General features: G+C 76.2%; 52 protein-coding genes (2 of these 52 cut by a window edge). 18 read left to right on the forward strand and 34 right to left on the reverse strand.

The genetic code is table 11. From position 1 onward, the window contains the following. From ACFVQZ_RS00295 to ACFVQZ_RS00345, 11 genes are all read right to left on the reverse strand, one after another. Positions 1 to 440, reverse strand: partial view of an ABC transporter ATP-binding protein gene (locus tag ACFVQZ_RS00295; RefSeq protein WP_383618474.1) — the beginning only. It extends 1303 nt beyond the left edge of the window; the window shows 440 of its 1743 coding nt (coding positions 1–440); it begins with the start codon at positions 438 to 440; the stop codon falls past the left edge of the window. Further along, a complete protein-coding gene (locus tag ACFVQZ_RS00300) occupies positions 437 to 2179 on the reverse strand; it encodes an ABC transporter ATP-binding protein/permease (protein WP_383618475.1) in 1743 nt (580 codons plus the stop codon). Before ACFVQZ_RS00300 ends, ACFVQZ_RS00295 begins: the two co-directional genes overlap by 4 nt. Then, complete coding sequence (locus tag ACFVQZ_RS00305; protein ID WP_383618476.1) at positions 2176 to 3279, reverse strand: SagB/ThcOx family dehydrogenase; 1104 nt, start codon at positions 3277 to 3279, stop codon at positions 2176 to 2178. The genes ACFVQZ_RS00300 and ACFVQZ_RS00305 overlap by 4 nt, the downstream gene beginning before the upstream one ends. Before the next feature lie 7 nt (positions 3280 to 3286). Further along, positions 3287 to 4666 carry a YcaO-like family protein gene (locus ACFVQZ_RS00310; RefSeq protein ID WP_383618478.1) on the reverse strand — a complete coding sequence of 460 codons (1380 nt, stop codon included), beginning with the start codon at positions 4664 to 4666 and terminating at the stop codon, positions 3287 to 3289. After that, complete coding sequence (locus ACFVQZ_RS00315; protein ID WP_383618479.1) at positions 4663 to 6153, reverse strand: CocE/NonD family hydrolase; 1491 nt, start codon at positions 6151 to 6153, stop codon at positions 4663 to 4665. The genes ACFVQZ_RS00310 and ACFVQZ_RS00315 overlap by 4 nt, the downstream gene beginning before the upstream one ends. Beyond that, positions 6150 to 7022 (reverse strand): hypothetical protein, encoded by an 873-nt coding sequence (locus ACFVQZ_RS00320; RefSeq protein ID WP_383618480.1) that lies wholly within the window; start codon positions 7020 to 7022, stop codon positions 6150 to 6152. The genes ACFVQZ_RS00315 and ACFVQZ_RS00320 overlap by 4 nt, the downstream gene beginning before the upstream one ends. A gap of 116 nt (positions 7023 to 7138) precedes the next feature. Continuing rightward, positions 7139 to 7264 (reverse strand): streptamidine family RiPP, encoded by a 126-nt coding sequence (amiA, locus tag ACFVQZ_RS00325; protein WP_321192861.1) that lies wholly within the window; start codon positions 7262 to 7264, stop codon positions 7139 to 7141. A gap of 56 nt (positions 7265 to 7320) precedes the next feature. Further along, entirely contained in the window at positions 7321 to 8151 is an 831-nt protein-coding gene (locus ACFVQZ_RS00330; protein ID WP_383618481.1) for an ABC transporter ATP-binding protein, read from the reverse strand. A gap of 25 nt (positions 8152 to 8176) precedes the next feature. Then, a complete protein-coding gene (locus ACFVQZ_RS00335; RefSeq protein WP_383618482.1) occupies positions 8177 to 9184 on the reverse strand; it encodes a FecCD family ABC transporter permease in 1008 nt (335 codons plus the stop codon). Then, complete coding sequence (locus ACFVQZ_RS00340) at positions 9181 to 10263, reverse strand: FecCD family ABC transporter permease (RefSeq protein WP_383619507.1); 1083 nt, start codon at positions 10261 to 10263, stop codon at positions 9181 to 9183. The genes ACFVQZ_RS00335 and ACFVQZ_RS00340 overlap by 4 nt, the downstream gene beginning before the upstream one ends. 83 nt (positions 10264 to 10346) lie before the next feature. Beyond that, a complete protein-coding gene (locus ACFVQZ_RS00345; RefSeq protein WP_383618483.1) occupies positions 10347 to 11354 on the reverse strand; it encodes an ABC transporter substrate-binding protein in 1008 nt (335 codons plus the stop codon). Positions 11355 to 11456: 102 nt separating this feature from the next. Between ACFVQZ_RS00345 and ACFVQZ_RS00350 the strand changes: the two genes are divergently transcribed. Beyond that, on the forward strand, positions 11457 to 12659 hold the full coding sequence (locus ACFVQZ_RS00350; protein ID WP_383618485.1) for a hypothetical protein: 1203 nt from the start codon (positions 11457 to 11459) through the stop codon (positions 12657 to 12659). A gap of 18 nt (positions 12660 to 12677) precedes the next feature. Here ACFVQZ_RS00350 and ACFVQZ_RS00355 read toward each other — a convergent pair whose 3' ends face one another. After that, positions 12678 to 14156, reverse strand: coding sequence for a fibronectin type III domain-containing protein (locus ACFVQZ_RS00355; RefSeq protein ID WP_383618486.1), 1479 nt, complete (start codon positions 14154 to 14156; stop codon positions 12678 to 12680). Positions 14157 to 14279: 123 nt separating this feature from the next. Next, the gene (locus tag ACFVQZ_RS00360; RefSeq protein ID WP_383618487.1) at positions 14280 to 15620 is read right to left on the reverse strand and encodes a cytochrome P450; all 1341 of its coding nucleotides are present in this window, start codon (positions 15618 to 15620) and stop codon (positions 14280 to 14282) included. Between the two features lie 235 nt (positions 15621 to 15855). On the opposite strand from ACFVQZ_RS00360, the gene ACFVQZ_RS00365 reads away from it, so the two are divergent. Beyond that, on the forward strand, positions 15856 to 16185 hold the full coding sequence (locus ACFVQZ_RS00365) for a DUF6401 family natural product biosynthesis protein (protein WP_030495444.1): 330 nt from the start codon (positions 15856 to 15858) through the stop codon (positions 16183 to 16185). A gap of 31 nt (positions 16186 to 16216) precedes the next feature. Here ACFVQZ_RS00365 and ACFVQZ_RS00370 read toward each other — a convergent pair whose 3' ends face one another. Next, on the reverse strand, positions 16217 to 17038 hold the full coding sequence (locus ACFVQZ_RS00370) for a hypothetical protein (protein WP_383618488.1): 822 nt from the start codon (positions 17036 to 17038) through the stop codon (positions 16217 to 16219). Between the two features lie 360 nt (positions 17039 to 17398). On the opposite strand from ACFVQZ_RS00370, the gene ACFVQZ_RS00375 reads away from it, so the two are divergent. The 3 genes from ACFVQZ_RS00375 to ACFVQZ_RS00385 are packed head-to-tail and all read left to right on the forward strand — an operon-like array spanning position 17399 to position 20213. Continuing rightward, positions 17399 to 18154: a (Fe-S)-binding protein gene (locus tag ACFVQZ_RS00375; protein WP_383618489.1), complete on the forward strand. Its 756-nt coding sequence runs from the start codon at positions 17399 to 17401 to the stop codon at positions 18152 to 18154. Continuing rightward, entirely contained in the window at positions 18151 to 19575 is a 1425-nt protein-coding gene (locus ACFVQZ_RS00380; protein ID WP_383618490.1) for a LutB/LldF family L-lactate oxidation iron-sulfur protein, read from the forward strand. Before ACFVQZ_RS00375 ends, ACFVQZ_RS00380 begins: the two co-directional genes overlap by 4 nt. Next, positions 19572 to 20213, forward strand: coding sequence for a lactate utilization protein C (locus ACFVQZ_RS00385; RefSeq protein ID WP_383618491.1), 642 nt, complete (start codon positions 19572 to 19574; stop codon positions 20211 to 20213). The genes ACFVQZ_RS00380 and ACFVQZ_RS00385 overlap by 4 nt, the downstream gene beginning before the upstream one ends. Before the next feature lie 74 nt (positions 20214 to 20287). Here the strand turns inward: ACFVQZ_RS00385 and ACFVQZ_RS00390 are convergent, their stop codons facing one another. The 5 genes from ACFVQZ_RS00390 to ACFVQZ_RS00410 are packed head-to-tail and all read right to left on the reverse strand — an operon-like array spanning position 20288 to position 25432. Further along, the gene (locus ACFVQZ_RS00390) at positions 20288 to 21862 is read right to left on the reverse strand and encodes an MDR family MFS transporter (RefSeq protein WP_383619509.1); all 1575 of its coding nucleotides are present in this window, start codon (positions 21860 to 21862) and stop codon (positions 20288 to 20290) included. Positions 21863 to 21900: 38 nt separating this feature from the next. Further along, positions 21901 to 22635, reverse strand: coding sequence for a TetR family transcriptional regulator (locus ACFVQZ_RS00395; protein WP_063835325.1), 735 nt, complete (start codon positions 22633 to 22635; stop codon positions 21901 to 21903). 52 nt (positions 22636 to 22687) lie between these two features. Beyond that, complete coding sequence (locus ACFVQZ_RS00400; RefSeq protein WP_383618492.1) at positions 22688 to 23623, reverse strand: aminoglycoside phosphotransferase family protein; 936 nt, start codon at positions 23621 to 23623, stop codon at positions 22688 to 22690. Between the two features lie 46 nt (positions 23624 to 23669). Further along, the gene (locus ACFVQZ_RS00405) at positions 23670 to 24497 is read right to left on the reverse strand and encodes an ABC transporter permease (RefSeq protein ID WP_383618493.1); all 828 of its coding nucleotides are present in this window, start codon (positions 24495 to 24497) and stop codon (positions 23670 to 23672) included. After that, entirely contained in the window at positions 24494 to 25432 is a 939-nt protein-coding gene (locus ACFVQZ_RS00410; protein WP_030495435.1) for a daunorubicin resistance protein DrrA family ABC transporter ATP-binding protein, read from the reverse strand. Before ACFVQZ_RS00410 ends, ACFVQZ_RS00405 begins: the two co-directional genes overlap by 4 nt. A gap of 183 nt (positions 25433 to 25615) precedes the next feature. Between ACFVQZ_RS00410 and ACFVQZ_RS00415 the strand changes: the two genes are divergently transcribed. From ACFVQZ_RS00415 to ACFVQZ_RS00425, 3 genes are all read left to right on the forward strand, one after another. Further along, positions 25616 to 26257: a PadR family transcriptional regulator gene (locus ACFVQZ_RS00415; RefSeq protein ID WP_383618494.1), complete on the forward strand. Its 642-nt coding sequence runs from the start codon at positions 25616 to 25618 to the stop codon at positions 26255 to 26257. Further along, on the forward strand, positions 26254 to 26973 hold the full coding sequence (locus ACFVQZ_RS00420; protein ID WP_383618495.1) for a hypothetical protein: 720 nt from the start codon (positions 26254 to 26256) through the stop codon (positions 26971 to 26973). Before ACFVQZ_RS00415 ends, ACFVQZ_RS00420 begins: the two co-directional genes overlap by 4 nt. Positions 26974 to 27067: 94 nt before the next feature. Next, positions 27068 to 27427 carry a hypothetical protein gene (locus ACFVQZ_RS00425; protein ID WP_383618496.1) on the forward strand — a complete coding sequence of 120 codons (360 nt, stop codon included), beginning with the start codon at positions 27068 to 27070 and terminating at the stop codon, positions 27425 to 27427. A 72-nt stretch (positions 27428 to 27499) separates the two neighbouring features. On the opposite strand, the gene ACFVQZ_RS00430 is transcribed toward ACFVQZ_RS00425, so the two are convergent. Further along, positions 27500 to 27700, reverse strand: coding sequence for a hypothetical protein (locus ACFVQZ_RS00430; RefSeq protein WP_030495431.1), 201 nt, complete (start codon positions 27698 to 27700; stop codon positions 27500 to 27502). Between the two features lie 141 nt (positions 27701 to 27841). Here ACFVQZ_RS00430 and ACFVQZ_RS00435 point away from each other — a divergent pair, with 141 nt between their 5' ends. The 3 genes from ACFVQZ_RS00435 (at position 27842) to ACFVQZ_RS00445 (ending at position 29786) form a co-directional block, all read left to right on the forward strand. Continuing rightward, the gene (locus ACFVQZ_RS00435; RefSeq protein WP_383618497.1) at positions 27842 to 28405 is read left to right on the forward strand and encodes a hypothetical protein; all 564 of its coding nucleotides are present in this window, start codon (positions 27842 to 27844) and stop codon (positions 28403 to 28405) included. Between the two features lie 12 nt (positions 28406 to 28417). Next, positions 28418 to 29230 carry a hypothetical protein gene (locus ACFVQZ_RS00440; protein WP_383618498.1) on the forward strand — a complete coding sequence of 271 codons (813 nt, stop codon included), beginning with the start codon at positions 28418 to 28420 and terminating at the stop codon, positions 29228 to 29230. Positions 29231 to 29312: 82 nt separating this feature from the next. After that, on the forward strand, positions 29313 to 29786 hold the full coding sequence (locus ACFVQZ_RS00445) for a hemerythrin domain-containing protein (protein ID WP_030495428.1): 474 nt from the start codon (positions 29313 to 29315) through the stop codon (positions 29784 to 29786). Positions 29787 to 29859: 73 nt separating this feature from the next. Here the strand turns inward: ACFVQZ_RS00445 and ACFVQZ_RS00450 are convergent, their stop codons facing one another. After that, positions 29860 to 31041 carry a zinc-dependent alcohol dehydrogenase gene (locus tag ACFVQZ_RS00450; RefSeq protein WP_383618499.1) on the reverse strand — a complete coding sequence of 394 codons (1182 nt, stop codon included), beginning with the start codon at positions 31039 to 31041 and terminating at the stop codon, positions 29860 to 29862. 37 nt (positions 31042 to 31078) lie between these two features. Then, positions 31079 to 31825, reverse strand: coding sequence for an SDR family oxidoreductase (locus ACFVQZ_RS00455; RefSeq protein WP_030495426.1), 747 nt, complete (start codon positions 31823 to 31825; stop codon positions 31079 to 31081). Positions 31826 to 32208: 383 nt separating this feature from the next. On the opposite strand from ACFVQZ_RS00455, the gene ACFVQZ_RS00460 reads away from it, so the two are divergent. Beyond that, a complete protein-coding gene (locus ACFVQZ_RS00460) occupies positions 32209 to 33465 on the forward strand; it encodes an MFS transporter (RefSeq protein WP_383619511.1) in 1257 nt (418 codons plus the stop codon). A 5-nt stretch (positions 33466 to 33470) separates the two neighbouring features. Here ACFVQZ_RS00460 and ACFVQZ_RS00465 read toward each other — a convergent pair whose 3' ends face one another. The 10 genes from ACFVQZ_RS00465 to ACFVQZ_RS00510 form a co-directional block, all read right to left on the reverse strand. Then, the gene (locus tag ACFVQZ_RS00465) at positions 33471 to 34571 is read right to left on the reverse strand and encodes a glycosyltransferase family 9 protein (RefSeq protein WP_383618500.1); all 1101 of its coding nucleotides are present in this window, start codon (positions 34569 to 34571) and stop codon (positions 33471 to 33473) included. After that, a complete protein-coding gene (locus ACFVQZ_RS00470; RefSeq protein ID WP_383618501.1) occupies positions 34568 to 36055 on the reverse strand; it encodes a PfkB family carbohydrate kinase in 1488 nt (495 codons plus the stop codon). The genes ACFVQZ_RS00465 and ACFVQZ_RS00470 overlap by 4 nt, the downstream gene beginning before the upstream one ends. Next, on the reverse strand, positions 36052 to 36720 hold the full coding sequence (locus ACFVQZ_RS00475) for an SIS domain-containing protein (protein ID WP_081959155.1): 669 nt from the start codon (positions 36718 to 36720) through the stop codon (positions 36052 to 36054). The genes ACFVQZ_RS00470 and ACFVQZ_RS00475 overlap by 4 nt, the downstream gene beginning before the upstream one ends. 74 nt (positions 36721 to 36794) lie before the next feature. Then, positions 36795 to 38129 carry a glycosyltransferase gene (locus ACFVQZ_RS00480; protein ID WP_383618502.1) on the reverse strand — a complete coding sequence of 445 codons (1335 nt, stop codon included), beginning with the start codon at positions 38127 to 38129 and terminating at the stop codon, positions 36795 to 36797. Beyond that, on the reverse strand, positions 38126 to 39091 hold the full coding sequence (locus ACFVQZ_RS00485) for a glycosyltransferase (protein WP_383618503.1): 966 nt from the start codon (positions 39089 to 39091) through the stop codon (positions 38126 to 38128). The genes ACFVQZ_RS00480 and ACFVQZ_RS00485 overlap by 4 nt, the downstream gene beginning before the upstream one ends. Continuing rightward, positions 39088 to 40161 carry a glycosyltransferase family 9 protein gene (locus tag ACFVQZ_RS00490; protein WP_051787951.1) on the reverse strand — a complete coding sequence of 358 codons (1074 nt, stop codon included), beginning with the start codon at positions 40159 to 40161 and terminating at the stop codon, positions 39088 to 39090. Before ACFVQZ_RS00490 ends, ACFVQZ_RS00485 begins: the two co-directional genes overlap by 4 nt. Further along, a complete protein-coding gene (locus ACFVQZ_RS00495) occupies positions 40158 to 40829 on the reverse strand; it encodes an HAD family hydrolase (RefSeq protein WP_081959151.1) in 672 nt (223 codons plus the stop codon). The genes ACFVQZ_RS00490 and ACFVQZ_RS00495 overlap by 4 nt, the downstream gene beginning before the upstream one ends. Beyond that, the gene (locus ACFVQZ_RS00500) at positions 40826 to 41920 is read right to left on the reverse strand and encodes a glycosyltransferase family 2 protein (RefSeq protein WP_383618504.1); all 1095 of its coding nucleotides are present in this window, start codon (positions 41918 to 41920) and stop codon (positions 40826 to 40828) included. Before ACFVQZ_RS00500 ends, ACFVQZ_RS00495 begins: the two co-directional genes overlap by 4 nt. Next, a complete protein-coding gene (locus tag ACFVQZ_RS00505; protein WP_383618505.1) occupies positions 41917 to 43686 on the reverse strand; it encodes a carbamoyltransferase in 1770 nt (589 codons plus the stop codon). Before ACFVQZ_RS00505 ends, ACFVQZ_RS00500 begins: the two co-directional genes overlap by 4 nt. 41 nt (positions 43687 to 43727) lie before the next feature. Beyond that, the gene (locus ACFVQZ_RS00510; RefSeq protein WP_081959148.1) at positions 43728 to 44765 is read right to left on the reverse strand and encodes an NAD-dependent epimerase/dehydratase family protein; all 1038 of its coding nucleotides are present in this window, start codon (positions 44763 to 44765) and stop codon (positions 43728 to 43730) included. Between the two features lie 309 nt (positions 44766 to 45074). Here ACFVQZ_RS00510 and ACFVQZ_RS00515 point away from each other — a divergent pair, with 309 nt between their 5' ends. Together ACFVQZ_RS00515 and ACFVQZ_RS00520 are read left to right on the forward strand one after the other, a co-directional pair. Further along, positions 45075 to 45254: a hypothetical protein gene (locus ACFVQZ_RS00515; RefSeq protein WP_321192853.1), complete on the forward strand. Its 180-nt coding sequence runs from the start codon at positions 45075 to 45077 to the stop codon at positions 45252 to 45254. A 219-nt stretch (positions 45255 to 45473) separates the two neighbouring features. Beyond that, the gene (locus ACFVQZ_RS00520) at positions 45474 to 46433 is read left to right on the forward strand and encodes an LLM class F420-dependent oxidoreductase (RefSeq protein ID WP_383618506.1); all 960 of its coding nucleotides are present in this window, start codon (positions 45474 to 45476) and stop codon (positions 46431 to 46433) included. A gap of 82 nt (positions 46434 to 46515) precedes the next feature. On the opposite strand, the gene ACFVQZ_RS00525 is transcribed toward ACFVQZ_RS00520, so the two are convergent. Continuing rightward, positions 46516 to 48510 carry a hypothetical protein gene (locus tag ACFVQZ_RS00525; protein ID WP_383618507.1) on the reverse strand — a complete coding sequence of 665 codons (1995 nt, stop codon included), beginning with the start codon at positions 48508 to 48510 and terminating at the stop codon, positions 46516 to 46518. Positions 48511 to 48729: 219 nt separating this feature from the next. Between ACFVQZ_RS00525 and ACFVQZ_RS00530 the strand changes: the two genes are divergently transcribed. From ACFVQZ_RS00530 to ACFVQZ_RS00540, 3 genes are all read left to right on the forward strand, one after another. After that, the gene (locus ACFVQZ_RS00530) at positions 48730 to 49956 is read left to right on the forward strand and encodes an MFS transporter (RefSeq protein ID WP_383618508.1); all 1227 of its coding nucleotides are present in this window, start codon (positions 48730 to 48732) and stop codon (positions 49954 to 49956) included. A 27-nt stretch (positions 49957 to 49983) separates the two neighbouring features. Then, complete coding sequence (locus ACFVQZ_RS00535; protein ID WP_383618509.1) at positions 49984 to 50412, forward strand: heme-binding protein; 429 nt, start codon at positions 49984 to 49986, stop codon at positions 50410 to 50412. Between the two features lie 104 nt (positions 50413 to 50516). Then, positions 50517 to 51350 (forward strand): aldo/keto reductase, encoded by an 834-nt coding sequence (locus ACFVQZ_RS00540; RefSeq protein ID WP_030495408.1) that lies wholly within the window; start codon positions 50517 to 50519, stop codon positions 51348 to 51350. Here the strand turns inward: ACFVQZ_RS00540 and ACFVQZ_RS00545 are convergent. Continuing rightward, positions 51343 to 52623, reverse strand: a complete 1281-nt coding sequence (locus ACFVQZ_RS00545) for a wax ester/triacylglycerol synthase domain-containing protein (protein ID WP_383618511.1) — start codon at positions 52621 to 52623, stop codon at positions 51343 to 51345. The two genes, ACFVQZ_RS00540 and ACFVQZ_RS00545, sit on opposite strands and share 8 nt — an antisense overlap. Positions 52624 to 52680: 57 nt before the next feature. On the opposite strand from ACFVQZ_RS00545, the gene ACFVQZ_RS00550 reads away from it, so the two are divergent. Continuing rightward, positions 52681 to 53808, forward strand: the 5' portion of a protein-coding gene (locus tag ACFVQZ_RS00550) for a cytochrome P450 (RefSeq protein ID WP_383618512.1). Its footprint extends 198 nt past the window's final position; 1128 of the gene's 1326 nt are visible here — the first part of the coding sequence; its start codon is at positions 52681 to 52683; its stop codon lies off the right edge, out of view.

Here is a 53808-nt window from a genome sequence, read left to right on the forward strand (position 1 = left end):
GCGGTGGTGTGGGCGTAGAAGAACTCCAGTGCCTCCACGTCGGCGAGGGCGGTGGCGGCGAGGTCGCCGCTGCGGCGGCCGGCGACGCGGGCGGGGGCGCTGCGGGCGAGTCCGTCGAAGACGCGGACGCGCAGGGCGGCGAGGACCCGGTAGGCGAGGTCGTGGGAGAGGTCCATCTCGCGCCAGGTCATGAGGGTGCGCAGGGCGACGAGGGCGGTGAGCGCGGCGACCGTGCCGGCGGCGGGCGCCCGGTGCTCGATGACGGCCCTGCCGACGGTGTGGGCGGCCAGGGCCGCCAGGGCGACGAGGGAGCCCTGCTCGAGGAGGGCGGCGGCGCAGGTGCGGGCGGTCATCAGCCGGTGGGCGGCGAGGGCGGGGAGCAGGGCGCGCAGGGCGCCCCGGTCGGGTGCGGCGGCGGAGGGCGGGGGCGTGGCGGTCATGCGGCGAGGTCTCCGGGGTGGGTGCGGCCGGCGGCGACGAGGCGGGCGTAGACGCCGCCGGCCTCGACGAGGCGGGTGTGGTCGCCGGTGTCGTCGACGCGTCCGGCGTCGAGGACGACGATGTGGTCGGCGTGGCGGACGGCGGCGAGGCGGTGGGCGACGACGAGGACGGTGCGGTCGCCCGCGGCCTTCGCCAGGGCGCGGACGATGTCGGCCTCGCGGCGTTCGTCGACCGAGCTGGTGGCTTCGTCGAGGACGAGGACCCTGGCGTCGGAGAGGAGGGCGCGGGCGAGGGCGAGGCGCTGGCGCTGGCCGCCGGAGAGGGTGTCGCCGCGTTCGCCGAGGACGGTGGCGTAGCCGTCGGGGAGGGCGGTGATCTCGTCGTGGACGCCGGCGGCGCGGGCCGCCGTGGCGAGGTCGTCGTCGGTGGCGTCCGGGCGGGCCATGCGGAGGTTGTCGGCGACGGTGGCGTGGAAGAGGTAGGTGTCCTGGGAGACCACGGCGACGCCGGTGCGCAGGGCGTCGAGGGCGTAGTCGGTGGTGGGGAGCCCGTCGAGGGTGATGCGGCCCTCGCGTGGGTCGTGGTGGCGCAGGAGCAGGGCGAGGAGGGTGGACTTGCCGGCGCCGGAGGGGCCGACGATCGCGGTCGTGCGGCCGGCGGGCGCGGTGAAGGTGACGCCGTCGAGGGCGGGCCCTTCGGCCCCGGCGTACGCGAACCGGACGTTGTCGAAGCGGAGTTCGGGTGCGGTCGGCCAGTCGGCGGGGGCGGTGCCGGTGTCGGGGACGGCGGGTTCGGCGGTGCGCAGGGCGGCGATGCCGTCGGCGGCGGACGCTCCCAGGTACCCGGCGTGCCATTCGCGTGCGAGGTCGCGGACCGGCCGGAAGCATTCGGCGGCGAGGAGCAGGACGAGATAGGTGCCGGTCGCCGTGGTGGCGCCGCCGACGGCGGACCGGCAGGCGAGGAGGGCGGCGGCGGCCGTGCCGCCCTGGATGGCGAGGTCGGTGATGCCGGTGGTGACGAGGGAGACGCGGAGCTGGGCGACGGTCGCCCGGTGCAGGGCGGTGGAGCGTTCCTCCAGGCGGGCGCGGGTGCGGCGGACGGCGCCGGCGGCGCGCAGGGCGGGCATGCCCTGGAGGGCTTCCAGGTAGTCGGCGCCGAGGCGTTCGTACGTGTCCCAGTGCTCCTTGCCGCGGCGGGCGAGGAGACGGTCCCAGGCGCGGGGGCCGGCGAGGGCGAGGAGCAGGGCGGGGACGAGGGCGAGCAGGGCGGCGGGTTCCACCAGGGCCGTGACGGCGAGGAGCAGCGGTGGGACGGCGAGGGTGAGGAGGAGCTGGGGGAGGTAGCGGGAGACGTACGCGTCGACTCCTTCGACGCCGTCGACGAGGGTGGTGCGGACGGCTCCGGCGCGGGCGGTGGTCAGATGGGCGGGGCCCAGCCGGCCGAGGCGGGCGAGGAGTTCGTCGCGGAGCGCGACCCTGGCCTCGGCTCCGGCGCGGCCGGCGGTGCGCCGCTGCCGGGTGGCGAGGGCGGCGCGCGCGGCGACGACGGCGAGGACCGCGGCGAGGAGCCAGGGCAGGCGTTCGGTCCGGGCGCGGGCGAGGTCGGCGAGGGCGAGGGCGAGGAGGACGGCCTGGGCCAGGTGGGTGACGGTGACGGCGCCGTGCAGGAGGGTCGCGGCGAGCAGGGGGCGGCGGGCGGTCCTGGCGGCGCGGCGGAGTTCGGGGTGGACGACGGTCATGGGGTGTTCTCCTCGTCGGCGGGGCGGGTGCCGAGGGCCAGTGCGTGGACGATCCAGTCCCTGCCGGGCGGGACGCCGAGCGCGGCGCCGAGGTCGGCCTGCTGCCAGGAGCCGACGGGCCGGGCGGTCAGGCCGTGCCGGCGCGCGGTCAGGTGGGCCAGGTGGACGGCGAAGCCGGCGCGCAGGTGGGTGCGGCGGATGTGCGGCGCGCCGGCGTCGGCGGGACAGCCGCGGGCGAGCAGCACGGCGCCCGCGCCGGCGATCCACCCTTGCTGTGCCGCCCAGACGGCGAGCGTCGGCCGGGCGTCGCCGGCGGCGGACCGGCGCGGCGTCCCGCCGTCGGGGGCCGCTTCCAGGAGTCCGGGCCGGGCGCCGCCCACGGCCGCGCACCAGCGCAGTTCGGTGCCGCCGGCCTGTTCGGCGGTCGCGAGGACGGCGCCGAGCGCATCGGCGGGCGGGGTGCCGGTCAGCGGCGGCGGGTCGCTGCGGCGGGCCAGGAGCGCGGCAGGCGGGAAGCGGGCCGGCGGGGGCGCGGGGGCGGGCGGGGGTATGGGGACGGTGGCGAGCACGCTGTCGTGCGCCGGGTCGCCGTCCAGGCGGGGTACGGGCGCTGCCGCGCCCAGCGCCCGGCCCGCCAGGTGGAGCGCGGCGGCGGCGTGCCCGGTGTCGAGGAGCAGCAGCGGCCACGCCCGGTGCCCGTAGTGGGAGGCGGTCCGCCGGGCGGTGACGGAGAGTTCGACGGTCACCCCGGGGGTGCCGTCCGCGCGGGGTTCGCCGAGGCGGTGGACGCGGTGGCGGAGCGGGTCGTAGCCGTAGCGGCCGGGCGGCAGGGAGCAGCCCTCCCCCACGGCGAGCACGGCGTCCACCGGGTGGAGCGCGCCGGCCGACGGCGCGGGCCGCAGGCGTCCCGAGGTGTCGGCGGCGGCGAGGGAGAGCCGGAGGAGGGCGTCGAGGTCGAGTTCCGCGGGGCCGGCTTCCGGCAGGGCGAGCGGTGGTCCGGGCCAGGCGGGGACGGCGGGTCCGGCCGGGGTGTCGGGGCCGGGGAGGCAAGCGGAGCGGGCGTCGGCGAGGGCGGCGGGGAGGTCGTCGGGGTGGTCCATGGCGGCCTCACATGTGCGGCGGCGGGGCGAGCGTGAAGTCCTCGGGGCCGCTGGGCGCGGTGGTGCGCCAGCCGCGCCGGACGGCGGTGTCGGCGAGCCGGGGGCAGCCGAAGTAGCCGAAGGCGGCGGGGGCGTTGGGGAGGAGTCCGGAGACGAGGACCCGGGCGACGCGCAGCGAGGTCTCGGCGACGTCCTCGGTGGTGAGGTCGAAGGTCATCACCCGGTGGCCGCCGGCGTGGAGGGCGCGGGTGAGCCGTTCGCGGCTGCCGGGTTCGACGGCGTCGACGGGGACGGTGCCGTGGGCGGGGTCGGTGAACCGGCGGGCCTCGGCCGCCACGCGGGGGTCGAGCCACACCTGGACGTGGGCGCCCAGGTCCCGTACGTGTGCGAAGTCGGGGCCGCAGGCGTCGAGGTAGCGGGCGTCGGGGCGGTGGTCCAGGTAGAGGCCGCGGGCGAGGAGGCCGGCGTCGACAGCCTGGAAGACCCAGCCGTCGGGGCCGGTGAGGCCCTGGGTGAAGACCCAGGTGTGGACGGCTTCGAGGACCGCCTTGCGGGCGGCTTCGGCGGGGTCGTACTTGCAGGCGAAGCCGGCCGCGTACAGGCCGAGGGCGGGGTCGTGGACGAGGGCGCCGACGCAGGGCGCGAACTCCGAGGGCATCTCCACGAGGTGGACGTCGAGGGCGGAGCCGGCGAGGTCGTCCAGGAGGCCGGGGACGCTGGCGGGGTCGATGCCGCGGGTGGGGCCGTCGAGGTGCCACCAGAGTTCGAGGGCGTCGCGTTCGACGGTCTCCAGGAGGCCGCGTTCGACGGCGTCGTCGAGTCCCTGTCCGGTGGCGATGCCCGCGTAGTTGAGGTGGTGGGTGCGGGGCAGGTCGCGGAGGTCGCCCTGGCGCCAGTTGAGGTGGGTGAGGGCGACGGGCGCCCACACCTCGGTGGTGGCGCCGTCGGGCAGGTGCTCGGTGCCGCGCGTCCAGAGGGCGGGGGTGTCGGCGGTGAGCCGCCGGTACGGGAACCCGGCCCGGTCGTACTGCCAGGCGGCGTACGCGGGCAGGTCCCCGGGGCCGTACAGGCGCAGCCCCTTGTCGGCGAGTTCGGCGGCGGTGGCGCGCAGCGGGGCGTCGGGGTGGCCGGCGGGCGGGACGCGGTTGCCGCAGTACCGTTCGACGCCTTCGGCGATGGCGGCGACGCGGGCCTGTGCGGGGTCGCCGAAGGTGGTGCCGAGGGAGACCCGGTCGGCGGGCCACAGGCCGTGTCTGCGGGCGTCGGATATCTCGGCGGTGAGCGCGGTGTAGCGGGGTGGGGTGCCCGGGGGGTGCTCGACGGGCTTGACCTTGCGGACGAGGCCGCAGACCGGGTCGACGAGTGCTTCCAGCGGCAGCGTCGTCATCGCAGGAGCTCCTTGGCGGGGTCGGTGGTGGCGGGGCGGGCGGTGAGGGCGGGGAGGGTGAGCGTGACGCTTCCGGGGGTGACGTGGCGGCGGGAGGCGAGGAGCCGGGTGGCGGTGACCGGGTCGTCGGCGGTGTGGGGGTGGCGGGCGTGGGCGGGGAAGTGGTGTCCGGCGATCTCGACGCGGAGCCGGGTGCCGGCGGGCAGCCGGCGGGCGATCCGGCCCAGCAGGATGGTGAACTCGGCTTCCTCGCCCGCTGGTTGCTCGCGGCGCAGAATGCCGGCGGCGAGGCGTTCGGCGGTGCCGTGCGGGGTGAGGGCGACGAGGCGGGCGGCCCAGTCGGTGTGGGTGGTTTCGGCGCGGGCGCGGAGGTGTACGCGGACGGGTCCGAGCGCGTCGAGGGGGCGCGGCAGCGGCGGTGTGGCCAGCAGGCAGCGGTCGGGCGTTCCGCCGGTGGGGACGGTGAGGTCGTCGGAGCGGACGGGGCGGTCGGGGTCGGCGGTGAAGGCGGCGCCGTGCAGGAGGGCGAGCCGGGGTGTGCGGGGTTCCGTGGGGGTGTCGGCGGGCAGCCAGTGGTCGCTGCCGCCGAGCGCGACGGCGCCGCGCCGGCCCGGGGTGAGTTCGCCGGCGAGGGCGCGGCGGGCCCAGCGGACGTACAGCCCGCCGAGGTCGGCGTGGTGGGCGGGGCGGGCGCCGGGTCCGGGTTCGGCGGTGAGTCCGTGGCCCCAGGGGCCGAGGAGCAGGCGGGCGGCGGAGCCGCCCCAGGTGTGCCACAGGGTGACGGTGTCGTCGGTGAAGTGGTCGTGGTGGCCGCCGACGGCGAGCAGCGGCACGCCGGCGCGGGCGGCGAGGGCGGTGAGCCGGCCGCGGTCGCGGTGCCGCCAGAGTCCCGGCCAGGAGGGCAGGGGCCGGCCGAGCCGCTGGGGCAGGGCGGTCACCGGCAGGTGGGCGAGGAGGGCGGGGTCCTCGGCGAGGGCGGTGGCGAGGGCGTGCTCGTCGGTGTCGGGGCGGTCGCCGTGGGCGGCCCACCAGCCGGCGCGGGCGCGGAGCCGTTCCGGTCCGGTGGGTTCGCGCGCGGTGTCGGCGGCGCCGAGCGCGGGGACGGCCGCGATGACGGCGTCCGGGCGGGCGTCGGCGGGGGCTTCGAGGGCGAGGGTGACGGCGCAGTGGGCGGCGTAGGAGGCGCCGGCGGCGACGAGCCGTCCGTCGCTCCAGGGCCGGCGGCGGATCCACCGGGCGGCCGTGGTGCCGTCGGCGGTCTCGTGCGCGTAGGGCTGCCAGCGGCCGGGCGAGGCGTGCCGGCCGCGGACGTCCTGGACGACGGCGGCGAAGCCGTGGCGGGCCCAGGAGCGCGCCTCGGCGCGGTGGCGGGTGCGGTCGTAGGGGGTGCGGAGGAGGACGGCGGGGAACGGGCCGGGGCCGTCGGGGAGGTGGACGTCGGTGGCGAGTCCGCCGACGGCGGCCGGCGCCGGGGCGGGCGCGGTCACGCGGTCTTCTCCGGTACGGGGGCGACCGGCGGCACCGGCAGGACGGGGTGGTCGGTGACGGTCAGCGTGCGCAGGTCGACGGCGCGGAGGCGGCGGCGGGCGGGGAAACCGGCGCTGGCCGGGGTGTCGGTGGCCCAGCGGCTGAGGTCGTCGGCGAGCAGGGCGGCGAGGAGCGCGGCGACGGGCGGGGTGAGGCGGGCGGGGGCGCCGGAGGTGCGGGGACCGGTCCAGTAGGCGGCCAGTTCGCGGTGGGCGGGGGTGGCGGCGAGGCGGCGGGTGCGGACGTGGGCGGCGGTGACGTCGCCGGGGGCGGCGGCGAGCGGTTCGACGTACGCCTGCCAGCCCTCGCGGTGGCAGCGCAGCCAGGCGACGCCGTGGCCGGGGAGCCGGTCGGCGGCGTCCCAGAGTCCGTCGGGGACGGGGCCGTCGAGGCACCAGACGACGGCGGCGGGCCGTCCGTCGAGCAGGGCGTCGAGGTCCGGGGGCCGTACGCCTTCCGGGGTGGGGGTGGTGCGGGGTTCGGCGCCGAGGGCGGTCAGGTGGGCGGCGAGGGGGCCGGTCAGTGCGGGGGCGCCGAGCAGGCGGACGGACCGGCGGGCGGCGGGCCAGCGCGGGGGCGGGGGTGCGTCGGCGAGGTAGCCGGCGTCCTCGAACGCCTGGAGGACGCGCCGCAGTTCCTCGTCGCCGGGAGCGGTTCCGGTGGTGGCGTCGGGGGCGGGGCCGTCACCGGCGAGCCGGGCGAGGAGGGCGTGCTCGTCGGCGTCGCGGGTCCTGACGCTGAGGAACTCTCCTGCGGGGGTGCGGACGGCGAGGCCGCGGCCGGGCACGGCGACGACGTCGACTCCGGGGGCGAGCCGGCTGCGGGTCACGGCGTTCTCCTGACGACGCTGGGGGACGGGGGCAAGGGCGTGGGCGGAACAGGCGTGGGCCCGCCCGGAACGGCAACAGGCGGGCGGGCCCACGGTCGAGGGAGGGGGTCCTCCGCTTACTCCTCGGTGCTCTCGACGGAGTCCTCGAAGGGGTTCTCGACGAGGGCGTTGGAGTGGGAGGCCGAGTCGTGAGCCAGCTGGCCCGGGTCGGCGATCGGGGCGAAGATCTGCTCGTTGTTCATGAACTCACCTTTTCTGTAAGGCAGTTGTGGCGTTCGGTCGAGCGCCGTGGACGACACTAATGGGAATGGTTTTCATTTTCTAGATCTTGCGGCCCGGGAAGAGGGTGATCTGGGTAACACACCGGCCAGCCGCCCTCGGGGTCGCTCCCGACCCGCCCCGCGACGTTCAGCACGTCCGCGAGCAGCACCGGCGTGACGACCTCCTTCGGGCTGCCGTCGGCCACCACGCGGCCGTCCCGCAGCGCGACGATCCGCTCGGCGAACCGGGCGGCGTGCGCCAGGTCGTGCAGCACCATCACCACGGTGAGCCCGCGCTCCTCCCGCAGCCGGACCACGGTCCGCAGCACGTCGAGCTGGTGGTGCAGGTCGAGGTACGTCGTCGGCTCGTCGAGCAGCAGGACGCGGGTGTCCTGAGCGAGCGCCATCGCGAGCCGTACCCGCTGCCGCTCGCCCCCGGACAGCGCGTCGACGTCCCGGTCGGCCCACCCCTCCACGCCCACGTCGCGCAGCGCGCGCCGGACGACCGGGTCGTCCGTCTCGCGCAGCATGCCCAGCGGGCCGCGGGCCGCGTACCTCCCCTGCCGCACCAGGTGACGCACCGTCATGCCCGGTACGGACGGCGCGGACTGGTGCAGCAGGGCCACCCGCGCGGCGGTGGCCCGCCGGGAGAGCCCGGCGAGGTCCTGTCCGCCGAGGCGCACGCTCCCCCGGTCCGGCGCCAGCAGGCCGGCGGCGACCCGCAGCAGGGTGGACTTGCCGCAGCCGTTGAGGCCGATGAGCGCGGTCAGCTCCCCCGGCTCCACCGTCAGGTCGACGCCCCGCAGGACGGGACGTCCGGGATACCCGACGTGGACGCCCTCGATGTGGATCCCCATGGACTGGGTCATGTCTGTCTTCCGTCCTCCGTCGGCTTCAGTACGTACGGTCCGGCGCGCGCCGCACGACGACGAGCAGCAGGGCGGCGCCGAGGCAGGCGGTGAGCGCGCCGACCGGCAGGGTGAGCGGCCCGGCGCCGAACGCGTCGGCCGCGAGCCGCGAGCACAGCTGCGCCGCCGCGTCCGCCCCGCACACCACGACCGCGCCCAGCAGCGCCGCGCCGGGCAGCCCGGTGCGCAGGTCGGCGCCGAAGACGGCCACGGCGAGGTGCGGGACGAGGAGGCCGACGAAGCCGAGCGCCCCGACGGCGGCCACCGCGCCCGCCGTCAGCGCCACGGCGCAGAGCAGGGCGAGGGCGCGGGCCCGGTGGGCGGCGAGGCCCAGCGCCCGCGCGGTGTCGTCGCCGCACCGCAGCAGGGTCAGCGGGCCGGCGAGCAGCCAGGCCGCCGCGCCCCAGAACAGGGCCCAGGGCCACAGCAGGTGCCAGTGCTCCCACACCCGGCCCTCCGTGGTGCCGACCAGCCACTGCACGACGCTGCCGAGCTGGCCCGGCTCGACCAGCAACACCATGGCGGTGAATCCGCCGAGGACCGCCGACACCAGCACCCCGTGCACGGCGGTGCGGGCGGGGTCCCCTCCCGTCCGGCCGGCGAGCAGCCACAGCAGCAGCGCTCCGGCGCAGCCGCCCGCGCAGGCGGCGGCGACCACGGCGAGCGGCGACTCCCAGCCCGCGAACCCGAGGGCCGTCGCCAGCACCGCCCCGAGGACCGCGCCCGGTGTGACGCCGGTGACCTCGGGGCCGGCCAGCGGGTTGCGGAGCGCGGACTGGAGGACCAGACCGACGACGGCGAGGCTCGCTCCGGCGCCGAGGGCCACCAGGGTGCGGGGGATCCGCAGCTGGAGCAGGATGTGACGCTCCGTCATGTCGCCGCCGCCCGCGAGCACGTCCCACGCGGCGGCCGGCGACATGCCGCGCCCCGCCACGAGGTCCGCCCCGGCGCAGACGAGGGCCAGCACGGCGAGCACCGCGAAACGCCGCCTCATCGCACTCCCTCCGATCCGGCCGGCCGCCCGGAGGTCGGCGGCGCACTCCCGGACGCCGCCGAGGGCTCGGGCGTACGCGGCCCGGCGAGCCGCGTGGGTACGGCGCTCCCGCCGGCGGCGGCGCTCCCGGCCGCACAGGCGCGGCGCCGGGTCCGCATCAGCGCGACACCGGCCGGGACGCCCAGCAGGGCCGTCCAGGCGCCGGCCGGTGTCTCGACGGGGGCCAGGGCCAGCCGGGCGGGCACGTCGGCGACGACCACGACCACGGCGCCCCAGGCGGCCGACCATCCGAGCCAGCGCACCGCCCCGGCGTCGGGGCGGAACCACCGGGCCACGTGCGGCGCGAGGAAGCCGACCCAGGCCACCGGCCCGCACACCGCCGTGACGGGCGCGATCAGCACGACGGCCAGGGCGAGTGCCGCCAGCCTCGCCCGGTGGGCGCGGACGCCGAGCGCCTCGGCGTCCGCGTCGCCCAGCCGCATCACGGAGAGCACGGGCGCGCACAGCAGCAGGGCGGGGGCCGCGACGAGCAGCCACGGCCACAGGCCGGCGACGTCGTCCCAGGTGCGGGCGGAGAGGGAGCCAAGGAGATAGCGGTAGATGAGCTGGAGGTCGAGCTGGTCGGCCATGACCATGAGGACCAGCAGCGCCGCCTGGAGCGCGGCGGCGACGGCGGCGCCGGTCAGGAGCACGGCGGACGGGCTGCGCCCCAGCCCGGCGGCGAGCAGGGTGAGCCCGCCGCCGAGCACCGCCCCGCCCAGCGCCAGGAGCGGCTGGACCGGGGCGGGCAGGGACAGCGCGAGGACCAGCGGTGCCGCGACGCCCAGGGCCGCGCCGGACGAGACGCCCAGCATCTCGGGGACGGCCAGCGGGTTGCGCAGCGCTTCCTGGAGGACCAGTCCCGCGGCCCCCAGGCAGGCGCCGGCGGTGACGGCCAGCACCAGCCGGGGGAGGCGGAGTTCGGTGACGACGAGGCCGGCGAGGGTGTCCTGTCCGTCCTGGACGGCGCCGAGGAGCCGGTGCGGCGGGACGTACGGGGTGCCGAGGCACAGCGCGCAGAGCGCCGCGGCTCCCAGCATCGCGAGCACGAGCAGCGGCTGCCCGCGGCGGCCGGGGCGCGTACGGCGCCCGGCCGTCCCGGACGTCGCCGGAGGGGTGGCGCTCACCGCAGCGCGGCCGTGGCCTCGTCGAGGACGATGCCCATCGAGCGGGTGCCGCGCCCCTTGGCCCAGACCTCGGGGTCCACCTCGTGGACGGCGCCGTCGCGCACCGCGGGGATCTTGCCCCACAGGGGGTTCTTCGCGAGCTTTTCGGACAGCTTGCCGTCGGCGCCGCCGAAGCTCATCGTCTCGACGAACAGCACGTCGACGCCCTGCGCGAGGATCTCCTCCAGGCTGTAACTGCCTTCGACGCCGCGGGACTTCCACGGGTAGGCGGCGAACCGGGGGAAGAGGCTGGCGGTCACGTCGCCGTCCGGGGTGGCCACGCCGAAGTTCTCGTCGCTGCCGTAGATGACGAGGGCGGTCTTGTCGCTCGGGGCCCGCTCCGCCGCGGCGAGCCTGGTGCGGAACACCTTCTCGGCCTTCTCCCCCGCCGCCGTGCGGCCGGTGAGGGCGGCCGTGTCGCGCAGGTAGCCCACACTGTCCTCCCACGTCTCGGGCTGCATGGCCCAGAAGGTGGTGGCGCCCTTCAGGGCCGGGGCGAGCTTGCCGTGGGTGTCGCCCAGGCCGATGACGAGGTCCGGCTTGTGGGAGAGGATCGCCTCCACCTCCGGGGCGATGAACCCGCCGGGCACCACGGGGACCTTCTTCGCGGCGGCCTCGCCGAGGAAGCGGGGGTGGGCGAGCAGGGTGCTGTTGGTGGCGGCCGGGACGATGCCGAGCTCGGTCAGGATGTCGTCGCAGAGCGCGAACAGGCAGACGATCCGCTCCGGCTTCTTGTCGAGGGCGACGCGGACGCCGTTGACGTCGGTCAACTCCGTGGCCGCCTCGATGGGTTCGACGGCGGTCTCGGCCTTGGTGGCCGGCCGGGGCTTGTCGGGGGCGGACGCCTCCGGGGACGTGCCGCAGCCGGCCAGGAGGGTGGCGGCGACGGCGGTGGTGAGCCAGCCGCGTACGGATCTCCTGCGGGCGCTCGGCGTGGGGGCGTTCGGGATGGGTGCGTTCGGCATGGGTGGGTGCCTTCTCCGCTCGGGAACCTGGAACGCACAGAACATACATGATAATCATTTTCAGCTGACTCGCCGAAGGATCCCTACCGTCCGGAGAACCCCTTGACCGACACCGCACTCCTCGTTTCCGACCACGTGGCCGGATCCGTCTCCGTGCTGGCCGTGCCCGACGGCACGGTCACCGCCCGTCTCACCGGCCGCCACCTCTCCGAGCATGCCGGGTTCCTGGCGCTGCCGGGCGGGCGGGTGGCGTGCGTCGACGACCGCAGGGGCGAGCTGCTGGTGCTCGATCCGTTCGGCGACGCGCTCGTGGCGCACGCGGTCCCCGTCGCCGTACCGGCCGAGCACCTGGCCTGCGATCCCACCGGCCGCCTGGTGGCGGTGACGACCGGCCTGGGACGGAACACCGACCCGTGGTCGGACCTGCTCACGGTCGTGGACCTGGCCACCGGCGAGACCGCCCGGGTCCGCACCCGCGCCGACGAGCCGGGCGTCACGGTCCTCGGCGGCGCCGAACCGCTCGTCGTCCTGCGGCACCGGACGCCCGGCGCGCTGGCCGTCCACCGCTTCGCCGACCTCCTCGCCGCCCCGCCCGGATGCCCCCCGGCACGGCCCCACGCGCTGCTGCCGCTGCCCGACGGCGGGCACGGCGACGCCCACGAGCCGGGCAGTGGACGGGTGTTCGCCGCCACGGCGGCCGGCGTGCACACGGCCCGGCGGGACGGCGACGCGCTCCGGGCCGAGGCGGTGATCCCGTGGGACTGCCCCGCCCGGGGCTGGTACCTCCGCCTCGACACCCGCCGGCCGGCCCTGTGGACCACGCTGCGCGGCGGCCCGTCCGACCCGGCGCGCTGGCAGGAGTGGACGAACCGGGCCTGGCGGCACGACCTGACGACCGGACGCACGTCGCTCACCGACCTCGGGCCCGGACTCGTCTTCCGGCTGGCCTTCGCCCGGAACCACACCGCCTTCACCCGGGTCCACCCCGACGGCGACGAACTCGTCCTGCTGGACCACGGCCTCGCCGACCCGGCCGTCCGCCGCGTCCCCCTGCCCGCCATGGACGGCGCCCCCCGCGCGGGCGGCACCCCCTGGGAGGGCGTCGAGCGCCGCGCGGTCGCCGCGTCACCGGGCTCCGACCTCGTGGCCGTCACCCGCGGCGGGCACGGCGAGGTCCACCTCCTGGACGCGCGGACCGGCCGGGAGACGGCCCGGATCCGCCTCAGCACCCCCCTGCACCACGGCGGTCACCTGGCGCTCGCCGGCCGCGGCGACGGCGCGGAAGGCGACCCGGTCGGCCGCTGACCCGCCGCGTCCGCCGGATCAGCAGATCACCCAGTGGCCGGGGGCGGTCTCCTTGAGGGTGCTGGAGACGCCGACGCTCCACAGGCCGAGCTTCTGGTTCGACCCGTTGGCGTAGGCGTAGCCGCCGGACTGGTGGGCGCGGCCGGCCTGGGTGTGGGCGTAGTTGCTGGCGGTGACGCAGACGGCGGTGGCGCCCGTGGTGGTGGCGGTCACCGCGCCGGAGCGGGCGCCGGGCGTGCCGGCGGAGTCGACGGCGGCGACCGTGTACCGGTAGGCCGTGCCGGGGGTGAGGCCCGTGTCGGTGTACGCGGGCGTGGTGATCGGGGCAGTGCCGCCGACGCGCGTGCCGTCGCGGTACACGTGGTAGGAGGCGGCGCCGGGGACCGCGTTCCAGGAGAGCGCTGCGGTGGTGTCGGTGGTGGCGGTGACGGTGAGGCCGGCGGGGGCGGGCAGTCCGGTCGGCGGATTCGTGGTGCCGGTGGCGCCGAGCGCCCTGGCCATGTTCATCACGGCCGTCATCTGCGGGCCGCCCTTCTGGGCGTAGTCGGCGGACTTGTAGCCCCACCAGTCCCAGCAGGCACGGGGGTTGCCGGTCATGGTGGTGGCCTGCGGGTACAGGACGATCATGTCGTTGGTGTCGGCGTACTCGTTGAGGTACGCCTTGTCCATGAGCGCGGTGCCGACCTGCCCGTAGGACTGGTAGCAGCCGTGGAGGGTGACCATCAGGGTGCAGGGGGCGCCGTCCTGGCAGGACCGGGGGACGTACGCGAAGCCCTCGGCGCCCATGCTGATCGCGCCGGGGCTGCCGCCGGGCGTGTGGGCGCTCTGGTCGAACTGGACCAGCTTCCCGGTGAGGGCGGACGTGGAGGCCGGCTTCACGCTGCCGAGCAGGTGGGTCAGCATGGACCTGACGGGGTCGCCGCCGCAGTTGTTGACGTACGGGGAGCTGGTGGAGGCGCAGGAGTTGGGGCCGATCGGGCTGACCCAGGCGTGCCCGGCGGCGGACGCGTCGTCGTAGACGACGTCGGCGCCGAAGTCCCGGTAGTAGGTGGCGAGGTCGTCGTTGACGGGCGCCTTGACGGTGCTGTCGTTGGTGCCGTGGAAGAGCCAGACCTTGTCGCCGGAGAGGCGGGCGACCGGGTCGACCGTGCCGGCGGCGGCCCGGTCGCGGGTCAACTGCTCCAGCTGGGCGGGGGTCTTGCGGGCCTGGAAGGTGTCCATGCACGCGTACAGGGCGGTGTTGAGGTTGTTCTGGGCGCAGTCGTAGGGACCGGCCGAGAAGATGCCGGCGCCCTGGACGACGTCGGAGTAGGCGACGTGCAGCTGGTTCGCCATGAATCCGCCGGACGAGAGCCCGCTCACGTACGTGGCGGTGATGTCGTACTGCTGCAGCGTGCCGCGGGTGGGCGCCGGGACGGCCGCCGCGGCGCCGGGAGCCGTCGACGCGGCGACGCCGACGGCCGCCAGCACGGCGACGAGGAATGTCCTGATCTTCATGTCGCATCTCCAGAGGGGGTCGAGATGCGGACATCCTGGTGAACGGGCGGGAGCGCGCCCACGGGTCGGTCCACCACATCCGCGCGGACGGGTGTGGCGCGCCCTGCCATAGAAGCGGAAGGCTCAGGCCCGGACGCCGGGGTCGGCGGCGGCGTCCTCCGGGCGTGCCACCCGCACCTCCAGCGGGGCCCGGAACGACAGCAGGCCGAGCAGCGGGGGCGGTGCCGAGGGGTCCGCGAGCCGGAGGCCGGGCAGGCGGCGGGCCGCGGCCCGCAGGGCGACCGCCGCCTCCGTACGCGCGAGCGTGGCGCCGGGGCAGAGGTGACGGCCGGCGCCGAACGCCAGGTGTCCGCGGGCGTTGTCCCGGCGCGGGCACATCCGGGCCGGGTCCGGGAAGACGTCGGGGTCGGAGCCGCTGCCCATGAGCATGAGCAGGACGTGGGCGCCCGCCGGCAGGTCGACGCCGCCCAGGCGGGTGGGTGCGGCGGTCACCCGGCGCCAGGTGGTGACGGGCGGTTCGCGGCGCAGGACCTCCTCGGCCCACGCCTCGGCGAAGCCCGGCTCGCCGGCGGCGCGCGCCCAGGCGCCGGGCTCGTCGAGGGCGCTGCGGAGCACGGTCGCGAGGAGCTGCCCGGTGGTGGACTGGCCGGCGATGAAGACGAAGAAGCAGGCGGCGACGGCCGTGTCGGCGTCCAGCGGGGTGCCGTCGGGCAGCCGGTGGGCGGCCAGCGCGGCGACGAAGGAGCCGGGCGGGGCGGTGGCGTCGCGGACGGTGGCGGCGAGCCACTGGTGGAACTCGCCGGCGAGTGCGGCCAGTTCCAGCTGCCGGGCGGGGGTGGGCCGGCCCCAGAAGAGCTCCAGGGAGGCGTCGCTCCAGGCGATCAGGGTGGCGGGGTCGACGCCGCGGATGCCGAGGAGTTCCATGAGCACCCGGCAGGGCAGGAGCTGCGCGTAGGGACCGAAGAGGTCGAGGTCGTCGGTGCCGGGGACGCGCGGGGGCAGCGCGTCGAGGAGTTCGCCGGCGAGGCGCTCGATCGCCGGCACGGCGGCGGTGACGCTCCGCGTGTCGAAGAAGCGTGTCACGAGGCGGCGCAGTCCCGCGTGGCTCGGGGTGCCGTTGTTGGCGAGCGCGGGCGGGAGCCGGAAGCCGGCGCGGACGAGGATCCGCATCGCGGCGACGGACAGCGGGGTGACGGCGCTCTGGGCGTTGTCCGGGAGGAACCGGTCGGTGTCGAGGAGGGCCTGCCGGATGTCCTGGTGCCGGCTGACCAGCCACAGCCCGGTGGCGGGGTCGTGGTGCACGGGCGCCTCGGACCGCAGGCGGTCCAGCCACGGGTGCGGGTCGCGCACGAAGGGGTCGCCGAACAGGTCGAGCGGGCCCAGGGGGCCGGCGGGGCCGGGCACCGGGCCGGGGGCGGACGGTGCCGCGCAGGTTTCGCGGCCGTCCGCCGCCGTGATCGTCACCGCCGGAAGCTAACACGCCGGGGGCGGGGTCCCGGCCGGGGTGTGCGCCGCGTCACGCGGACTGCGGGGGGCGGGGTCCCGGCCGGGGTGTGCGCCGCGTCACGCGGGCTGCCGGGGAGCGGCGGAGGCCCGCCGGGGGGGAGGCGGCGCAAGCCCTCCCGGCTGCGACCAACGTCACGGTCCGGGTGCCCGCATGCCCGCCCGATGTGACCGGATGCCCGCCTAATGTGGAGGGATGAACGATTCGCCCGGCTGCCCGCTGACCGACGTCGCCGCCACGTACATGCCCCGGCTCTCGGAGTTCTCCTTCGAGCCGGGGCTCGTGGCCGCCGTCGACCAGCACGCCGCCGCGGTGTGCGACGCGCTCCTCCCGGCCCAGCGCGGTCCGGGCTCCGGGCCGGACTCCCGGACGCTCGACCGGGAGGAGCTCGCCGACTACGTCCTCGGGTTCACCGACTGGCTGACCGAGGTCGGCTGGGTCGAGCCGGTCGGGCACGACTTCGCGTCGCTGCGGCTGACGGCCGTCTGCTGGCTGATCCGGGAGCACGACCTACTGGCGGCCTGAGCCGTACGCCGGGCTCCCGGGACGGGGTCCGTCACATCGGGTCCATCGGGGGCTCCTCGCCGGGGCGCCGCTCGCGGCGCTGCTGCTCCGTGCCCATGCGCTCCTGCGCGGCCGACATGCCGCCGCGGGCGTCCGCGCGGCCCCGCTGGTACGCCGAGATCTGGTCCTTGGCGCGGCCGGTCTCCGATTCGGCGGCCGACAGCCACCGCTCCCAGCGGCTGCGCATCGGGGTGACGAGACCGCCGCCGACGCCGACGATCACGACGCCCGCGATCGTGGCGAGCACCGCGGTCAGCACCGGTCCGGTCACCGAGGTCGCGATGCCCGCCTGGCTGAGCGCGGCGATCACGCCGAGGCCGACGATGAACGCCCACGCCGCCGTGGCGAGCACCCGGCCGTAGGAGGTGCTGCCCAGCGCGCCCTGGACGATGTCCCGGACCGCGCGGGCGATGGCCATGGCGACGACGACGATGACGCAGGCGACGATCGCCCGCGGCAGCCAGGCGACGATGCCGTTGATCATGACGCTGACCGGGTTCGGGCCGAAGACCCCGAAGGCCAGCTGGAGGGCGATCAGCAGCACCGCGTAGTAGAGGATCTTGGCGATGATCCCGGTGGCGTCGTACTTCGACCCCCTGAGGGTGTTCGCGACGCCGCTGCGCTCGGCCATCCGCTCGAAGCCGACCTTGCGCAGGAGTCGGTCGGCGACCTTGGCGATCATCTTCGCCACGAACCAGCCGACGAGGAGGATCGCCAGGAAGGCGATGAACTTGGGGACGAACTCGGCGACGGCGGACCAGGCATCCGTGAATCCCTGGCCGAAGTCGACCGAGAGGGCGAGGGTCTGCGGCATCGCGCCATCACTCCGCTCGGAGACGGGCCCCGTACGGACGGGGGCCTGGACTCCCGACGTAACTACGAGCGCCGCGACCTCGCCCGTTCTCAGCGCTCCTGCTGGGCCGATGGGGTGGAAGCCGCGCGGGAGGGGTGCCGATCCCGGCGGCGGTACGGGGCCCGGCGCCCCGTCGAGGCGGGTCGTCCGGCGGATGCCTCCCCTCGGGGCCCGGGCGGGCGCGGCGAGCGGGCCCTGGTCGCGTGCGCCGCGAGCCCGGGGTCCGCAACGGTCGCGGGGGGCCGCGGCCCCCCCGGGCCCGCCGCGCTGGGTACCATCCTCGTCCAGCCCGTGCCGCCGGTCCGGTCGGAGGAACTCCCGATGCGCGTCGCCCTCTTCGCCACCTGCGTCAACGACACGCTCCATCCGTCGACGGCCGTCGCGACCGTTCGGCTCCTCGAACGCCTCGGTGTGACCGTCGACTTCCCGCGGGACCAGACGTGCTGCGGACAGCCGCAGTACAACACCGGCTACCGCCGGGAGACCGAGCCCCTGGTCCGCCGCACGGCCCGCGCCTTCGAGGGCTACGACCACGTCGTCACGCCGTCCGGCTCCTGCGTCGCCATGGTCCGCGACCACTATCCGCGCATCGGGCGCAAGGCGCGGGCGGAGGGGCGCGGTGACGCGCTGGCGCGGGCGTCCGACGCGCTCGTGCCCCGGGTGTACGAGCTGACGGAGTTCCTGGTCGACGTGCTCCGGGTGACCGATGTCGGCGCGTACTTCCCGCACACGGTCACGTACCACCCCTCCTGCCACGGACTGCGCGCGCTCGGCCTGGGCGACCGGCCGCGCCGGCTGCTGGAGGCGGTGAAGGGGCTGGAGCTGGTGGAGCTGCCGGGGGCGGAGGAGTGCTGCGGCTTCGGCGGCACGTTCGCCGTGAAGAACCCGGACGTGTCCGCCGCCATGGGCGCGGACAAGATCCGCGCCTCCCTGTCCACGGGCGCCGAGGTCCTGTGCGGCGCCGACAACTCCTGCCTGACGCACCTGGGCGGGATGCTGCGCCGCCAAGGCGCCCCGCAGCGCGTCCTGCACCTGGCCGAGATCCTGGCGAGCACGGAAGAGGAGCCCTTCGGATGAGCGGGACGTTCCTCGGCATGCCGGCCTTCCCGAAGGCCGCGCACGAGGCCGTACGCGATGCCACCCTGCGCGCGAACCTGCGGCACGCCACCCGCACCATCCGCGACAAGCGGGCGGTCGCCGTGGCCGAGCTCGCGGACTGGGCCGCGCTGCGCGAGGCCGGGAAGCAGATCAAGGACCGGACGCTCCGGCACCTGGACACGTACCTGGTGCGGCTGGAGGAGGCCGTGACGGCCGCCGGCGGCACCGTGCACTGGGCGGCGGACGCGGCGGAGGCCAACCGGATCGTCGCCGGCCTGGTCAAGGCCACCGGCGAGACGGAGGTCGTCAAGGTCAAGTCGATGGCCACGCAGGAGATCGGCCTCAACGAGGCCCTGGAGGCGGAGGGCATCCGCGCCTACGAGACCGATCTCGCCGAGCTGATCGTGCAGCTCGGCGAGGACCGGCCCTCGCACATCCTCGTCCCCGCCATCCACCGCAACCGCGGCGAGATCCGCGACATCTTCCGCGACACGATGGGGAGGTGGGGCCGCCCGGCGCCGGAGGGCCTGTCCGACTCCCCCGCCGAGCTGGCCGAGGCGGCCCGGCTGCACCTCCGCGAGAAGTTCCTCCGCGCCAAGGTCGGGATCTCCGGCGCGAACTTCATGGTCGCCGAGACCGGCACCCTCGTGGTCGTCGAGTCCGAGGGCAACGGCCGGATGTGCCTCACCCTCCCCGAGACGCTGATCTCCGTGGTCGGCATCGAGAAGGTCGTCCCCACCTGGCGGGACCTGGAGGTCTTCCTCCAGACCCTCCCCCGCTCCTCGACGGCCGAGCGGATGAACCCGTACACGAGCATGTGGACCGGGACGACGGACGCGGACGGCCCGCGCACCTTCCACCTGGTGCTCCTCGACAACGGCCGCACCGACGCGCTCGCCGACGAGGTCGGCCGCCAGGCCCTGCGCTGCATCCGCTGCTCCGCCTGCCTCAACGTCTGCCCGGTGTACGAGCGGGCCGGAGGGCACGCGTACGGCTCCGTCTACCCCGGTCCGATCGGCGCGATCCTCACCCCGCAGCTGCGCGGCACCGCCAGTGAGGTGGACGCCTCCCTGCCGTACGCGTCCTCGCTGTGCGGCGCCTGCTACGACGTGTGCCCGGTCGCCATCGACATCCCCGAAGTCCTCGTCCACCTGCGGGAGAAGGTCGCGGAGCGGGGCGGCAAGGGGCACCGCCTGGAGAAGGCCGCCGTGAAGGCGGCGGCGTGGGTGCTCGACCGCCCCGGCGTCCTCGCCGCGGGCGAGCGGGTCGCGTCGAGGACGCGCGCCCTGCACCCGAGGAAGCTACCCGGGCCGGGCGCCGGTGCGTGGACGGAGAGCCGCGACCTGCCCGAGATGCCCGCCGAACCGTTCCGCGACTGGTGGAAGAGGAACCGCACGTGACCCAAACCTCCCGCGAGCGGATCCTCGGCCGGGTCCGCCGCGCGCTCGCCGACGCGCCCGCCGCCGGGGAACCCGAGCGCGGCTACCTCACCGCCCACGCCCCCGCCGACCCGGCGGCGCTCCTGGACCTCCTCCACGCGAACCTGGCCGACTACCGGGCGAGCGTGCACCGCACCACGGAGGCCGGTCTGCCCGCGCTCGTCGCGGACCTGCTCGACCGGCACGGCGCCCGCACGGTCGCCGTGCCGCCCGGCCTGCCCGCGGCCTGGCTGTCCGCGACGACGGCGGAGCAGCGCCACGACGGGAACGCCGCGCTCACCCCGTACGAGCTGGACGCCACGGACGCCGTGGTCACGGGCTGCGCGCTGGCGATCGCCGAGACCGGCACGATCGTGCTGGACGGCGGGCCGGGCCAGGGCCGCCGGGCCCTCACCCTCGTCCCCGACCTGCACGTCTGCGTCGTCCGCGGCGCCGCCCAGATCGTCGCCTCCGTGCCGCTGGCGCTGCCCCGCCTGGACCCGGCGCGCCCGCTGACGTGGATCTCCGGGCCCTCTGCGACCAGCGACATCGAACTCGACCGCGTCGAGGGGGTGCACGGCCCCCGCGTCCTGCTGGTGGTCCTCCTCACCGACGCGTAGGGGTACGGCAGACGCCCGCGGCCTCCCGCACCGTCGAAGGGTGCGGGAGGCCGCGGGCGTGTGGCTCGGGCGCGTTACGCCGGAGCGTCGGCGGGGGTGCGGGACGGGCCGTCCGGGGTGCCGTCCCCGGCCTCCTCGGCGAGGCGCTGCATGCCGCTGGTGGTCTTGAGCGGCTTCTCCTTCACGAAGAGGACGCAGAGCAGCGCGAGGGCGGCGAACGGGGTGGCGATGAGGAACAGTTCGCCGGTGGCGACGCCGTAGGCGTGCTCCACGATCTCGCGGAGCGGGCCGGGGAGCGTCGACATGTCCGGGACGGCGCCGTGGCCGGCGGCGCCGCCGCCGTCGGCGGGGACGCCGGCGTCCGCGAGACCCTTGGACATCTCGGAGGCGACCCGGTTGGCGAGGATGGCGCCGAGGACGCTGGTGCCGATGGTGCCGCCCAGGCTGCGGAAGAAGGACAGGACCGAGGTCGCGGCGCCCAGTTCGGAGGCCGGTACGTCGTTCTGCGCGGCCAGGACCAGGTTCTGCATCAGCATGCCGACGCCGACGCCCATGACGGCCATGTAGAGGCTGGTCAGGGCGAAGGAGGTGTCGGCGCCGATCGTGGCGAGCAGCCCGAGGCCGGCCGTCATGGTGACCGCGCCGGCCACCAGGTACGCCTTCCAGCGGCCGGTCTTGCTGATGATCTGTCCGGCGACGGTGGAGGAGACCAGGAGGCCGAGGATCATGGGCAGGCTCATCAGGCCCGCGACCGTCGGGGACTTGCCCAGGGAGATCTGGAAGTACTGCGACAGGAAGACGGTGCCGCCGAACATCGCCAGACCGACGAAGAGGCTCGCGACGGTGGTGAGCGTGACGGTGCGGTTGCGGAAGATGCCGAGCGGGATGACCGGCTCCGGCACCCGGGCCTCGACGAGGACGGCCGCGACGAGCAGCACGAGGCCGCCGCCGGTCAGCGCCGCGGTCTGCCAGGAGGCCCAGTCGAAGCTGTTGCCGGCCAGCGTCACCCAGATGAGCAGCGCGCAGACGCCGGCGACGATGAGGAAGGCGCCCAGGTAGTCGATCTTCGCCTCGCGGCGCAGGTCGGGCAGCTTGAGGGTGCGCTGGAGCAGCACGATCGCGAGCAGCGCGAAGGGGACGCCGATGAAGAAGCACCAGCGCCAGCCCAGCCAGGACGTGTCGACGAGGACGCCGCCGATGAGCGGGCCCGCGACGGTGCCGACGGCGAACACGGCGCCGAAGATGCCGGCGTACTTGCCGAGCCTGCGCGGCGGGATGATGGCCGCCATCACGACCTGCGCGAGGGCGGTGAGACCGCCGGCGCCGATGCCCTGGGCGACGCGGCTGAAGATCAGCAGCCCGACTTCGTGGGAGAACCCGGCGAGCAGCGAGCCGACGACGAACAGGCTCAGGGAGATCTGCAGGAGCAGCTTCTGGTTGTAGAGGTCGGCGAGCTTGCCCCAGAGCGGCACGGTGGCCGTCATGGCGAGCAGTTCGGCGGTGACGACCCAGGTGTACGAGGACTGGGTGGCGCCGAGGTCGGCGATGATCCGGGGCAGCGCGTTGGCGACCACGGTGCCGGCCAGGATGGAGACGAACATGCCCGCCATCAGACCGGACATCGCCTGGAGTATCTGCCGGTCCGTCATGGCGGCCGGGGACGCCTGGACCGGCGCCGCTGGTGAGGTCACTGCATTCTCTTTCTGGGTGGTTCGTCAGTCGTGGGAGGCGGGGGTGCCGGGGGGGTGCCGGGGGGCGGGACGAGCCCGGCGGCGAGGTGGTCGAAGGTCTCGCGGAAGACGTCCGCGAAGGAGACCTCCTCCTGCCGGACGGACCAGTGCTCGAAGGCGACGCGGAGCGCCGCGCCGCCGACGGAGGCGAGCAGCCGCGGGTAGAGGCCCAGGGCGCGCCGCCGTTCCTCGTCGCCGGGCGAGGCGAACTCGGGCCGGTCGCCGGCGAAGAGCGGTGAGCCGGTGCCGATGCGTTCGGCGAGGGTCTCGGCGAGGCCGAGTTCGTCGGCCATGTGGGCGCCGATCCGGCGGGCGAGGAGCTGGGGTGCCTTGCGGAGGACGTCCGCGTGGAGGCGCCACAGCTCCTTCTGCTGTTCGACCTCTTCCAGTTCCGCCGCGAAGGCGTCGCGGAGGGCGTCCAGGGGGGACAGCTCCGGCGGCGCGGCGAGGACGGCCCGGCGGACCCGTTCGCCCGCGTCGGCGCCGACCATGACGAAGACCTCGTCACGGGAGTCGAAGTAGTTGAAGAAGGTGCGGGTGGAGACGCCGGCGGCGGCGCTGATGGCGTCGACGGTCACGTGCTCGGCACCGTGCTCGGCGGCCAGCCGTACCGCCGCCTCGACCAGCGCGGCGCGCGTCGCCCGCTTCTTCCGTTCCCTGAGTCCGCCCTCGGCGGACACCCCCTCGACCATGGCTGCATGGTACGCAAAAATGCAGACCCTGCAAAAATCCTTTCGGGGGCGCTCAGTCCCCGCTGTCGGTGAGGAGTTCCGCGAGGGCGTCGGCGAACGCGGTGATCAGGTCGAGCCGCGGACCGCCGCGGGCGACCCGGAAGCCGTGGCGGCGGGCCCAGAACGCGGCCTGGACGGCGTGCAGCTGGGCCCAGCGGCTCACGCGCGCGCGGTCGACCTCCGCCGCGTCGGCGAAGACTTCCAGCAGCCGGTGGACGGCCCGGCCCAGGTCGCCGGCGTCCAGCAGCGTCAGCGCGCGGGACTTCAGCAGGGTGCCGCCGTCGTACGCGGGGTCGCCGACGAGCCCCTTGGGGTCGACGGCCAGCCACGGCTCGCGGTCGGCGCGCAGGATGTTCCGGCCGTGCAGGTCGCCGTGGACGACGGTCTCCGGCTGAACCCGGCCCAGGTCCCGTACGGTCGCGAGGGCCGCGCCGAGGACCCGGTCCGGCAGGGCGTGCGGCAGCTCGGCCGCGTCCCGGCGCAGCTGCTCCTCCCACGCGTCGGCGCGCGCGCTCAGCCGGGGCAGGCCGGGCGGCGCGGGAACGGCGAGGCGGCGGCCGAGCCGCCCGGCGACCGCGACCACCTCCTCGCCGTCCGCGAGTTCCGCGAGGGTCGCCGCGTGGGCCCGCTCCAGCAGCATCGCGAACCGCTCGTCGTCCCACGCGTGCAGCAGCACGGCACCGCGCCCGCCCCACGCGACGAACGCGTCCGGTTCGTGGACGTTGCCGGGGTGCGGGAACGACACCTTCAGCACGGCCGGGTCGCCGTCCCGCCGCCGTACGGGAACGACGACGCCGACTCCCCCGTGCGTCACCGCCCCGTCCGGCACGCACTCCCAGCGCTCGGTCAGCTCCGCCACGATCCCGGGCAGCCGGGCCAGCCACTCCTCGCCGGCCTCTCCTTCCCGCTCGACCGTGGTCCGTACGAACTCCTCGGGCATCGCGAACATCCCGGCACCCTACGCCGGGCGGGCGGGACCCGCCGGGGCCGTGGCCTCAGCGGCTGAGGTTGCGGAAGCGGCGGACCGCCAGGGGGAAGAAGACCGCGATCAGCGCCACCGGCCAGGCGACGGCGAGGAGTCCGGCGTGGGCCGCGGCCCAGGAGTCGCCGCCGGCGCCCGGGTTGCCGAACAGGTCGCGCACCGCCGTGGCGGTCGCCGACAGCGGGTTCCACTCCACGACCGCCCCGAGCCACGGCGGCATCGACGCGGGCGAGGCGAGCGCGTTGGAGAGGAAGCCGACCGGCCACACCAGGATCTGCACGGCCTGGACGAGTTCGGGCTTGCCGGCGACCATCGCCAGGTGGATCCCGATCCACAGCATCGCGAAGCGCAGCAGCAACAGCAGGCCCACCGCCGCCAGGAACGAGGCGAACCCCTCGTGCCAGCGCCAGCCGACGGCGTACCCGACCGTGAGCATCACGGCCAGGCCGACCGCCGACTGGAGCATGTCGGCGACGCTCCGTCCGACCAGGACCGCGCCGGAGGTCATCGGCATCGCGCGGAACCGGTCGATGACGCCCTTGCCGAGGTCCTGGGTGACGGCGAGCATCGTCGCCTCCAGTCCGAAGGCCATGGTCATGGCGAGCATGCCGGGCACCAGGTACGCCTTGAAGTCGCCGTCGACGCCCTGGCCGCCGCCGATCAGGTAGCCGAACATCAGCAGCAGCATCACCGGGAAGACCAGGCCGACGACGACCTGGACGGGCCGGCGCGCCCAGTGGGCCAGTTCGCGCCTGGTCATCGTCCAGGAGTCGGCGAGGGCCCAGCCCAGCCGGGAGCGGGTGCGGGGCGCGGTGGCCACGGCGTGGACCGTCGTACTCATGCGGCGTCCTCCTTCGTCAGATGCATGAAGACCTCGTCGAGGGTCGGCCGGCGGACGGCGATGTCCTCGGCCTCGATCCCGGCCGCCTGGAGGGCCCGTACGGTCTCCGTCAGCGCGGCCATCCGGTCCGTGACGGAGGCGCTGACCAGACGCCGGTCGGGGTCGACCCGCACGTCGCCGGGGAGGAGGGCGGCGGCGCGGTCCACCTGGGCGGCGTCGCGGACGACGACGTCGACGCGGTCGCCGCCGGTGCGGGCCTTCAGCTCGTCCGCCGTGCCCTCCGCGATGACCCTGCCGTGGTCGATCACGGCGATCCGGTCGGCCAACTGGTCGGCCTCCTCCAGGTACTGGGTGGTGAGCAGGACGGTCGTGCCGCCGTCCACCAGCGAGCGGACCGCGTTCCACACCTCGGTGCGCCCGCGAGGGTCGAGTCCGGTGGTGGGCTCGTCCAGGAAGAGCACGTGCGGCCGGGCGATGAGGGACGCCGCCAGGTCGAGCCGGCGGCGCATGCCGCCGCTGTACCGGCCGACCGCCTTGTCGCCGGTGTCGGCGAGCCCGAACCGGGCGAGGAGTTCGTCGGCCCGCTGCCCGGCGCGGCGGGCGCCGAGGTGGTGGAGGCGGCCGAACATCTCCAGGTTCTGCCGCCCGCTGAGCTCTTCGTCGACGGCGGCGTGCTGGCCGAGCAGGCCGATCCGCGCCCGCACCTCGTCGGCGCGGGTCCGGACGTCGAGCCCCGCCACCTCGATCCGCCCCTCGTCGGGGCGGAGCAGCGTGGACATGATCCGCACCGCCGTGGTCTTCCCGGCGCCGTTGGGGCCGAGAACGCCCTGGACGGTACCGGCCCGGACGGTGAGGTCGAGGCCGTCGAGGGCCTGTTTGGCCCCGTACCGCTTCCGCAGGCCGTCGGCGACGATCGCCAGATCGTGGTCGGACACACGCCCTCCCTGAGAGTTCATTAGTCAAGTTTGACTAGAGCGAGGCGCCACCGTACGGCACACTTCCCCGACTAGTCAAACTTGATTAGAGTGCGGGGGCGAGGGTCCCCGCCCCACCGCTAGTCAAACTTGTAGAGTGGCGCGGGTGATCACCGCCTTCGGGGGACGGGAGAGGAAGCGCGCATGTCAGCGATCCGGCTGCTGATCCTCGGCGCCGTCCGCCAGCACGGACGCGCCCACGGCTACCAGGTCCGCAACGACCTGGAGTACTGGGGCGCCCACGAGTGGTCCAACGCCAAGCCCGGCTCGATCTACCACGCGCTCAAGCAGATGGCGAAGCAGGGACTCCTCCTCGCCCACGAGGTCGCGCCGAGCACCGCCGGCGGCCCGCCGCGCGTCGAGTACGAGATCACGGACCAGGGCACCGAGGAGTACTTCCGGCTGCTGCGCGAGGCCCTGAGCTCGCACGAGCAGAAGACCGACGTGCTGTCCGCCGGGATCGGCTTCCTCGTGGACCTGCCGCGGGACGAGGCGGTCGCGCTCCTGCGGCAGCGGATCGAGGGCCTCGAACGGTGGCGGTCCTCGGTCACCGAGTACTACACGCCCGAGGAGGGGCCGGAACAGCTCGGCCACATCGGCGAGATCATGAACATGTGGGTGCACGCGGCCGACAGCGGCGCCGCGTGGACGCGCGGCCTGATCGAGCGCATCGAAGGCGGCGCCTACACCTTCGCCGGCGAGGGCGCCCCCTTCGTCGGTGTGCTCGCCGAGGGCGAGGAGAACCCGTACGCCACCGGCCCCCGGCCGGAGGACCCGGCCCGGTGAGCCTGCGGCTGCACCTCGGCGGCGCCCCCTTCCCCCGGATGCCCGACGGGTCGGCCGGCGAATGGGCCGGCTTCTTCGACGGCTCGGCGGAACTCGTGGCCAAGGACTGGCCGCCGCTGCTGTGGTGGGCGCTGTTCGGCCCCGGGGACCTCGCGGAGGCGCGGGTCGCCGACACCGAGGACGCCGGCACCGACGAGCACGCGGAGCTGCTGGACGACTGGGGCGCCACCACGTACCCGTACCTGGTGGCGGAGCGGCGCGCGGCGGTGGCGCGCCTGCGCGGACGGCGGGACGGGCTGACCGGCCTGATCGGCGAGCGGTACGCGCCCGTCGTCGACGCCTTCGCCGCGTACGTCGACACCCGCTTCGGCCCGTACGTGCTCCTGCGGACCGGCGCGCTGGCCGGCGACGGCGACCGCGTCCGGCCGCTCTTCGCGGAGACCCTGGCCGACCTGGACCGCCTCGGCGCGGGGCGGGGGCCCGCCGCCGGCGGGCCGCTGAGCGGCCTGGCCGCCGACTTCCGGCGCTGGCGGCACACGGACCCCGTCCGCCTCCTGTCCGGCACCGGCCCGGACTGGCCCGACGACGGGCTGCGGGAATGCCTGGCGGCCACCGCCGGGGACGGGTCGTCCCCGGCTCACCGGGCCGTGGCCAGGTGGGGGGCGGTCGCTCTCCTCGTCCTCGGCGTCGTGGCGCTCTGGGTACGGGCGGCCTGACCAGGGCGGGGTTTGGCGGGCCGGCTTCCGGCCAGTCGCGGGAGGACGCCCCACCGCCGCCCCGCGCGGCCGACCGGGAAAGGACCTGATCGAGATGGTCGCTCCGGCCACCGTGGCCCGGGCCCAGGGCCTGTTCAACGTCGTCGGCGGTCTGTGGCCGCTGGTGTCGCTGCGTACCTTCGAGCGGGTCTACGGGCCCAAGACGGACCACTGGCTGCAGAAGGCGTCGGCGGGACTGCTGTTCTCGGCCGGGGTCACCATGCTGGGGGCGGCGAACACCCCCGAGGGTCTGCGGTACGCCCGGCGCACCGGGATCGGCACCGCGCTCACCTTCCTCCTCGTGGACCTCGTCTACGTGCCGCGCGGCCGGATGAGCCCGGCCTATCTGATGGACGCGGCGAAGGAGACGGGCTGGCTGATCGCCTGGGGGAAGGCGTCGTGCGGCGGGCGGTGAGCGCCCGTCCGGCCGAACGCGGAGCAGGGCCACCGGTGGTCACCGGTGGCCCCGGTGTCGGGCGAGCCGTTGTCAGGCCTCCTCGGGGGTCTCCTGCTGGTCGGGCGGGGTTCCGCCGCCCTCGCCGCCGCCGCGTCCGCCCTTGTCGGTGCCGTGCGGCCTGCCGCCGCGCTGCGGGCGCGGGCCCTGGCCGGCCTTGAGCGACGCACTGTCCTGCGGGGTGCCGGCGCCCTTGCCGCTGCGCCGCTGTTCGGGTTGCTGGGGGTTGCCCATGGGGTGCCTCCTGCCGGTTGCGACCGGACTCTTCCCCGGCGTGTGACCGGCAGCGGGCGGTTTCATGCGCGGACCGTTTCAGCGGCTTGGCGCCGGGCAGGCGCAGGGGTCCGGGCCCGTCACCGTCAAGGGGGTCGGCTCATGTCCACCGGAACACTTCTGGCCATCATCATCCCGGTCGCGGTGGTGATCCTCCTTCTGGCCGCCGTGGCGGTCTTCCTGAGCCGGCGGCGGAAGCGCCGGCTGCGGGAGCGCTTCGGCCCCGAGTACGACCGCACCGTCGAGGAGACGGGCAGTCGGCGAGCCGCCGAACAGGAACTGGAGGACCGCGAGAAGCGGCACGAGTCCCTGAACGTCCGGCCGCTCGACCCCGGCCTGGCGGAACGGTACGCCGACGAGTGGCGCGGCGTGCAGGAGCAGTTCGTCGACCGCCCCGAGGAGGCGGTCCACGACGCGGACCGGCTCGTGACGGCCCTGATGCAGGAGCGCGGCTATCCCACCGACGACTTCGAGCAGCGGGCCCGCGACCTGTCGGTGGAGCACGGCCGCACCCTGGAGCACTACCGGGCGGCGCACGAGGTCGAACGGCTGAGCGCCGACCACCGGGCCACCACCGAGCAGCTGCGGGGAGCGATGATCCACTACCGGGTCCTCTTCGACGAACTGCTCTCCGACGGAAACCGGTCCGGCTCCGGCCGGTCCTGAGAGGCGCTCGCCATGCACGAGAACGAGACCCCCGAGCGGCCCGACCGGACCGACCGGACCGATGCCGGGCGGGGCAGCGACAGGCCGCCCCTGTACCCGGGCGAGGCCGTCGACACGCCGGGGCGGCGCGCCGGTGACGCGGACGGGACACGTACGCAGGCGACCGGGACCGGGCAGGGGGACGAGGCGGGTCAGGAGCGCGCGGCCCGTCAGGGCGACGAAGCCGGTCCGGAGCCCGGGACCGGGCCCGGCAGCGGCGTCGGGCCGGGCAGCGGCGTCGGGCCCGGCCGGGGCATCGGGCGCGGGAGCGGCGCCGAAGCCGGAACCGGTACCGCCCCCGAGGACGGAGCCGGCGCCGGCGCCGGGATGGGGCCCGGCGGCTTCGCCGAGCCCGACGCGGGCTCCCGTACCGGCGGCTCCACGGCCGACGACCGGACCTCCTCCGTCGCCCCGGCCGCCCCGGCCGCCGGCGGTGGCGCCTCTTCGGCGGACACCGCGCCGCGCCTCATGGACCCCGGCGACGAGGAGGGGTTCCGGACCCGCTGGCGGGAGCTGCAGAGCCTGTTCGTGGACGACCCGCGCCGGGCCGTGCACGAGGCCGACGCGCTCGTGGCCGACGTGATGGACAAGCTCTCCGCCACCTTCGCCGACCACCGCAGGCGGCTCGAAGGCCAGTGGCGGCAGGGCGAGGACGTCGACACCGAGAGCCTGCGGACCGCTCTGCGCAGTTACCGCTCGTTCTTCCACCGGCTGCTCAGCACGGGGTCGCCCGACGAGGACGCGCGTTCGGGTGAAGTCCGGGCCGCGCCGCCCGCGGACGGCTGAGCACGCGCGTTCGGGGCACACGCTGGGAGGACATCGCGGCGGCCGGTCCGGACGGCCGCCGCACCGGCGAAGAGGAGTGCCCATGGACGGCATCGTGCTGCTGCGCCAGGACCACAAGACCGTGGAGAAGCTGTTCAAGGAGTTCGAGCGGGCGGGCGACGACGACCACCGCCGCAAGCGGGAGATCGCCGACGAGGTCATCCGGGAGCTCACCGCGCACACCTGGATCGAGGAGCAGGTGTTCTACCCGGCGGCGCGCGAGGCCGCGCCCGACACGAAGGACCACGTCCTGGAGAGCGTCGAGGAGCACCACGCCGTGCTGTGGATGATGTCGGAGCTCGACGGGCTCGACCCGGAGGACGAGCGCTTCGACGCCAAGATGACGGTGCTGATGGAGAACGTCCGGCACCACGTCGAGGAGGAGGAGAACGACTGGTTCCCGGAGGTGCGCAAGGCCATGGGCCGCAACCGGCTGGTCGAGCTCGGCGAGCGGATGGAGCAGGAGCGGAAGAACGCCCCCGCGTCTCCGCTGGAGGTGCCGAGCGCCGACTCCTGAACCGGCCGCGCACAAGCGAGCGGCACCGGCAGCCTCCGAGGAGGACGCCGGTGCCGCTCGCGTGTCCTGGACCTCAGGGCTTGAAGAGGATCTTCACCGCTCCGTCGCGCTTGGTCTGGAACATGTCGTACGCCTCCGGGGCCTCGGCCAGCGGCACCCGGTGGGTGGCGAAGTCGTCGACGCCCAGCGGGTCGTCGTCGCCGAGGAGCGGCAGCAGCCGGTCGACCCAGCGGCGCACGTTCGCCTGCCCCATGCGGAGCGTCAGCTGCTTGTCGAACATGACGAGCAGCGGCATCGGGTCGGCCGCTCCTCCGTACACGCCGGACAGCGACACCGTCCCGCCGCGCCGGACCAGCTCCACCGCGAGGTGCAGCGCGGAGAGCCGGTCGACGCCGAAGCGCCGCATGAGGCCCCGGGCGACGGCGTCCGGCAGGCGGGCCACCATCGCGTGCAGGCCGCGGGCGACGGGCGCGCCGTGCGCCTCCATGCCGACGGCGTCGATGACGGCGTCCGGGCCGCGGCCCTGGGTGAGGTCCCGGACCCGCTCGACCGGATCGGTGCCGTCGCCCGGGTCGACGGTGTGGACGCCGCGGGCCGCGGCCCGCTCCCGCCGTTCGGGCACCGGGTCGAGGCCGATGACGAGGCCGGCGCCGCGCAGCAGCGCGATGCGGGAGGCCATGTCGCCGATGGGCCCGAGGCCGAGGACGGCGAGCGAGCCGCCGGGCGGCACGTCCGCGTACTCGACGGCCTGCCAGGCGGTGGGCAGGACGTCCGAGAGGTAGACGTAGCGGTCGTCCGGCGGGCCCTCGGGGACGGCGATGGGGAGGGTGTCGCCGAACGGGACGCGGAGGTACTCCGCCTGGCCGCCCGGCACCTGCCCGTACAGCTTGGTGTAGCCGAAGAGGGCGGCGCCGGTGCCATAGGCGTGGACCTGGGTGGTCTCGCACTGGGAGTGGAGGCCGTCGCGGCACATCGCGCAGGTGCCGCAGGAGATGTTGAACGGGACGACGACCCGGTCGCCGGGTGACAGGCTCCGCACCTCGGGGCCCACCTCCTCGACCACGCCCATCGGCTCGTGCCCGAGGATGTCGCCCGGGTCGAGGAACGCCCCCAGCACCTCGTACAGGTGCAGGTCCGAGCCGCACAGCCCGCTCGACGTGATCCGGACGATCACGTCCGTGGGGTCCTGGATCGCCGGGTCGGGCACGGTCTCCACCGAGACCTTGCGGCGGCCCTGCCATGTGACGGCCTTCATCGCGGCCACCTTCCTTCCGTGTGCCGGTGCCGCCGCGTCACGGCCAGGACACCTCGCGGCGGGGTACGACGACGAGTTCGGCCGCGGCGCTGCCGGCGGGCACGGACAGGGCGAACATCACGGCGTCGGCGACGACGTCGGGGCTCTGCAGGAGCTCGGTGTCGGTGTCGGGGAAGCGGTCCATGATGAACGGCGTCTCCATGCCGCCCGCGACGACGCCGGTGACGCCGATGCCGGGGCAGTCGCGGCGCGCCTCCTGGAAGAGGGTGTGGGTGAAGGCCCGCAGGCCGGTCTTGGCCGCCGCGTACGGCCCGGCCTCGGTCCAGGTGCGGAGAGCGGCGGTCGAGAGGATGTTGACGATGTGGCCGCCGCCGCGGCCGGCCATCCGGCGGAACGCCTCGCGGCACAGGTACATCGGGCCGAGCAGGTCGGTGGTGATCACCCGGGTGATCTCCTCGGCGGTGAGCTCGGACACGGACTTGGTGACGTCGACGGCCGCGCAGTTCACCAGGACGTCGACGGCGTCGCCGGCGGCGTCGAGGTCGGCGAAGAGTTCGCCGACCGCCTCGGCGTCGCGGACGTCCAGGCCGACCGGGCGGGCCTTGAGCCCTTCGGCGAGCAGGCTCTCGCACAGTTCCTTCGCCTGCTCCTGGCGGACGTCGGCCACCAGGACCTCCGTGCCCGAGCCGGCGAGCCGGCGCACGATGGCCTCGCCGAGTCCGCGCGCGCCGCCGGTGACGAGCGCCTGCCGGGCGTGCGGGGTGGTCTCCGCTGCACTGTTCATCGCTGTGTCTCCTCCGTCGTCCGAGCGTGTGTGAGCAAGCCCACGCGGTTCCCAACCCCTTGCGGGGCGGGGAGGTTTGAGGTGTCGGGGGTGGGCGGGGGCGGGGTCTGTGACGGCGGCCACCGTGCTTCTCGGGAACCGTCTGCCACGATGGCCGACGGTCGTCCGCCCGGTGCCGGGGTCCTCCACGGACCCGGCGGGCCGCGTCCGCCCGACTCCGCCTCCCTTTCCCGCCGCGTGTCCGCGCGGCACCAGGTCGTCCCGTGCCCTCCTTGCGTCTGCTCCCGCCCCTGTCCCGCAACCCCCGAAACCCTCGCGGCCTCTCCGCGCCCCCGGCCGCCGGGGACGACCGCTCGCCGTGGCGGTCGCTGCGCCACCGCAGCATGCGGTGGTGGGCCGTCGCCCACCTGGTGTCCAGCGTCGGCACCTGGATGCAGCTGACCGTCCAGAACCTGCTGGTCCTCCAGATCACCGGATCGCCGGCCGCGGCCGGCCTGTCCCTCTCCGCTCAGGCGGCCCCCGGTCTGCTGGTGGGCCTGCTCGGCGGGGCCGCCGTGGACCGGCTGCCGCGCAAGGCGACGGCGGCGCTGGCGCAGGTCGCGCTGGGCCTCGTCGCGCTGACCACGGCCCTCCTGGTCGCGACCGACGGCCTGAGCCTGCCGGTGCTGATGGGCCTGGCGGTCGTCACCGGGCTGATCGCCACGATCGACGGCCCTGCCTGCGCGCTGCTCGGCAACGACCTGGTCCCGGCCGCCGACGTGCCGTCCGCGATCGGCGTCGGCTCGCTCGCCCACAGCGGCGGCCGGCTGGCGGGCGCCGCGCTGGCGGGCGTCACCGTCGCCGCGTTCGGCACGGCCGCCGCGTACGCCGCGAACGCCGTGTCGTTCTTCTTCGTGGCGGCCGTCATCCCGTTCCTCGTGCTGGTACGGCCCCAGGAACCCGCGGTCTCCGTCGACAGCGGCGGGGCGGGGGAGGCCGAGGACACGAGCGTGCGGGGCGGTCTGGTGTTCTTCGCGCGCCGCCCGCGGCTCGTCGCGCTCGCCGGACTGAACGCGGTGAGCGCCCTGTTCGGCCGGAACTACTCGCTGACGCTGGCGGTCCTGGTCACCGGTCCGCTCGCGGGCTCCGCCGGGTCGTTCAGCGCCGTGTCGTCGGCGCTCGCCGTCGGCGGCATCGTCGGCGCCGTGCTCGGCGCCCGGCTCCGCGCGCCGCGGGTGCGTCTGGTCGCCCTGCTCACCGCGGGCGGCGCGCTGCTCCAGGTGGTGGCGGGGGCGTCCCCGTCCCTGGCGTTCCTGGTCGTCCTCGCGCTGCCGATGGCGGTCGCCGAGTCCGTCTCCGACACCGCCCAGAACACCGTGCTCCAGACCGATCCGCCGCCGCGGATGCGCGGCCGGGTGCTCGGCGCGTGGAACAGCGTCCGGACGCTGTGGAGCCTCGCCGCGCCTCCCGCCCTCGGACTGCTGATGGAGCTGCTGGGCGCGCGCGGCGCCCTGGTCACGGGCGGTGTGGTGGTCGCCGCCGCCGTGACGGCCGGCTGGCTGCTGCACGGCCGCCGGGCCGTGGCGGCCGTGCCCCTGGTGGCCGAGGGTCCGGCGGTCCGGCCGGCCCTGGCCCGGCCCGCGCTGGAGAGCGCGGCCTGACCCGGTCACGACGCGGCTCCCGCCGGGGCGACCCGGGCGGGCGCGAGGACGGCGGCGACCACCTCGTCGACGCCGATGCGCAGCAGCCGAGGGTCGGGGCGGTCCGCGTGCGGGTCCCCGGGCCGGCCGGCGTCCCCCGGGTCGGGGTGCCACAGGACGGTGTGCCGTCCGTCGTCCTGGGGCGGTCCCCACAGCGCGGGTGACACCGGGCCGTGGAGCACGACGGAGCGGGCTCCCAGGGCCGTGGCGAGATGGGCGATGCCGGTGTCCCCCACGACCACGCACGCGGCGCCCGCGAGCAGGGCGCACAGCGTGTCGAACGGCAGGCCGTCGGCTCCGCCCCGGACGGCGGAGGGCGCGAGACCGGCCCGTTCGGCGACGGCCCGCGCCAGCGTCTCCTCCCCCGGCCCCGCCGTCACGACGACCGGCCGGCCGGCGCGGCGGACCTCGCGGGCGACGGCGGCGAAGCGGTCCACGGGCCAGCGGCGCGAGGGCGCCTGGGCGCCGGGGTGCAGGACCACCGGGGGCGGATACGCGACGGCGTCGGGTGCGCCGGCGGTGTCGGGCGGGTCGATCCGCAGGTCGTCGGGGTCGGCGGCGAGCCCGTACCAGCGCAGCAGCCGGCACCAGCGGTGCCGTTCGTGCTCGTCGGGCAGCCAGGCGGGGCCCGGGACCCCGGGCACCGACGGGTGGCGGAAGGCCCACAGCGCGCCGGGGTCGAGCCGGGCGAGCAGCCGGTGGCTGGCGGGTCCGCTGCCGTGCAGGTTGACCGCGAGGGCGGGGCGGCCGGCGGTGGGCGGCAGGTCGGCCGGCACCTCGCGGTCCCGTGCGGTGGTCGGCAGCAGGCGGTCGACGCAGCCGGTGAGCCGGGCCAGCGGTGCGAGGCCGGCGGGTGCGGCGAGCAGCAGTTCGTGGTCGGGCAGCCCGCGGCGCAGGGCGCGCAGGGCCGGTACGGCGGTCAGCAGGTCGCCGGTGCCGAGCGCGCGCAGCACGAGCACCTCGGGCCGGCTGCCGCGGGGACCGGCGAGGGCGTACGGGCCGGCGGCGGCCGGCCGGGCGCCGGTGCGGCGTCCGGGGGCGGCGGGGGTGCGGGGGGCCCGGGTCATCGGTCCGCCGGGTCCGCGGCGGCCCTGGCCGCGCGCCGGGTGAGGGAGGTGGTGGAGCGGCCGTCGAGGTAGGGCAGGACGACGGTCTGGCCGCCCCATCGCTGGAGGGCGGCGGCCTCGGGCAGGTCGTCGGGGGTGTAGTCGCCGCCCTTGACCCACACGTCGGGGCGCAGCCGGTCGAGCAGGCGCTCGGGCGTGGTCTCGTCGAACGCGACGACGGCGTCGACGCTGCCGAGGGCTTCGAGGACGCGGATGCGGTCGGCGAGCGGGGTGAGGGGGCGGCCCGGTCCCTTGAGGCGGGTGACGGAGGCGTCGGAGTTCACGCAGACGATCAGGCAGTCGCCGATGCGTCCGGCTCGTTCGAGAAGGCCGACGTGGCCCGCGTGCAGCAGGTCGAAGCAGCCGCCGGTGGCGACGACGGTGCCGCCGCGCTCCCGGGTCCGGCGGGCCAGCTCGAAGGCGTCGCTCGGCGGTGCGGCGGGTTCGGCCGCGCGGGCCCGCGAGCCGTCCGGTTCCGGCGTACGGGGCCGGTCCGGTGGTTCCGGTACGGCTCCGGCGCCGCCGGCGGCCACGAACGCGGCGGCTTCCGCGACGGCCCGTTCCACGGCCTCCTCGGGGAGGGCGCCGTCGGCGAGGGCCACGGTGGCGGCGGCGGCGAAGCAGTCGCCCGCGCCGCACGGGTCGCCCCCGGTGACGGGCGGCGCGGGCACGAGCAGGGGCGCTCCGGGGCCGGCGCGGGTGAGCAGCGCGCCGTCGGCGCCGAGGGTGACGGCGACGTGCACGGCTCCCCAGCGGGCGGCGAGCGCGGCGCCCCGCGCGGCGTGGGCGCGCAGCGCGGTGCCCGCGGGTGCCGGGGTGCCGGTGGTGGCGTGCGGCGGGGCCGCCGGCGCGGGGTCGGAGTCCTCGGCGCAGTGGGCGGCCTCCTTGGCGTTGGGGGTGGCCAGGCGGGTGCCGGGGACGGGCGGTCCGCCGCGGGGGTGGGGGTCCCAGACGACGGGGACGCGGCGGGCCGCGGCGGCGAGGGCGGGGCGGAGGGCGTCGGGGGTGCCGCGGCCGTAGTCGGAGACGAGCACGGCGCGGGCGGTGCGGAGGGCCGCCAGGGCCTCCGCGGTGGGCGCTCCGGGGCTGCCGCCGCCGCGGTCGAGCCGGACGAGGGGCCGGCCGCCGGCGAGGACCCGGGTCTTGACCGGCTGGGTGCCGCGCAGGGGCAGCGGGACGACGCGGACCCGGTCGCCGAGGGCGCGGCGGGCGGCGTCGGCGGCGGGGTCGGTGCCGAGGGCGGTGATGAGGACGACCTCGTCGTCGGGGCGGGCGGCGAGTGCGGCCGCGAGGCGGGCGGCGAGTCCGGCGCCGCCGGCCCGTCGTCGTACGGCGGTGATGTCGACGACGGGGGCGGGGGCGTCGGGGGCGAGGCGGTCGGCGGTGCCCTCGATGTCCTCGTCCAGGAGGAGGTCGCCGACGACGACGAGCGGCCCGCGGTTCACGGCGCCCCTCCGACGACGGTGGGCCGCAGCGCCTCGCGCGCCAGGGCGTCCAGGGCGGGCGCCCGCCGCTGGTCGGCCTGGGCGTCGGGAAGGGCGGCGTCGAAGCAGGCGCAGAGCAGGTGGACGGCGACCAGGTGGGCTTCCTGGACGGTGGCGGTGGTGGCGCCGTCGACGCAGACGGCGTCGTGGGCGGCCTGGGCCAGCGGGTTGGGCGCGGGGCCGGTGAGGGCCCAGACGCCGAGGCCGCGGGCGCGGGCGGTGGCGGCGGCGGTGAGGAGGTTAGGGCTGCGGCCCGAGGTGGAGAGCAGGATGAGCAGGTCGCCGGGCCTGCCGTGGGCGGCGACCTGGCGGGCGAAGACCTCGTCGAAGCCGTAGTCGTTGCCGATGGCGGTGACGCTGGAGGTCTCGGCGTGCAGGGACAGGGCGGAGTAGGCGGGCCGTTCCTCGCGGTAGCGGCCGACGAGTTCGGCGGTCAGGTGCTGGGCCTGGGCCGCGCTGCCGCCGTTGCCGGCGGCGAGCAGCCGGCCTCCCGCGGTGAGGACGTCGGCGAGGCGGCCGCCCCAGCGCGCGAGGCGCGCGAGTTCGGTGCCTTCGAGGCTTTCGAGCGCGTGGCAGAGGGACCGGCAGTGCCGGCGTGCCTCCAGCAGGGTCCGGGTGTGGTCCATGGGGGGTCGGCCGGGACGCGGGGGTCCGGGCCGCACCTCCTTCCTCTGTCGGGGGTCCGTCCGGGGCGGTGCGGTCAGGGGGCTCCGGTCACGGACGGGTGGGAGGCGGTCATGACCGCGCGGTAGGAGTCCTCGGTGGCGGCGGCGACGCTGGCCCAGGAGAAGCGGCGCAGGACGCGGTGGCGTCCGGCCTCTCCGTACCGGGCGCGCAGGGCCGGGTCGGCGAGGAGGAGCCGTACGGCGGCGGCGAGGGGCCGGGGCTGCCCGGGCGGCACGTGGAGTCCGGTGACGCCGTGGGCGACCGAGTCGAGCTGGCCGCCGACCGCGCTGGCGACGAGGGGCCGGCCGCAGGCCATGGCCTCCAGCGGGACGATGCCGAAGGGTTCGTAGTCGGCGGGGCAGAGGATGACGTCGGCGCTCCGCATGAGGGCGGGGACGGCGGGCCGGGGGACGGCGCCGGTGAAGTACACGCGGTCGGCGACTCCGGCGTCGACGGCGAGGGCGCGCAGCCGGCGGACCTCGGGGGCGGTGTCGAGGACGTCGCGGGGCGGGCCGCCGGCGATGACGAGTTCGGTGTCGGGGAGACCGCGGAGGGCGGCGACGGAGACGGCGGCGCCCTTGCGCGGGACCAGCCGGCCGAGGTGCAGCAGCCGGTGCCGGTAGGGGCCGCGGGGGGCGGCCGGGCCGTCGGGGCGGAACACGGTGGGGTCGACGCCGCAGGGCACGATGTCGGTCTTGGAGCGGGCGATGCCCATGGCGGCGAGTTCTTCGACCTCGTCGCGGCAGGTGGCGACGATCCGGTCGCAGCCGAGGCCGACGCGCCGCTCCCAGGAGACGCGGGCGGGCGGGCTGGTGTCGGCGTCGCCCTGGTGCCGCCGCTTGACGGTGCCGAGGGCGTGGTACGTCTGGAGGAACGGGACGCGGGTGTGCTCGGTGGCCCGGAGGGTGGCGACCCCGGACATCCAGAAGTGGGCGTGGGCCACGTCGGGCGGCTCCTCGTACCACTGCTGGGCGAGGTAGCGGGCGAACGGCTCCATGTGGGGCAGGAGGTCGTCCTTGGGGATCGGTGCCGCGGGGCCGGCCGGTACGTGGTGGACGAGCACGCCGGGCCGCAGGGGCACGGTGACGTCCAGGCCGGGGTCGTCGCGCCGGGTGTAGACGGTGACCTGGTGGCCGCGGTCGGCGAGGGCGCCGGCGAGCTGGGCGACGTGGACGTTCTGTCCGCCGGCGTCGACGCCGCCGAGGACGGCGAGCGGGCTGGCGTGTTCGGAGACGAGCGCGATGGAGAGGGGTGCGCGGGCCGCCGGGGCGGCGGGGGCCGGGCCGGTGGCCCGGAGCGCGTCGAGGGCCGGGGCCGTGGTCGGCGCCGGGTGGACCTGGGTGCGGTGGGTCCGGGGCAGGGACGTCATGAGCGTGCCTCCGCGATGACGCGCTCCCAGTCGGCCAGGAAGCGCTTGAGTGCGTAGTGTTCGAGGGCCGCCTGGCGGGCGCGGGCGCCGTCGGCGGCGGCCTCGGCGGGGTCGGCGAGGTAGCGGCGGGCCGCCTCGGCGAGGACCTCGGGGCGGGTGGACAGGGTGCCGGCGCCGGCCGGGACGGCCTCGATCGCCTCGGTCGTCGCGAGGGCGACGACGGGCATGCCGAGGAGCATGGCCTCGATGAGGGAGAGGCCGAGCGAGGTCCAGCGCACGGGGTGCAGGTAGAGGCGGCGCTGGGCCATGGCGGCGTGCAGGTGTTCCTGGGGCAGGTCCTGGGTGCGGCAGCGGTCCTCGGGCAGGCCGAGGTGGGCGGCGAGTCCGTCGGTGCGCATGCCGAAGACGTCGAGCGGTGCCTCCCGCGCGAGGGCGGGGAGCAGGTCGGTGCCGACGAACCGGTTGCGGCGGACGGGTTCGTTGACGACGACGGCGGCGCGGGGCAGCCGGCCGGTGTAGCGGTGGCCGGGGTCGACGACGCCGTGTTCGACGACCTCGGTGCGGGTGCCGCCGTTGTCCCACATGAGGCGGTTGAAGTGGGTGACGTGGACGAGGGTCAGGTCGTCGCGGTCGGCGGTGGGGTGGCGGGTGAGGGGCACCTCGCCGCGGGGCGTGTTGTGCTCGACGTACACGGCGGGGACGTCGCGGCCGGGCCGCCGGCCGCCGAGCCAGCGGGTGGCCAGTTCCTCCTCGTGCGGGCGTTGCAGCACGACGAGGTCGACGGGGGTGTCGGGCAGTTCCTCCGGGGGGACCTCGCGGACGGTGGCGGGCCAGGAGAAGGTCTGCGCCCGGCCGCGTCCGTCGGGTCCGCGGTCGGGGGTGACCGGCACCAGGTAGGTGTGCGGGCCCTGGACGAAGGCGGTCGTCCACGAGCCGTGGACGTGCCACAGCAGGATGTTCATGCGCTCATCGCTCCTTTCGCCCTGGCGGGCCCGGCGGTCGGGTCCGGTGCCAGGAGGGCGGCCACGGCGGCCACGACCTCGTCGTCGCCGACGGCGTCGAGGCAGGGGTGTCCGGGGACGGGGCAGGCGCGGGCCCGGGTCAGCGCGCAGGGGGCGCCCTGGTCGCCGAGCAGCACGTGGGGGACGCCGTAGGGCCGCCAGCGTTCGGCCGGGACGACGGGGGCGAAGAGGCACACCACGGGGGTGCGGACGGCGGCGGCGAGGTGGGCGGGGCCGGTGTTGCCGGTGACGACGGCGGCGGCGCCGGCGAGGACGCCGGCCAGGTCGCCGAGCCCGGTGGTGGCACCGCCGAGGTCGATGCCGTGGCGTCCGGCGACGAGAGCGGTCGTGTCCCGTTCGGCGGCGCCGCCGGTGACGACGACCCGGTGCCCTGCGGCGTCGAGGGCGGCCGCGGCCCGGGCGGCGCGCGGGGGGCTCCACGCCCGGGCGGGGACGGCGGCGCCGGGGTGCAGGACGACGTACGGGCGGGGCAGGGGCGGTACGCCGCGGGGGGCGGCGGCGCCGGGCGGGAGGGTGACGCGGAGGCCGCCGTCGTCGCCGGGCGGCAGCGCGTATCCGGCGGCGCGGGCCAGGTCGAGCGCGGCCTCCGCCTCGTGCCGCCGGTCGCCCCGGCGGTGGCGCAGGTCGAGGAGGGCGCCCGGGTAGTCCTCGCAGTCGGCGCCGATCCACCCGATGCCGGCGAGCCGCAGCAGCAGCGCGATCGGCAGCGGGCTCTGGTGGTACGAGACGAGGACGAGGGCGCGGTCGAAGCGGCCGGCGGCCAGGGTCTCGACGAGCCGGTCGCAGGCGGCGGCGGAGACGGGCGGCGCGTCGAGGCCGACCCAGGGGGCCTCGTACACGACGACCTCGTCGACGCCGGGCAGCAGCCGGGCGGCGGGCGCGCCCTGCGGGCCGCAGAGCATCGCCGTCCAGGAGGAGCCGGCGGCGACGGCGCGGACGGCGGGCCCGGCGAGGAGCACGTCGCCGGCGCTGTCGAGCCGCACGACCAGCGTGCGGGGGCCTGTTCTCATCGCGCACCGCCCGGGTGCGGTCCCGCGGCGAGCGCCGGCCCCGTGGCGTCCGCCTCCCCGGTCCACAACGGCGTGTCGAGCGCGATCCGGACGGCCGTGGGCAGGTCGGGGGCGGTACGGGGGGCGGCGGCGATCTCGGCGGGCCGGGTGACGTCGGTGGGGACGAGCACCCCGCTCGCGCCCGCCGCGCGGGCGGCGTCCATGTCGCTGCCGATGTCGCCGATGACGACGGTGCGGGAGGGGCGGGCGCCGAGCCGGGCGCAGGCGGCGAGGACGAGGCCGGGCGCGGGTTTGCGGCAGGCGCAGCCGTCGCCGGGGCCGTGGGGGCACACGGCCCAGACGGCGAAGGGGCCGAGGAGCAGGTCGACGCGGTGGTTGACGGCCCGGACCTGACGGCGGGTCAGCAGCCCGCGGGCGACGCCCGACTGGTTGCTGACGACGCCCACCGGGATCCCGAGTGAGCGCAGCCGGCGCAGCGCCTCCTCGGCGCCCGGCCGGGGGCGGACGCGCCGCGGGTCGCCGTTGTAGGGGACGTCGTCGACGAGGGTGCCGTCCCGGTCGAAGAGGACGGCTTCGGGGCCGTCGCGGTGCGCGGCCCGCCACACGGACGTGCCGGCGGTTCCGGGGCGGCTGGACAGCCAGGGGCGCGGGGCGGGTGCGGTGGTCATGCCGTCGCCTCCCGCAGGGTGCCGGGGACCGGGCGGGCGGCCGGGGCTCCGGCCGCGGGCGCCGGCGCGGGGCGGGGGCGGGCGGCGCGGTGGGCGACGAGGCCGCGGAGCCAGTACCAGGTGGCGGCGGGCGGGATGGCGGCGCTGGTGACGACCATGTCGAGGACCTCCGTGCGGGTGCGGGGGCCGGGACGGACGCGGACCAGGGTGAACTCGGCGGTTCCGGCGCCCCACAGCGCCGCGCACAGGGCGGCGGCGCGGGGCCGTCCGGCGAGGGCGCAGCCGAGCGCGGCGAGCCCGGCGGCGGTGACGGCCCGGTGGCGGGGCAGACGGCCGGCGGGCGCGTCGGCGCGGGCACGCCAGTCGGGCCCGTGCAGGCGGCGCATGAGGACGTCGTCGCCGTTGCCGGCCTGCTGGCGGACGGAGAGCCAGCGTCCGCCCTGGCGGGGCGGGTGGGCGGTGCGCCGGCTGCCCTGGGCGAGGCGCCAGCCGTCGTCGAGGAGGCGCAGGGCGAGGTCGGCGTCCTCGCGGAAGGCGCGGCGGAAGCGTTCGTCGAAGCCGCCGACGCGGGCGAGGGCGGTGCGGCGGACGGCCATGTCGGCGGTGATCCAGCGGGCGGTGGCGAGGGCGGCGGTGTTGCGCTCGGCGTCGGTGGGGCGCCGGTCCTCGGGCAGCGGCACGTGGATGCGGGCGGCGACGGCGGCGACGGTGTCGGGCCGGCCGGCCAGGTCCTGGGCGAGTTCGGCGCCCCAGTGCGGGGAGGGGACGACGTCGTCGTCGAGGAAGACGATCCACGGGACGTCGCCGGCCTGCCGGGCGCCCGCGTTCCGCGCGGCGGCGGGGCCGCGGCCGGGGCCGGCCACGACGGTGGTGCGGTCGCGGAGGGCGGCGGGCACCGGCACGTCGGTGGCGGTGCCGTCATGGGGCGGCCGGTCGTGGACGACGACGATCCGGGCCGGGGGGACGTCCTCGGTGGCCCGGGCGAGGGCCGCCAGGCAGTGCTGGAGGCTGGGCCGTCCGACGGTCGGGACGACGACGGCGTAGCGGGGCGGGGCGGGGCGGCGGGGGCCGGGGGCCGGGTGCGCGGTCATCGGACGCACCCTCCGCCGTCGACGTTCTCCGGCCCGTCGGGTTCTTCGCGTTTGTCGTCGGCGGCGCCGTAGGTGGTGCTCGCGCCGTTCACCCCTCCCCCGGTCGCTCCGTCGGCGCCCGCCCCGTTCTGGAACAGGGCGCTGCGGCGGACGGCGAAGGGGCCGATGGCGAGGAGGTCGACCGGGGTGGAGCCGAAGCACTCCAGGGCGTCGCGGGGGTCGTCGACCATGGGCCGGCCGGCGGTGTTGAGGCTGGTGTTGACGACCACGGGCAGTCCGGTGCGCCGCTCGAACTCCTCCAGCATCCGCGCGACCAGCGGCTCGTGGCGCCGGTCGACGGTCTGGATCCGGGCGGTGCCGTCGACGTGGACGACGGCGGGGATGCGGTCGCGCCAGGCCGGGTCGACGTCGTGCACGAAGAGCATGTACGGGCTGGGCAACGGGCCGTCGAAGATGTCGGCGGACCGCTCGGTGAGGACCATGGGGGCGACCGGACGGAACTGTTCGCGGCCCTTGATGTCGTTGAGGCGCTCCAGGTTGCCCGCGTGTCCGGGGTGGGCGAGGAGCGAGCGGTGGCCGAGGGCGCGGGGGCCGTACTCCGAACGGCCCTGGAACCAGGCGACGATCCCGTTGGCGGCGAGCGTCTCGGCGACGGCGACGGCGATGTCGGGAGGCCGTTCGAAGGGGACGGCGGCCGTCTTCAGCCGGCCGGCGATCTCGGCGTCCGACCAGCCGCGGCCGAGGGCGGCGCCGGGCATCGGCACGGGCGGCTCGCCCGTCTCCGCCGTGGCCAGCAGCGCCCCGCCGAGGGCGGTTCCGGCGTCTCCGGCGGCGGGCTGCACCCAGACGCGGGCGAACGGTCCCTCGCGGGCGATGCGGGAGTTGGCCACGCAGTTGAGGGCGACGCCGCCGGCCAGGGTGAGCAGTTCGTCGTGGGTCTGCCCGTGGAGCCAGCGCACGAGGTCGAGCAGGGTGTCCTCCAGGACGAGCTGGGCGCTGGCGGCGAGGTCGGCGTGGTCGGCCGTCCAGGGGGCGTCGGGGGCGCGCGGCGGGCAGAGTTCCGTCCAGGGGACGCCGTGGGCGCGGAATCCGCCGTCGCCGGTGGGGTGGACGTACCGGCGGATCTCCGCGGCCATCCGCGGGGTGCCGTGGGAGGCGAGTGCCATCACCTTGAACTCGTCGGAGGAGCGCAGGAATCCGAGGTGTTCGGTCAGTTCCTCGTAGGTCAGTCCGAGCGATTCGGGGAGGAGTTGGGCCCGGAGCGGTTCGAGGTGTTCGCCCCGGCGGCGGGCGGCGAGGTGGGAGGTGCGCTCGCCGCGCCCGTCGAGGACGAGGACGGAGGAGGTGTCGGCGCCCTCGGCGGCGTACGCGGCGGAGGCGGCGTGCGCCATGTGGTGGGGGACGAAGCGGACGGTGGCGGGGTCGAGTCCGGGCAGCGCGGTGGCGAGGAAGCCGGCGGCGTGCCGGGCGTACGCCTGGCGCAGGTCGTCCCAGGGGTCGTCGAGGCCCAGGGCCTCGGCGGGGCAGGAGAGTTCGGGGTCGTAGGAGTAGGTGACGACGTCGAGGTCGGCGGGGCGGAGCCCGGCCTGTTCCAGGCACCAGCGGGCGGACTGTTCGGGCAGTTCCCAGGCGGAGAACGGCACGGGCCGCTTGCCGTGTTTGCGCCGGGAGAAGCGTTCCTCCTCCGCCGCGGCGACGGTGACGCCGTCGATGACCAGGGCGGCGGCGGGGTCGTGGAAGAGGGCGTTGATGCCGAGAACGCGCATGGTGGTGCCTTCCGGTGGGGGGCGGCGGGGTGCGGGCCGGGTCAGGCGGCCCGCTCGGGCGCGTCCGCCCGGCCGGGGGTGCCGGGCGGGGCGGCGACCGCGTCGGCCGGCTCGCGTCCGCGGGCTGCCTCGGACCGGAACCAGTCGATCGTCCGGCGCAGACCCTCCTCGGCGTCGACGAGCGGCCGCCACTGGAGCTTGTCCCGGGCCAGGGTGATGTCGGGGCAGCGCACGGCGGGGTCGTCGACGGGTCGTTCGACGAAGCGGATCCGGGAGGCCGAGCCGGTGAGCCGGGCGATCCAGCGGGCCAGCTCCAGCATGGTGATCTCGGTCGGGTTGCCGATGTTGACGGGTCCGCGCATGTCGTGCGCGGCGGCGGCGAGGATGCCATCGACGGTGTCGGAGACGTAGCAGAGCGAGCGGGTCTGCTGTCCGTCGCCGGTCACGGTGAGGGGTTCGCCGGCGAGGGCCTGGCGGACGAAGGTCGGGACGGCCCGGCCGTCGAAGCCGCGCATGCGGGGCCCGTACGTGTTGAACAGGCGGACGATGACGGTGTCCGTGCCGCGGGCTCGGGCGGTGGCAGTGGTCAGCGCCTCGCCGAAACGTTTCGCCTCGTCGTAGACGCTGCGCGGCCCGACCGGGTTGACCCGGCCCCAGTACCGCTCGCTCTGCGGGTGCTCCTCGGGGTCGCCGTACACCTCGGAGGTCGAGGCCAGCACGAAACGGGCGCCGTGGGCGTGCGCCAGGGCGAGCGCGTTGCGGGTCCCGAGACTGCCCGTCTCCAGGGTGTGCAGGGGCAGCCGCAGATAGTCGGCGGGCGACGCCGGCGAGGCGAAGTGCAGCACCAGGTCGACCGGCCGGCCGACCGCGAACGGTTCGCGGACGTCGGCCTCCTGGAGCCGGAACCCGGCATGGCCGCGCAGGCTCGCGACGTTCTCGGGGCGGCCGGTGCTGAAGTCGTCGACGCAGGTCACGTCCGTCCCGCCGGCGAGCAGCGCGGCGCACAGATGCGATCCCACGAAACCGGATCCGCCGGTGACGACGGCGTGTTCCCAACGGGGCGCGGGGGACGGGGCCATGGATCTCGTCTCCTCCCTGCGGAAAGCGGGTGGACGGACAGTACGGATGCGACGTGAGGGGGGTCCGTGGTGCGGATGCGAGGTGCCGAACGCACCACGCGGGACGAAGGGACGGGGAATCGGTCGGGCCTCTACCCGGGCCGAGAAGCGCTACTCCTCGTATGCGGTGCCCTCTCCATGAAACTGTGGAAAGCGGAACAGAAGCGTTGATTCTCCCCTCGGGAAGGCGACTCGGAACCGCCGTCCCGGGTAGGCGCCGGTCGACGCCTCCGGCCGAAGGGCCGGGCCCGGAACGAGGAGATGGCCGCGATGGACACGCGGATCGAGACGGACACCGCCGAGGTCTTCTGGCACGACAGCACGCTGTTCACCCACCGGCCGGCCGTCACCACCCGTGACGCCGTGTCGCCGGACGAGCCGGACGACGCCGACCAGGAACGGGGCGCCGCCGTGGGTGAGGAACGGAACATCATCCGGGGCGAGGACTGACGGACGGCGGCGCCTGCGCCGGTCGCCGGGGGCCACAGCCGGACTGCTGTGGCCCCCGGCGACCGGCGTACGGGGACCACTCTCCCGTCCCCCGTCGCCCCTCGCAACCGCGTACGGGACCCACGAACTTCCCCGTTCCGCGTTCCCTGCGCGGTCTGCCGGGCAGTCGCGCCGCAGGAGTTCGCCCGACGGGACGGCGAACGCACCTCTGGAGGCGTCATGACCGAGTTCGGCTACTTCCTCTCCTGCGAGGAGTTCCGGCCGGGCGAGCTCGTCGAGCAGGCCCGGATGGCGGAGGACGCGGGTTTCCGCTCGCTGTGGATCTCGGACCACTTCCACCCGTGGAACGACGAGCAGGGCGAGAGCCCGTTCGTCTGGTCCGTGATCGGAGCCCTCTCCCAGGCGACCACCCTGCCCGTCGCGACCGCCGTGACCTGCCCGACCGTCCGCATGCACCCCGCGCTCGTCGCCCAGGCCGCCGCGACCTCCCAGGTCATGCTCGACGGGCGGTTCCGGCTCGGACTCGGCAGCGGCGAGGCGCTGAACGAGCACATCCTCGGGGACCCGTGGCCGGCCGTGGACGTGCGCCTGGAGATGCTGGAGGAGGCCGTCGAGGTGATCCGCCGCCTGTTCACCGGCGAGGAGGTCACCCACCGGGGCCGGCACTACACGGTCGAGAACGCCCGCCTGTACACGCTCCCGGAGAACCCGCCGCCCATCGACGTCTCCGCCTTCGGGCCGAAGGCGGCCGAGGTCGCCTCCCGCATCGCCGACGGCTTCGTCACCACCACTCCCGACACCGGTCTCGTCGACCGGTTCCGCGCCCGCGCCCCCGAGCGGCCCGCGTTCGCCTCCACCAAGGTGTGCTGGGGTCCTTCCCGGGAGGAGGCGGCCCGCACGGCCCACCGCCTCTGGGCGGTCGAACACCTCCCCGGGGAACTGGGCCAGATCCTGCCCACCCCGCGCCACTTCGAGCAGGCGACGGAGCTGGTCACCGTGGAGACCGTCGCGGAGGCGGTGCCCTGCGGCCCCGACCCCGAGGAACACGCCCGCCATCTGCGGGAGTACGCGGACGCCGGCTTCGACGTCGTGCACGTCGGCCAGATGGGCCCCGACCAGCGCGGCTTCTTCGACTTCTACCGCACCGAGGTGCTGCCGCTGCTGGCCTCCGGGGGGTGAACGGCCGTGGCGCGCCCGGCCGTCGGGGACTCTTTGCTCGAACGGGCTCCGCGCCGGGCGCGCCACGTCGCCCTCCGGGGCCTCACGGCGAAAGGCCGGGACCCCATGCCGCGCCGCTCCGGCGGCCGGTGGCGCCGTCGCCGTCGGCGACCTGCCCGTGGCGCTCGCCGAGGTGGCGGAGGTAGGCGTCCGGGGAGGGGAAGGGGGCGTCCTGGGCGCCGTGCCGGTGCAGCTCCATGCGGCCGTCGGGGTGCAGGCGCACGGTGGTGGTGGCGCGCCGCGCGGAGAGCGCGCCGGACGCGTCGGCCGGGTCCTGCGGCGCGAGGACGGGGACGGTGGCGGGGAACATGCCGAGAGCGTCGGCGGTGGTGGCGGCGGGCGGGTGGCCGGTGCGGTTGGCGCTGCTCACGTACAGCACCGGGTGGGCGTCGAGCAGCGGGCGCAGGGACCGGAGGCGGGCGCCGAAGAGGAGCATCCACCCGTCCTTGACGGCGGGGGCCGCCCAGGGGTGGGCGGTGGCGTGGTCGTGGACGGGTACGAGGACGGTGAGGTGCTCGTCCGCCAGGAGCCGCCGCGCCGTCGCCGCCGGTCCGGGGGCGAGCCGCCAGACGTCCTCGGCGAGGGCGCGCGCGGTGTCGGGGTGGTGGGCCCAGAGGGCGACCGGCTGGCCGGCGGGCCGCCCCTTGGCCTCGTTGACGGCGGAGGGGCGGCGGGCGGTGACGACGTGGGTGAGCGGGGCCGGGTTGGGCAGGACGACCGCCGCGCCGTCGTGCAGGGCCTGGCGGGCCTCGGACAGGGAGACGGGGAGGCGGCCGGGCGGGGGCGCGGGGGTGACGGTCACGGGCCGGTCCGGGGGGTGGGGCGGGTGGTGTGGACGAGGCCGTCGAGGTAGGCGGCGAAGGCGGTGTCGTCGATGACGGCCGTCGAGGTGCGGAAGGCGCGGCTCTTGGCCCAGCGCATGGCGGCGGCCGTCCGGTCGGGGTCGAGCCGGTGGCCGAGGCGGGCGGCGACGGCGGTGACGACGCGGGCGCTGGCCAGGTGCGTCAGCAGGACCCGCGGCTCGACGCCCAGGACCTCGGCCGGGTCGTAGGGCTGGAAGAGCCCGGGGGGGGACGAAAGGCGTGCCGGTGGAGATCGTGCCGACGCCGGTGCCGACGATCGGCGCGGTGACGCCGAGCGGGACGCCGGTCCCCTCGGAGACCGTCCGGGCGATCGGCGGCAGCCGGGTGAGGTCGGGCGCGGTCCACCAGAGGTCCGCCTCCTCGCCCAGCAGGTCGCGCCCGTGCCGGGCGAGGAGGAAGAGCACCTGTTCGGTGGCGGCCATGCCGGCGCGCTCGGCGATGCCGAGCCAGGAACTGGACACCACCCGCACGCCCGCGTTCAGGGCCTCCAGGGTGTTCGCCAGGCCGAGGCCGAGGTCGTTGTGCAGGTGGGAGGCGAGGACGACGTCGTCGCCGGCCGCCGTCCGCACCGCGCCGAACATGTCGCGGCAGGCGCGGGGCAGCTGGGCGCCGACCGTGTCGGCCAGCACCACGACGCCGGCTCCCGCGCCGGTCATGGCCTGGGCGCCGGCGCCCATGAGGGAGGCGTCGGCCCGCGAGGCGTCCGCCAGGCAGACGTCCACCGCCACCGCGTCGTCGAGGTCGCGGGCCCGTTTGACGAGGTCGGCGCCGGCCTGGAGCGCCTCGGCGGCCGTCCGGTGGACCATGACCCGCGCCATCGCCTCGGACGCCGGGACCACCACCATCACCCGGGCGTGCCGGCTGCCCCGTACCGACGCCACCGCCTGCTCCACGTCCCGCCGGGCGCCGCGGCAGACCGCGGCGACGCCGACCGCCCCCTCGGCCTCCACGGCGACCTGCCGCACCGCTTCGTACTCCTCGGCGCACACGGCGGGGAACCCGGCGGCGAACACCGCGTGGCGCGGACCGTCCGCGCCGAACAGGCCGCCCGTCGCCCTGGCGAGCCGCACCCGCAGCTCCGCCGGCATGAGGGTCTTCGCCTGGGCGCCGTCGCGCGCCGACTCCTCCCACACCACGACCCGGCCGGCCCGAGCCGACTCCCGCACCACGTCCACCGCGCGCCCCTCTCCTTGATCGCCGCCACGCCGTCGCCAGCACAACGCCGAGGCGGCGCCTCGGACACGGACGCGGGGAACCGAACGGGTATCCACCGGTAACCCTGCGAACAACGCCAAGACGCCTACACGCGCTACCCGCGCTTGCACTTAGAGCGCGTCTGCAACTATTGTCGAAGCACGCAAAGAGCTCACTCAAGCAATCCGGAAGGTTGAGCCATGCCGCTCGCACTCCTCGCCCTGGCCGTCGGCGCCTTCGGCATCGGCACCACAGAATTCGTGATCATGGGCCTGCTGCCCGAGATCGCCGCCGACTACGGCGTCACCATCCCCACCGCCGGCCTCCTCGTCACCGGCTACGCGCTCGGCGTGGTCGCCGGCGCTCCCCTGCTGACCGTCCTCGGCAACAGGGTGAGCCGCAAGCGGATGCTCATGGTGCTGATGGGCCTGTTCGTGGCCGGCAACCTCGTCTCCGCCGTCGCGCCGAGCTTCGGGCTGATGCTGACCGGCCGGGTCGTCGCCTCGCTCGCCCACGGTTCGTTCTTCGGCATCGGATCCGTCGTCGCCGCCGGGCTCGTCGCCCCGGACCGGAAGGCCGGCGCCATCGCCACCATGTTCACGGGCCTGACCGTCGCCAACATCGTCGGCGTGCCGCTCGGCACCTTCATCGGCCAGGCCGTCGGCTGGCGCACCACCTTCGCCGTCGTCGCGGCCCTCGGCGTCGTCGGACTGCTCGGCATCGCCAAGCTGGTGCCCGCCATGCCGCGCCCCGAAGGGGCCCGTCTCCGCGGCGAGCTGGGCGCCTTCCGCAACCCGCAGGTGCTGCTCGCGATGGCGATGACCGTGCTCGGCTTCGGCGGCGTGTTCGCCGCGATCACCTACATCGCGCCGATGATGACGGAGGTCGCCGGCTACTCCGAGGGCGCCGTCACCTGGCTCCTGGTCCTCTTCGGCGTGGGCATGTTCCTCGGCAACCTGATCGGCGGCCGGTACGCCGACCGCGCGCTGATGCCCCTGCTCTACGTCACCCTCGCCGGACTCGCGGCCGTCCTCGCGCTGTTCACCGTCCTGGCCTCGTACAAGATCCTCGCCGCGGTGGCGATCCTCCTGATCGGCGCGCTCGGCTTCGCCACCGTCCCGCCGCTCCAGAAGCGGGTCCTCGACCAGGCGCACGGCGCCCCCACGCTGGCCTCGGCCGTCAACATCGGCGCCTTCAACCTCGGCAACGCCCTCGCCGCCTGGCTCGGCGGCCTCGTGATCGCCGGCGGCTTCGGCTACACGTCCCCGAACTGGGTCGGCGCCCTGCTCGCCGCCGCCGCGCTCGGCCTCGCCTTCTGGTCCGCCGCGCTGGAGCGCCGCACCCCCGTGACCGCGCCGGCCGGGGCACCCGTCACCGCCGCCCCGGCCCCCGCCCCCGCCCCCGCCCCCGCCCCCGCCCACCACTGACCCCCTCCCTCCCAAAGGAAAGGCGCCATGAGCACCACCGCCACCACCCTCACCCCGCTGACCACCGCCGACGCCGAGCTGCTGGTCGCCGCCGCCACCCGCGCCGCCGAAGCCGCCGGGGCCACCGTCAGCGTCACCGTCCTGGACGCCGGAGGCCACCTGATCGCCTTCCGCCGCGACGACCGCGCCGTGCTGATCTCCGGCGAGACCAGCACCCGCAAGGCGTACACGGCGCTCCAGCTGAACGCCCCCACCGCCGGCCTGGTCGACCTGGTCAAGCCCGACGGCCCGTTCCACAGCCTGACCACCGCCCTCGACCGGCCGCTGCTCTTCATCGCCGGCGGCATACCGGTCCACCGCGACGGCCGGCTCGTCGGCGCCGTCGGCGTCGGCGGCGGCGCCCCCGAGCAGGACCACGCCTTCGCCGAGGCCGCCCTCGCCGAGCTGGCCCGGTGACCGGCACCGCCGCACGGGCCCGCACCCCGCGCGAGGCCCACGGCGGGCGCACCGGCGCCCGCACCTCCCTCGTCCCCCGCACCGCCTGAAGGAACGCACGCACCGTGAACGCCTCCCCCGCCGTCCCGACCGTCACGCTGAACAACGGCGTCGAGATCCCCCAGCTCGGCTTCGGCGTCTTCCAGGTCTCCGACGACGCGACCACCGCCGCCGTCACCACCGCCCTGGAGACCGGCTACCGCTCCATCGACACCGCCGCGGTCTACGGCAACGAGGCCGGCGTCGGCCGCGCCCTCGCCGCCTCCGGACTGCCCCGCGACGAACTGTTCGTCACCACCAAGCTGTGGAACGCCGACCAGGGGTACGACGCCACCCTCCGCGCCTTCGACGCCAGCCTCGCGAAGCTGGGCCTCGACCACGTCGACCTGTACCTCGTCCACTGGCCCGCCCCGGCCCGCGACCTCTACCGGGACTCCTGGCGCGCGCTGGAACGTCTCGCCGGGGAGGGCCGCGTCCGCGCCGCCGGCGTCTCCAACTTCCAGCCCGGCCACCTGCGGCGGCTCCTCGACGGCGCGACGCTCGTCCCGGCCGTCAACCAGATCGAGCTGCACCCCGGCCTCCAGCAGGCCGAACTGCGCTCCTTCCACGCGGAGCACGGGATCGCCACCGAGGCGTGGAGCCCGCTCGCCCAGGGCGCCGTCCTCGATGACGCCGCGCTCAGGACCATCGCCGACCGCCACGGCAAGTCGCCCGCGCAGACCGTCATCCGCTGGCACCTCCAGCTCGGCAACGTCGTCATCCCGAAGTCCGTCACCCCCCACCGCATCCGCGAGAACTTCGACGTCCTCGACTTCGCGCTGACGGACGACGAGATGCGCGCCATCGCCGCACTCGACCGCGACCTGCGCACGGGCCCCCACCCCGACGAGCTCAACTGACGCGGTCCCCCTCCGTCGTGGCCGCCGCCGCCCCCGACCGCCGCTGCTCCGCGCGCCGTTCGAGGGCGGCGAGGGCCGTCTCCCAGTGCTCCGGGAGCCGTTCGGCACCCGGGAGGGCGGCGTCGGCGACGAAGGTGGTGTGGAGGGTGCGCCGGTGGGTGGCCCAGGCGACGAAGAGCGGCTGCCCCGGCACGCGGACCGGCAGCGGGTGGACGGCGGTGGCCGCCGTCCCGTCGAAGCCGAGGGGCCGGCGGATCCGCAGGTCGGCGACCATCACGGGGGTGTAGCGGGCGTCCACCGCGCGGCCGAGTGAGAGCTTGCCGATCCGGTACGGGAGGCGGCGCAGCACCGCCCCCTGGGCGTCCGCGAGCGCGGCGAGGCGCGGGTAGCCGACGGCCCGGCCGAGTGCGGCGAGCCGCCGGTCCGGGTCCGGCTCGCCGCAGGGCAGGTCGAAGCCGGCGACCGCGACCCGGTTGCCGAGCAGCGGGTGCGGCTCCTCCGGGTCCCGTACGCCGATCCCCATGCCGGCGCGCAGTCCGCGTCCGTGGCCCGGTCCGCCGGGCGCCCAGTCGTCGGGGTGCCAGGCGCGGACGGTGTCGGCGGTGAGCGCCAGGCACAGCTGGGGGACGGTGGCGCCGAGGCGGCGGCCGAGGGCGTGCAGCCGGGCGAGCGGGGTGTCGGCGAGGGCGACGGCGGGGCGGTGGGAGGGCGCGGTGTCGAGCGGCGACCACCAGGTGATCCGGCCCGGCGGGCGGAACTCGGGCAGGATCTCGCGCCAGCGCACCGGCCGGCGGCGGGCGAGCCCGGCCCGGGCCCGGGCGGGCCGGTGCTCCTCGTCGCCGAGCAGGTGCTCCAGGGTGGCGACGGCGGCGGCGCCGTCCTGGAAGGCGTGGTGGGCGCGGTAGCAGAGGCCGTACCCGGTGCCCGCCCGGCGGACGAGCCACACGCCCCACAACGGCCGGTCGCGGGGCAGAGGTTGCCCGACGGCCTCGGCGACGGCCGCCGCCGGATCGGGTGAGCCGGGTAGCTCGTACAGGTGACGTGCGGGGTCGAAGCCGGGGTCGGGCTCCCAGTGGGGGCGCCGGGCGGTCCCGCCCAGCCGGTAGGCCAGTTCGGGCAGGTCCGTCACGCGCCGCCCGAGCCATCGCACCACCTGCTCCCGGGGCGGCGGCGGCCCTTCCAGGGTGACGAAGCCGCCGAGGTGGAGGGCGGTGTCGGTGGGGTGCAGCGCCACCGTGTCGAGGGCGAGCCGGTCGAGGAGCGCCAGGGGCACGGCGCCGGGAGGTCGCGGAGAGACTGAAGATCGCACAGGCCGCTACGATACGTCATCATGCAGTCACCCAACGTGAGTTCACCGGCGACCGGTACCGCACCCGCGCCTCCGTCGCCCGAGGCCCCCGCCGCCGGGCGGCTCCCCGACCTCCTCGACGACGCCGTGGTGGCCGCCTGGGCGGCCTCCGGTGCCCCGCTCGTCGAACTGCTGCGCGCGGCCTGGGTCCCGGGGCGGCTCACCGGCTTCCGGCGGGGCGGGCGGGACGCGGTCCTGGTGACCCATCCGCACCACGTCCACCAGGTCCTCGGCGTCGGCGGCGACCTGTTCGTGAAGCGGTCCCACCGCGCCCGCCCGCTCCTCGGGGACGGCATGCTCAGCGCCACCGGGGAAGCGTGGCGCTCTCAACGGCGTCTCCTCCAGGCTCCGTTCACCGGCCGCGGCATCCAGCGCTGGGAGCACCACATCACGGGCGCTGCGCGGGTGATCGCGGACCGCTGGGCGGATCGGGCGCGCACCGGCGAGCCGGCGGACCTCGCCGAGGACGCCCAGTTCTTCACGGTGGACACCATCTGGCGCTCGCTCACCGACCGTCCCCTCGACCCGGCGACGTACACGGACCTGGCGGCGGTGCAGGACATCGTGGCCGCGCTCCCCGCCGACGTCGGCGGCGGCACCGATCTGCCGGCGCCGGCGGCGGCGGCGCTCGCCGCGCTCGACGCGCGGATGCACCGGGCGATCGCGGACGCCCGCTCCCGCCACGCGGCGGGCGCGGCGGGCGCCGGGCTCCTGTTCCGGCTGCTGGACGCGGCGGAGACCGACGACCGCTACGACGACCGGTTGATCCGCGACGAGCTGGTCACCCTCCTCGTCGCCGGCTACGAGAGCAGCGCCCGCACGCTGACCTGGGCGTTCGTCCTGCTCGACCGGCACCCGGAGGTCGCCCGGCGGGCGGCCGGCGACCCGGCGGTGATCGAGGGCGTGCTCGCGGAGACGCTGCGCCTCTACCCGACGGGGTGGCTGCTCCCCCGGCAGGCCGAGTCCGACGCGTGGCTGGACGGCGTGCGGGTCCCGGCCGGCACGGACGTCCTCGTCTGCCCCTACCTCACCCACCGCGACCCGGACGTGTGGCCCGACCCCGACGCGTTCGTGCCCGACCGCTTCCCGCCGCGGACGCCGCCGCCCCCG

It is taken from the genome of Streptomyces sp. NPDC057854, assembly GCF_042797055.1.
GTDB lineage: Bacteria > Actinomycetota > Actinomycetes > Streptomycetales > Streptomycetaceae > Streptomyces.

Excerpts from the sequence above, each read along its gene's own strand:
- ACFVQZ_RS00515 (WP_321192853.1), top strand. The coding sequence starts at position 45,075 with ATGGACACGCGGATCGAGACGGACACCGCCGAGGTCTTCTGGCACGAC.
- ACFVQZ_RS00355 (WP_383618486.1), bottom strand. The coding sequence starts at position 14,156 with ATGAAGATCAGGACATTCCTCGTCGCCGTGCTGGCGGCCGTCGGCGTC.
- ACFVQZ_RS00395 (WP_063835325.1), bottom strand. The coding sequence starts at position 22,635 with ATGGTCGAGGGGGTGTCCGCCGAGGGCGGACTCAGGGAACGGAAGAAG.
- ACFVQZ_RS00405 (WP_383618493.1), bottom strand. The coding sequence starts at position 24,497 with ATGAGTACGACGGTCCACGCCGTGGCCACCGCGCCCCGCACCCGCTCC.
- ACFVQZ_RS00520 (WP_383618506.1), top strand. The coding sequence starts at position 45,474 with ATGACCGAGTTCGGCTACTTCCTCTCCTGCGAGGAGTTCCGGCCGGGC.
- ACFVQZ_RS00500 (WP_383618504.1), bottom strand. The coding sequence starts at position 41,920 with ATGACCGCGCACCCGGCCCCCGGCCCCCGCCGCCCCGCCCCGCCCCGC.
- ACFVQZ_RS00435 (WP_383618497.1), top strand. The coding sequence starts at position 27,842 with ATGTCCACCGGAACACTTCTGGCCATCATCATCCCGGTCGCGGTGGTG.
- ACFVQZ_RS00450 (WP_383618499.1), bottom strand. The coding sequence starts at position 31,041 with ATGAAGGCCGTCACATGGCAGGGCCGCCGCAAGGTCTCGGTGGAGACC.
- ACFVQZ_RS00400 (WP_383618492.1), bottom strand. The coding sequence starts at position 23,623 with ATGTTCGCGATGCCCGAGGAGTTCGTACGGACCACGGTCGAGCGGGAA.
- ACFVQZ_RS00300 (WP_383618475.1), bottom strand. The coding sequence starts at position 2,179 with ATGACCGTCGTCCACCCCGAACTCCGCCGCGCCGCCAGGACCGCCCGC.
- ACFVQZ_RS00495 (WP_081959151.1), bottom strand. The coding sequence starts at position 40,829 with ATGACCACCGCACCCGCCCCGCGCCCCTGGCTGTCCAGCCGCCCCGGA.
- ACFVQZ_RS00370 (WP_383618488.1), bottom strand. The coding sequence starts at position 17,038 with ATGCCGCAGACCCTCGCCCTCTCGGTCGACTTCGGCCAGGGATTCACG.
- ACFVQZ_RS00505 (WP_383618505.1), bottom strand. The coding sequence starts at position 43,686 with ATGCGCGTTCTCGGCATCAACGCCCTCTTCCACGACCCCGCCGCCGCC.
- ACFVQZ_RS00305 (WP_383618476.1), bottom strand. The coding sequence starts at position 3,279 with ATGGACCACCCCGACGACCTCCCCGCCGCCCTCGCCGACGCCCGCTCC.
- ACFVQZ_RS00330 (WP_383618481.1), bottom strand. The coding sequence starts at position 8,151 with ATGACCCAGTCCATGGGGATCCACATCGAGGGCGTCCACGTCGGGTAT.
- ACFVQZ_RS00310 (WP_383618478.1), bottom strand. The coding sequence starts at position 4,666 with ATGACGACGCTGCCGCTGGAAGCACTCGTCGACCCGGTCTGCGGCCTC.
- ACFVQZ_RS00480 (WP_383618502.1), bottom strand. The coding sequence starts at position 38,129 with ATGACGTCCCTGCCCCGGACCCACCGCACCCAGGTCCACCCGGCGCCG.
- ACFVQZ_RS00365 (WP_030495444.1), top strand. The coding sequence starts at position 15,856 with ATGAACGATTCGCCCGGCTGCCCGCTGACCGACGTCGCCGCCACGTAC.
- ACFVQZ_RS00475 (WP_081959155.1), bottom strand. The coding sequence starts at position 36,720 with ATGGACCACACCCGGACCCTGCTGGAGGCACGCCGGCACTGCCGGTCC.
- ACFVQZ_RS00460 (WP_383619511.1), top strand. The coding sequence starts at position 32,209 with ATGCGGTGGTGGGCCGTCGCCCACCTGGTGTCCAGCGTCGGCACCTGG.
- ACFVQZ_RS00380 (WP_383618490.1), top strand. The coding sequence starts at position 18,151 with ATGAGCGGGACGTTCCTCGGCATGCCGGCCTTCCCGAAGGCCGCGCAC.
- amiA (WP_321192861.1), bottom strand. The coding sequence starts at position 7,264 with ATGAACAACGAGCAGATCTTCGCCCCGATCGCCGACCCGGGCCAGCTG.
- ACFVQZ_RS00455 (WP_030495426.1), bottom strand. The coding sequence starts at position 31,825 with ATGAACAGTGCAGCGGAGACCACCCCGCACGCCCGGCAGGCGCTCGTC.
- ACFVQZ_RS00510 (WP_081959148.1), bottom strand. The coding sequence starts at position 44,765 with ATGGCCCCGTCCCCCGCGCCCCGTTGGGAACACGCCGTCGTCACCGGC.
- ACFVQZ_RS00530 (WP_383618508.1), top strand. The coding sequence starts at position 48,730 with ATGCCGCTCGCACTCCTCGCCCTGGCCGTCGGCGCCTTCGGCATCGGC.
- ACFVQZ_RS00440 (WP_383618498.1), top strand. The coding sequence starts at position 28,418 with ATGCACGAGAACGAGACCCCCGAGCGGCCCGACCGGACCGACCGGACC.
- ACFVQZ_RS00445 (WP_030495428.1), top strand. The coding sequence starts at position 29,313 with ATGGACGGCATCGTGCTGCTGCGCCAGGACCACAAGACCGTGGAGAAG.
- ACFVQZ_RS00485 (WP_383618503.1), bottom strand. The coding sequence starts at position 39,091 with ATGAACATCCTGCTGTGGCACGTCCACGGCTCGTGGACGACCGCCTTC.
- ACFVQZ_RS00335 (WP_383618482.1), bottom strand. The coding sequence starts at position 9,184 with ATGAGGCGGCGTTTCGCGGTGCTCGCCGTGCTGGCCCTCGTCTGCGCC.
- ACFVQZ_RS00490 (WP_051787951.1), bottom strand. The coding sequence starts at position 40,161 with ATGAGAACAGGCCCCCGCACGCTGGTCGTGCGGCTCGACAGCGCCGGC.
- ACFVQZ_RS00340 (WP_383619507.1), bottom strand. The coding sequence starts at position 10,263 with ATGCTGGGAGCCGCGGCGCTCTGCGCGCTGTGCCTCGGCACCCCGTAC.
- ACFVQZ_RS00375 (WP_383618489.1), top strand. The coding sequence starts at position 17,399 with ATGCGCGTCGCCCTCTTCGCCACCTGCGTCAACGACACGCTCCATCCG.
- ACFVQZ_RS00430 (WP_030495431.1), bottom strand. The coding sequence starts at position 27,700 with ATGGGCAACCCCCAGCAACCCGAACAGCGGCGCAGCGGCAAGGGCGCC.
- ACFVQZ_RS00390 (WP_383619509.1), bottom strand. The coding sequence starts at position 21,862 with ATGACGGACCGGCAGATACTCCAGGCGATGTCCGGTCTGATGGCGGGC.
- ACFVQZ_RS00535 (WP_383618509.1), top strand. The coding sequence starts at position 49,984 with ATGAGCACCACCGCCACCACCCTCACCCCGCTGACCACCGCCGACGCC.
- ACFVQZ_RS00415 (WP_383618494.1), top strand. The coding sequence starts at position 25,616 with ATGTCAGCGATCCGGCTGCTGATCCTCGGCGCCGTCCGCCAGCACGGA.
- ACFVQZ_RS00465 (WP_383618500.1), bottom strand. The coding sequence starts at position 34,571 with ATGACCCGGGCCCCCCGCACCCCCGCCGCCCCCGGACGCCGCACCGGC.
- ACFVQZ_RS00345 (WP_383618483.1), bottom strand. The coding sequence starts at position 11,354 with ATGCCGAACGCACCCATCCCGAACGCCCCCACGCCGAGCGCCCGCAGG.
- ACFVQZ_RS00425 (WP_383618496.1), top strand. The coding sequence starts at position 27,068 with ATGGTCGCTCCGGCCACCGTGGCCCGGGCCCAGGGCCTGTTCAACGTC.